The sequence below is a fragment of the Limnohabitans sp. Rim8 genome, from assembly GCF_945869175.1.
In the GTDB taxonomy this organism is placed as follows: Bacteria; Pseudomonadota; Gammaproteobacteria; order Burkholderiales; family Burkholderiaceae_C; genus Limnohabitans_A.
Map to the genome: position 1 here is coordinate 1 of NZ_CAMBNZ010000011.1, position 43,356 is coordinate 43,356.

Below are 43,356 nucleotides of genomic sequence, written 5' to 3' on the forward strand. Positions count from 1 at the left end.
CTGCCATCCCTTTCACAGGAATCCACATGTCCATGCTGTTGTTCAAAAAAGGGGCTCGCAAAGGTCTGCTCATGTGCAGTTTGCTGTTGGGCCTGGCCCAAGCGGGTTGCGCCCACCCGGTCTTTGTGGAGCCGTCTGTCATGGTGCATTCCCGTTTCGGCCTTGTTGAGGTTCATGCGCATACAGGGGGGAGCCAGGTGATCCATGCCCCGCCCCCTCGGGTCATTTACTTGCCGCCGCCACCCCCTCTGGTGGTTTATGTGCCCCGTGTGTATGCGCCAGTGCACGGTTGGAGGCATGGACATGACGGTCATCAAAGGGGCCATGAACGCAGGCATTACCAGCATGGGGGCGGTGACCATGGGCGGGGTGGGTGGGATCGTCGTTATGACAGGCAGCATGACGACCGCCGTGGTGGTCGTCAGGATGGGCGTCGTTGAGAACCAAGTGCCCAGCACGCACGGGCACGCCGCGCACCAACTGGCCGGGTCACTGGCCGTTGGCGGTGTTCAGCGTGACGTCCTGGCCCGAAGGCAAGCCGGCTTGTGTGGCCAGCGCTTGGCTCACGCTCACATGGCTCGCCCCGGTGTCCACCAAAAAAGTCACGGGCTGTCGGTTGACTTAGCCCTCCACATGAAAATGCCCGTCGCGTTGGCGCGGAATCACCAAATCGCCAGAGCTGAGTGCATAAGGCTTGAGGCCGTCCTGGCGCGTTTGTTCGACACGGTCAAACACCAAGTAAAGCACCCCGGCCACAGCCAGCCACACTGCGGTGATGGCGAAGGCACCGAGGCGGGCGGTTTTTTGGATCGAAGGCTTGCTCATGCTTTAACCCGCAGCGCCAGACCAAAGCCATTGGCCCAACAAACGTCCGGGCAGCAAGGTGAATGCGCCTGTCACCACACAAGCCGATGCATAGAGCCACTGCATGGTTTTTCTATGAGCTTCAATGTGGCCTTCAGCTAAAAAGCGAAATGACCTGTACAGGCTGAATAAAGTCAGTGGAATGAGCAGGTGAATCGGGGTGTAGCCCCAAATATTAGGCAGATTGAAGTCTCGGATGAAAAGACCCGAGAGGGCCGCGCCCAGCATGCAGGTGACCCAAGCGTAACCGAATGCCCGGTGAAGTCGGGGTCGTTTGATGCGGCCCATGCGGGCCCAAAGCGCCCACGGACCTAAGACTGTGGCGGTCAGAGCCAAGCTCATGTGCACGGCGATGGTATGTGTCAGTTGCATCGTTCGTTTTGAATGTTTTACTTGAGCAGCACTGTGACACAGGTTTGGATGGTGATTTCCAACTTTCATCCTGGTGTGCTGTCCAGCAACGATAATCCACCCAGATTTTTAGAGGAGCATTTGTGGATCTGATGTTGTTGCTCAAAGCCGCTGTGATGGGCGTGGTCGAAGGACTGACCGAGTTCTTGCCGATCTCGTCCACCGGTCATTTGATTCTGGCGGGTGCCTTGCTGGGCTTTGACGATGACAAGGCCAAGGTGTTCGACATCGCCATCCAGACCGGGGCGATTTTGGCGGTGATCATCGTGTATTGGCAAAAGATCAGTTCGACCGTGCGTGCCTTGCCGCGCAGCGCCGACGCCCAGCGCTTCGCGCTGAATGTATTCATCGCTTTTGTGCCCGCAGTCATTTTGGGCCTGTTGTTCGGCAAGGCCATCAAGGCGAATTTGTTCACGCCAGCTGTGGTGGCCACCACCTTCATCGTTGGTGGTTTCATCATTTTGTGGGCCGAGCGCAGGCAGGCCAGCGCTGTGCGAATTGGCGAGGTGGAAGACATGCGCTGGCAAGATGCGCTCAAGGTTGGCTTGGTGCAATGCCTGGCCATGATTCCGGGCACCAGCCGCAGCGGTGCCACCATCATTGGCGGCATGCTGCTGGGCATGTCGCGCAAGGCGGCGACGGATTTTTCGTTTTACCTGGCCATTCCCACGCTGATCGGCGCCGGGGCTTACAGCCTGTACAAAGACCGCGCCCTGCTCAGCATGGTCGACGCGCCCATGTTTGCGGTGGGTTTGTTGTTTTCGTTTTTAAGCGCTTGGGTGTGTGTGCGCTGGCTGCTTAAATTCATCTCGACCCACAGCTTCGAGGTGTTCGCTTGGTACCGGATTGTTTTTGGTCTGCTGGTTTTGGGAACCAGCTACTCTGGCCTGGTGACCTGGGCGGCTTGATCACGCGCCCATATTGCGCAGCGATGCTTCAATCGCTGCGGCCGTGGCGATGGGTTTTTCCATCGGAAACAGGTGGGAGCCGTCCAGCATTGTGATGCGGCCTTTGACCACCTTGTGGGTCAGATCGACGCCAGCTTGGCGCATTTCGGCAGAGTGCGTGCCGCCGATGAATGCGGCTGGGCACTTGAGGGGTTTGCGCTTCAGCAGGCTGTCCAGTTTGTGCGGCAGGCCGTTGTAAATAGCCGTTTCCACGTCGCGATCAAAACTCAGAACCCTTTGTCCATCTTGGTCGTGTGTGCCATGTTCGATGTAATCGCGCAGGACCTGCGGGTCCCAGCGGGCAAACGACTTTTTCTGCTGAAAGCTTTCCAGTGCAGTTTGGGCGTCGGGCCAGTGGTTGCGCCGTTTTTGGCTAATGCGTCCTGGCGACAGCGAGCCGATCAGGGGCGTGCGTTTGGCCAAACCCAGGGTGGTGGCGCGCCAACCACCGATCACAGGCGAGTCGATCAGCAAGACGCCTCGTGCCAGCTCAGGGTGACGCGCTGCGCACATCAAACTCAAAATGCCACCCAGCGAATGGCCCACCAGAAATGCCGGTTCGCCATCGCACTGTTGAGCTTTGGCAAAGTCGGCCAACTGTTGCACCAGGTGCGGCCAATTGTTGGTGGCCGGGTATTGTGGGTCGTGCCCAAACATCTCCACCGCCCCGACTTGAAAGCCGCGCTTGCGCAGGTTGTCGAGCATCACCTTGTAGGTGCTGGCCGGAAAGCTGTTGCCGTGCGAGAAGATGATGCGAGGGCTCATGCGTTGGGTGTTGAAGTTTTCAGCAGCAGGCGCTGCAAGCTGTACAGGGCGTCGAGCGCTTCGCGGGGGCTGAGCGCGTCGGGGTTGATTTGGGCCAGCGCCGCTTCCACAGCAGAGGGACCTGTGACCTCTGCCTCGGGCGGGGTGGCAAACAGGTCCACTTGCTGGCGGCTTTCAGTCACCCCGGCTTCCAGTGCGCTCAGGGCATGGCGGGCGTGGTTGAGCACACTGGCGGGCATGCCGGCGAGGCGTGCCACCTGCACGCCATAGCTTTTGCTGGCGGGGCCGGGTTGCAGTTCGTGCAAGAACACGATGGACGCGCCGGATTCGGCCGCACTCACATGCATGTTGACAGCGGCGGTGTGTGTGGCCGGGAACTCGGTCAGCTCGAAATAGTGCGTGGCAAACAGCGCAAAGGCTTGTGTTTTGTTGTGCAGGTGCGTGGCGATGCCGCTGGCCAGGGCCAAGCCGTCAAAGGTGGATGTGCCGCGCCCGATCTCGTCCATCAGCACCAAGCTGTTCGGCGTGGCGCTGTGCAAAATTTGCGCGGCTTCGGTCATTTCCAGCATGAAGGTCGATTGGGCGTTGGCCAGGTCGTCGGCCGCGCCGATACGGGTGTGGATCGCGTCGATGGGACCGAGTCGGCAGCGGCTGGCGGGCACGTGGCTTCCGATGCTGGCCAAAAGCACGATCAGGGCCACTTGGCGCATGTAGGTTGATTTACCGCCCATGTTGGGGCCGGTGATGATCTGCAAACGCTGCTTGGGGCCCAACACCGTGTCGTTGGCAATGAAGCTGGCACCCGACAGTTCGGCCAGGCGCGCCTCGACCACCGGGTGACGGCCTTGGCGGATTTCAATGCAGGGCTCTTTGGTGAATTCGGGCGCGCACCAATGGAGGGTGAGCGAGCGCTCAGTCAGTGCGCACAGCACGTCCAGACTGGCCATGGCGTGCGCCAATTCGGTGAGGGCGGGCACAAAGGCTTGCAGTTGGTCGAGCAAACCCTCGTAAAGCCATTTTTCGCGGGCCAAGGCGCGCTCTTGTGCCGATAAAGCTTTGTCCTCAAAAGTTTTGAGCTCGGGCGTGATGAAGCGCTCGGCGTTTTTCAGGGTCTGGCGGCGGCGGTAGTCGTCGGGCACTTTATCGAGTTGCCCTTGGGTGACCTCGATGTAAAACCCGTGCACCTTGTTGAACTGCACCCGCAAATTGGCAATGCCGGTGCGCTCTTTCTCGCGGGTTTCCAGGTCGAGCAAAAACGCATCGCAGTGGGTCTGGATGCCGCGCAGCTCGTCCAGCTCGGCGTCCAGCCCGTCGGCGATGATGCCGCCGTCGCGTACCAGGGCCGCGGGCTCTTCGAGCAGGGCCATGTGCAGCAACTCGGCGCAATGGGTGGGTGGCGTGAGCCAGCGGGCCATGCCCGCCAGCAATGTGCCGGGCTCGGGCTTGAGCGTTTGCAGTTGCAAAGACAGCGAGGCCGCACGCGCCAGCGCATGGCGCAGGGCCACCAGCTCGCGTGGGCGCACTTGCCGCAGCGCAGTGCGTGCGGTGATGCGCTCCACATCGCTTGCGCCTTTGAGTTGTTGACGCAAGTCGCTCCAAGCGCCAGTGCCGCTGTCGCCGCGCAAGGTGGCGATGGCGTTCAAGCGTTGCCGTGCCACATCGCGCGCTCGTGGCGGGTTGAGCAGCCAGCTTTTGAGCATCCGGCTGCCCATGCCCGTCATGCAGGTGTCGAGCAGGGCGAACAGCGTGGGTGAATCCGCAGCGCTTTCGCCGCGCAGGGTCTGGGTCAACTCCAAGTTGCGGCGGGTGCTGGCGGGCAAGTCCATCAAGGCATCCGAGCGCTGCACCTGCACCCGCTGCACATGCGGCAAGCTGCGGCCTTGGGTGTGCTCGGCATAAGTGAGCAAGGCCGCAGCAGCGGCGTGCGCGTCGGCCAGGGCATCGGCGCTCCAGGCAGCGAGTGACGCGGCTTGCAGCTGCTCCAGCAGCTTGCGCTGGCCCAGGCCTGCGTCAAACTGAAAGTCGGGCCGCAAGGCGAAAGACCAGCTGCCACGACCAACGGTTTTCAGACCGCGCAGTTTTTGCTCAAACGTGGGCGTCATGCCCGCGCTGGCCAGCAGTTCACTGGGGCTGATGCGGTCGATCCAGTCGGCCAGTTCATCTTGCGCGCACTCGGCCAAGTGCACCACACCTTGCGTGACGCTCAGCCACGCCAGGCCACAACAGTTTTTGGGGGCCTGGTGCACGGCCAGCAAGATGGCTTCGCTCTTGTCAGACAGCAGCTCGGTGTCGGTCAGTGTGCCTGGGGTGACCACGCGCACCACTTTGCGCTCCACTGGGCCTTTGGCCGTGGCCACGTCGCCCACTTGCTCGCAAATGGCCACGGACTCACCCAGCTTGATCAAGCGGGCGAGGTAGGTTTCCATCGAGTGAAAGGGCACACCCGCCATGAGCACGGGCTGTCCGGCCGACTGGCCCCGGCGCGTCAAGGTGATGTCGAGCAGGCCAGCGGCTTTCTCGGCATCGGCAAAGAACAACTCGTAAAAGTCGCCCATGCGGTAAAAAACCAGGGTGTCAGGAAACTCCGCCTTGATGCCCAGGTACTGGGCCATCATGGGGGTGTGGGCACTCAGGTCGAGCGCGGACATGGCTTAGAAGGGCGCGTCTTTGGTTTCGCCACCGCCCAAAGCCACTGAGTCCTCTTGGCCATCGGCTTCGAGGTCATGGCTGTCCGAGGTGCGTTCCCGGCTGAGGGTGTCCACGGCCGTGCGCACGGCCGCTTTGTCGCCCGCGCTGGCGAATTTGCTGTACTTGCCCAAGATGGTGACCAACTGGCCGTATATGCGGGGGGCGCCAGCCAGGCATTCTTTTTGTTCCAGGAAGTCCGACTCACCCGTGAAGTTACCAATCAGGCCACCTGCCTCGGTCACCAAAAGAGAGCCTGCAGCCACGTCCCACGGCGACAGTCCGGTTTCAAAGAAGCCATCGGTAAAGCCTGCGGCCACATAGGCCAAATCCAGTGCCGCAGCACCCGGGCGGCGCAGCCCGGCGGTGCGCTGCATCACATCGCCCATCATGCGCAGGTACTGGTTGAAGTTGTCCCCCTTGCGGAAAGGAAAACCCGTGGAGATGATGCATTCCTCCATCCGAATGCGTTTGCTCACACGCAGGCGGCGGTCGTTCATGAAAGCGCCACGGCCTTTGGTCGCGGTGAACAGGTCGTTGCGGGTGGGGTCGTAAATGACGGCTTGCTCGATCTTGCCGCGCACTTGCAAAGCAATGCTGACGCAATAAACAGGGAAGCCGTGGATGAAGTTGGTGGTGCCGTCCAGCGGGTCGATGATCCAGATGTGGTCAGCGAGCGGGTTGCCGTGCGTGCTGCCCGATTCCTCAGCCAGGATGCCGTGGTCGGGGTAGGCGGTCAGCAAGGTGTCGATGATGACTTTTTCGCTGGCGTGGTCGACTTCGGTGACAAAGTCGTTGACCTGCTTTTGCGAAATGCGAACCGCTTCAACGTCGAGCGCGGCACGGTTGATGATGGCGCCAGCGGCGCGCGCAGCCTTGATGGCCACGTTGAGCATGGGGTGGAGGTTGGACGACATGAATTGTGTGAAGAACGGGTCTGGCCCACGCACGATCGCGGCGGCGAAGCAGGCATTTTCTCATGAAAAAAGCTTGCATTCGGCATTTGGGCAGCCTGAAGCGGATGTGTACGACCATGGCTGGGCTGGGGAGCATGGACAATTGGGGCATGAAAACGCGATTCATCTTGATAGAGACCAGCCATGCCGGCAACGTGGGCGCTGCCGCCCGCGCCTTGAAAGTCATGGGCTTTGACGAGTTGGTGCTGGTGGCCCCGCGCTGGCCCAACGTGCTGCGCAAAGAAGAAACGATTCAACGGGCCAGCGGAGCCAACGATGTGCTGGCCAAGGCCAGGGTCGTCGACACTTTGGACGAAGCCTTGGATGGCGTGACCCACTTGTGCGCCACGGCCATGACCCCTCGTGACTTTGGGCCACCCACCCGGTCTCCGCGCGCACACTTTGCAGAATTGACCCAATCTGGCGCGCCCGAGCAAAGCGTGGCTTTTTTGTTCGGCTCCGAGCGCTTTGGCATGAAAAACGAAGACGTCTACCGTTGCCATGTGGCGTTGTCGATCCCGACCAACCCGCAGTTTGGCTCGCTCAACTTAGGGTCGGCCATCCAGGTGGTGGCCTACGACTGGCGGGTGGCTTTGGGCGGCTTCCCGGTTCAGGAGGCGGTGCCGCCCGCCGACAAAGCCGATGCGCAGCAGGTGGCCGGCATGTTGACCCACTTGGAACATGCGCTGACCGACATCGGTTTCCTGGACCCGGCAGCGCCGAAAAAACTCATGCCCCGACTGAACCAACTGTTTAACCGCGCTGACCTGAGCCCAGAGGAAATCCACATCCTGCGCGGGGTGGCCAAGGCCATGATCCAAATGGCCAGCGCCAAGCGATAGACTCAAGCCCTATGTTTTCTCGTATCCGCTCCGACATCCAATGCATCCTTGACCGGGACCCCGCTGCACGCACCGCTTGGGAGGTGCTGACCTGTTATCCGGGCTTGCATGCTTTGGTGTTGCACCGCCGGGCGCACTGGTGCTGGAACCATGGTTTCAAGTGGTTGGGGCGATTCATTTCGAATGTGTCGCGTTGGATGACGGGTATCGAAATTCACCCCGGTGCCAAGATAGGCGAGCGGGTGTTTTTTGACCACGCCATGGGTGTGGTGGTGGGCGAAACCGCCGAAATTGGCGACGGTTGCACGATTTACCAAGGCGTGACACTGGGCGGCACTTCGCTCTACAAAGGTGCCAAGCGCCACCCCACACTGGGCCGAGATGTCGTGGTGAGTGCCGGGGCCAAGGTCTTGGGCGGTTTTGAGGTGGGCGACGGCGCCAAGATCGGCAGCAACGCGGTGGTCATCAAGCCGGTGCCCGCCGGGGCCACGGCGGTGGGCATTCCGGCCCGCATCATCCCGTCCAAGGCGGGCGAGAGTGCCGATGTGTCCGGTACCGAGCGCAAATTCAGTGCCTACGGCATCACCCAAGACGACGATCCGGTCAGCCAAGCACTGCGTGGCCTGATCGACAACGCAGCGGGCCAAGAACACCAGATTGCCATGATCTGGAAAGCGCTGGAGCAGTTGTGTGCACAGCAGCACATGCCCATGCCCAGCGATGCGGTGACCAGCCAGACCTTTGAAGCCGATAAGCTGAATCAGTTGCTCGACAAATGATGTCTGCCGTCAGCCTTGATGGGCTTACTGCGAAGCCAATAAAGCGGCGGCCGCTGACGCCATGAGTTCTTTGCGGCGTTCGTGCAGGCTTCGCCAGCGTTGCTGGGCTTCGGGGTCTTGGCCGGTACTGGCTTGGGCCAGGGCCTCAGTTTCGAGCTGCTTCAAACGGTCGACCAGCAGCAGGGTGAGCAAGCGGCGCAACTCTTGGCGGGCTTCTTGGGGGTCGGGTGGGGTGGCGTCTTCGCTGCCCGGTGTGACACCCAGACTGTCTTGGGCCATCCAGCGCACCGCGTCTTCGGCAAAGGCCTGGCTTTGCATTTCGATTTGCAAGGCCGACCAGCCCAAAGCGCCTTGTTCATGGAACACAGATTCGAGCCAGGCAAACAAAGGCCCGTGCGGCGCAGGCAAGGCGCAGAGCATGGCATGGTCTTCACTGGCCAGCGTTTCCCAAAGCGCCATATTGCCCAGCAGCAAGCGTGCTGCGTGGTCGGCCCGGCTGGCAGGCACGGTGCGTGGTCCGGTGTAGACAGGGGCAGGGTCCCGTTTGAAGCGGTTGTTGCCAAACTTGCTGCCCGGCGTCCAGTTGGGATTTTTGCGTGGCCAGTTGTAGCCAGCGCCTTGGCCGCCAGCGTTGTTGTACCCTTGGCCATAAGGGACGTCATCCGCCCATTCAGGCGGCTCACCGTAGTGCGGCTGGAAAGTGGGGTGGTCGTCAGCACCCGCGCTGGCTGGATGGAAAGCGGCACTGGCCGACTGGCCCGAAGGCGCTGCAGCGCTCGCATGGCTGCGAGGTGCAAAACGCTGCTCACTGGCCGCTTGCTGGCCCCACAGTTTTTCCAGGCCCGCGGTTTCCAGTTGGATCAGTTGCGCCAGCTCCGACAGCAGTTGCTGCTTGAGCGCGCCATCGGGCAACAGTTGCCACAAGGGGCGGGCTTGGCTCGACAGGCGGGCTCGGCCTTCGGCCGTTTGCAAGTCGCAGTCCACGCTGGCCGCATCGACCAAAAAGCGCGACAAGGGCATGGCTTGCCTGATTTGCTCGGCAAAGGCTTCTTGGCCAAACTCGCGCACATAGCTGTCGGGATCGTGCTCGGCGGGCAAGAACAAAAATTTGATGCTGCGCACATCGGTGGCGTAGGGCAGGGCGCCATCGAGCGCTTTGCGGGCAGCCCGGCGGCCTGCGCCATCGCCGTCAAAGCTGAAAACCACCGCGTCGGTGAAACGAAACAACTTTTGCACATGCTCGGGGGTGCAGGCGGTGCCCAGCGTGGCCACCGCGTTGGCAAAGCCCAGCTGGGCCAGTGCCACCACGTCCATATAGCCTTCGGTGACCAGCACATAGCCTGCGCTGTGCAGGGCTTCGCGGGCTTCGTACAAGCCGTACAGCTCACGGCCTTTGTGGAATACCGGGGTTTCGGGCGAGTTGAGGTATTTGGGCGTGCCGCTGCCAATCACGCGCCCACCAAAGCCGATGCACTCGCCCTTGATGTTGCGGATCGGGAACATGATCCGGTCACGAAAGCGGTCGTAGCGTTTGTCGTCTTCTTCGTTCACGATCACCAGGCCCGATTCGGCCAAGAGCGGGTCGTCGTATTGGGGGAAGATGCTGGCCAGCGAGCGCCAGCCCTCGGGCGCGTAGCCCAGGCCAAAGCGCTTGGCGATCTGGCCGGACAGGCCACGGCCCTTGAGGTAGTCGATGGCGTGCGGGGTGATCTTGAGCTGCTCTCGGTAAGCCTGACCGGCTTTTTCGAGCACATCGCTCAGGCTGTCTTGCTTGGCTTTTTGAGCGGCCGCTTTGGCTCGGTCTTCGGGTGAGAGTTGCTCTTCGGGCACTTGCATGCCGGTTTGCTGGGCCAGGTCTTTCACCGCTTCGATGAAGGTCATGCCCGCGTGCTCCATCAAAAAGCCGATCGCGTTGCCGTTCTTGCCGCAGCCAAAGCAGTGGAAAAACTGTTTCGTGGGGCTGACGCTGAAGCTGGGGGATTTCTCGCCATGAAAAGGACACAGGCCCATGAAATTGGCGCCGCCTTTTTTGAGTTGCACATACTTGCCCACGATGTCGACCACATCGACACGGGACAGCAACTCCTGAATGAAAGACTGGGGGATGGCCATAGGGTCTTATTTTCGCCTATTGGGCCTGATTTATTCGGGGCAAACCAGCATGGATTTCAGCGTCAGCTCAGGCAAACTGATCCCGATTCCATTGCACCGTGACCCAGGAAAACCCATGAACGCCAGCCCGAGCAGCATTTTTGACCAAGACTTGCCCCCGACACCCGCCAACCACGCCCCGATGTCGCCGCTGGGCTTCATCGAACGCACGGCCGAGGTGTACCCCACCCGTTTGGCCATCGTGCATGGCCATTTGCGCCAGGATTGGGCCACCACTTACCGCCGCTGTCGGCAGTTGGCCAGCGCCCTCACGCAAGCAGGCATTGGCAAGAACGACACAGTGGCGGTGATGCTGCCCAACACGCCGCCCATGGTGGAAGCGCATTTTGGCGTGCCCATGGCGGGGGCGGTGCTCAATGCGCTGAACACCCGGCTCGACCCGGAGACGGTGGCTTTCATGCTGGACCATGGCGAGGCCAAGGCGGTGATCGTGGACTCGGAGTTTTCGGGTGTGATGAAAAAAGCCCTCGCGCTGCGACAGTCCACAGGCCCTTTGTTGGTGATCGATGTGGAGGATGCGCTGTACACGGGGGCTGCCGAAAAGCTCGGTTCGATGACTTACGAAGCCTTTGTGGCCAGGGGCGAGGCCAAATTTGCCTGGCGTTTGCCCGACGACGAGTGGGATGCGATTGCGCTGAACTACACCAGCGGCACCACCGGCAACCCCAAGGGCGTGGTCTACCACCACCGGGGCGCGGCCACCAATGCGATCTCCAACATTTTGGAATGGGACATGCCCAAGCATGCGGCGTATTTGTGGACACTGCCCATGTTCCATTGCAATGGATGGTGCTTTCCTTGGACGGTGGCCGCGCGCGCGGGCGTGAACGTGTGTTTGCGCAAGGTCGATGCGCAGACCATTTTTGACGCCATGCGCGACCATGGTGTCACGCATTACTGCGGTGCGCCCATCGTGCATGGGCTCTTGGTCAATGCGCCGGCGGCCATGAAGGCGGGCGTTCCTGCAGGCATCAAAGCCATGGTGGCGGGCGCTGCACCCCCCGCCTCGATGATCGAGGGCATGGAGCACATGGGTTTTGATTTGACCCATGTGTATGGCCTGACCGAGGTCTATGGACCGGCTACGGTGTGCCCCAAGCACCCCGAGTGGGATGCGCTGGACATTGGCGAGCGGGCCCGCCTGAACGCCCGCCAGGGTGTGCGCTACCACCTCCAGCGCGATGTGCGTGTACTGGATCCTGAGACCATGCAAGCCGTGCCGCAAGACGGCGCAACCATGGGCGAGATCATGTTCAAGGGCAACATCGCCATGAAAGGCTATTTGAAGAACCCCAAAGCCACGCAAGAGGCCTTTGCAGGTGGTTGGTTCCACAGCGGTGATCTGGCGGTGCAATACCCCGACGGCTACATCAAGATCAAGGACCGCAGCAAGGACATCATCATCTCGGGCGGCGAGAACATCTCGTCGATCGAGGTAGAAGACGTGCTGTACCGTCACCCCGATGTGTTGGCCGCTGCCGTGGTGGCCAAGCCCGATACCCGCTGGGGCGAGACACCGTGTGCGTTTGTGGAGCTCAAAGCCGGGGCGCAGACCACGCCCGAGCAGATCGTGGCGCATTGCAAGCAACACTTGGCGGGCTTCAAGGTGCCGCGTGCGGTGGTGTTTGGCGAATTGCCCAAAACCAGTACCGGCAAGATTCAGAAGTTCGAATTGCGCAAATTGGCAGGTTCGGCCGCAGCAATAGACGTTTGAGGAAAGCCTTCAGGCAATGTCAAAAGCGTGGGTGCCAAAGCGCCCTGCGCGGCGGTCGGCAAAATAGTGTTCCAGCGTTTCTTTGACCGTGCGAAAAGCCAGCTCGTCCCAGGGAATGTCGTTCTCGGTGAACAAACGCGCTTCCATGGTTTCGTGGCCGGGGTCGAACACATCGCTGGTCAGGCGCGCCCGGTAATACAAATGCACCTGGCCCACACGCGGCACGCTCATCACGGTGAACAGGTCTTCCATGATGAACTGCGCACCCGCTTCTTCGGTGGTTTCGCGGGCTGCACCTTCCGAGGTGGATTCACCCAACTCCATGAAACCCGCAGGCAGCGTCCATTTGCCTTTGCGGGGCTCGATGTTGCGCTTGCACAGCAGCACCTGTTCGCCCCAAACAGGCACCGTGCCCACCACATTGAGCGGGTTTTCATAGTGCACGGTGTGGCACACGGTGCAGATGGCCCGTTCTTTGGTGTCGCCGTCGTCGGGCAAGCGGCGGGCCACGGGCGCGCCGCATTGCCGGCAGTGTCGTATGGTGCGGTCAAACATCATGAAATGGGCCCAAAGTGTGGGTGCAGAAAAAACGGTTGTGCAAGTCTAACCAGTCCGCCATGAAAAAACCTCCAGGGCGGTGAGCCATGGAGGTCTTTGGTGGGGATTTGCCCGATCAGGTCAGGTACGGAATCAGGAACAAAGTGATGCCTGGGAAGAACAACAACAACAAGGTGCGGATGGTGTCGCTGACCAAGAAGGGCATGATGCCTTTGTAGCTTTCGCTCAGCGGCACGTCTTTGGCCATACCGTTGACCACATACACGTTCAGCCCCACGGGCGGAGCCAGCATGCCAAAGCCCACCGTCATCAGCACCATGATGCCGAACCAGATGGCGGTGTATTCCGGCGTCATGCCAAAGTCGAGCTTCATGATGATGGGGAAGAAAATGGGGATGGTGAGCAAGAGCATGGACAACTCGTCCATCACCGCGCCCAGCACCACATACAGCAGCAAGATGCCGCTGACCACCATCAGCGGAGCCAGGTTCATGGAGACCACCAGCTCTGCCAGTTGACCCGGCACTTGCGTGCGTGCCAATGATGCGTTCATGACGTCGGCCCCCATGAAAATCATGAAGATCATGGCGCTGCTCAATGCGGTGGCATGGAAGCAATGGAGGAATTTTTCCCAGCTCAATTCACGCTTGAGCAGTGCCGCCAAAAAGGTGGATGCAGCGCCCACAGCCGCCCCTTCGGTGGGGGTGAAAAAGCCCGCATAAATGCCACCAAAAACGATCACAAAGATGGTGGCAATCGGCAAGATGCCTTTGAGCGATTCAAAGCTCATCTTTTCACGCTCTTCCTGGTCGGGGGCTTGGCCTGGCACCAGGCGCACATAAATCGCGATGGCGATCATGTAACCAACCATGGCGATGATGCCCGGCAGCATGGCGGCGGCAAACAGCTTGGCGATGTTTTGCTCGGTCAAGATGGCATAAATCACCAAGGGCACGGAGGGCGGAATCAAGATGCCCAGTGTGCCGCCTGCAGCCAAGGTGCCCGTGGACAGACGCCCCGAATAGCCGTGGCGTTTCATCTCGGGCAAAGCCACACCCGTGATCGTAGCCGCGGTGGCCACAGACGAGCCGCAGATGGCGCCGAAGGCGCCGCAGGCCAGCACAGCGCCCATGGCCAAGCCGCCTTTGAATCGGCCCATGACGGCCGCTGCAAACTGAAACAGCGCTTTGCTGATACCGCCTTGGGTGGCGAAATTGCCCATCAAGATGAACAGTGGGATCACCGACAAGTCGTAATTGGCCAATCGGGCAAAGGCCAGGTTGTTCAGAAAATTCAGGAAAGGCGATACGCCTGACTGCAAAATGAAACCCACCGCACCGGCCAAGAACATGGCACCCGCGATCGGCACGCGCACGACCATCAGCACCAGCATGATGCCGAAAATGAGCAGGGCCAGTTGAATGGGGGTCATGTCGAAGCCTTCTGGTGATCCATGGTCGAGAGCGCCTGCATGGCCGCAATGATGGCGGAGATGCCGAAAGGGATGCACATGCTGGTGAAGACGATCCAGTCTGGAAAGCCCAGCAGCATGGAAGCGCCCATGGTTTCTTTGGCATTGATGGCCGCAGCGCCGCACCGCCAGGCCAACAAAGCAAAAATCAGCGTCATCAGCCCATCGCCTAAGCGGTCGAGCTTGAAGTTGGTGGCTTCGCTGCACTTGGCGGTGAAGAAGTCCACGATGATGTTTTCGCGCTTGAACTGGCACCAGGGCATGAACAGGGCGATCGCAGCGCCTGCGCCAACACCTGTGAGTTCGAAGTCGCCAATCAGGGCAGTGTCAAAAAAGTTACGCCCGATCAGGCTGTAACAGGTCATCAGCATCAGGCCAGTCATGACCAGCCCTCCCAATATGCTGCAGAGCCGGGCAAGCCGCTCCAGGGGATTTGAAAACATCATGGTGCGCTCCGCTGAGCGGAAAATTGAAAAATCAGTTCGGGGTCTGACTGCAATGCATGCATCAAGGCAGGCCCCTTAAAAACAGAGAGCAGGGTCCTGCCCTGCTCTCGTATCTCATCCAAGCGGAATTACTTGGTGTACTGCTTGATCAGGTCGGTTGCGGATTGGAGCATACCTTTGCCGTCCATGCCCTTGCCGGTCATCTCGGCCACCCAAGCGTCGTCCAGTGAGTCCGTAGCTTTCTTCCATTTTTCCAGTTCAGCTTTGGGGATGATGCTGATTTTTTGGTTGGCAGAAGCTTCAAAGACTTTCTTGCCAGGGACATCGTGACCGGCTTGGGTTTTGCCCAGGAAGGCGGACAGTTCGCGGCCCGAGTTCTTGTCGATGACGGCTTTCAGATCGGCTGGCAGCGATTCGTACTTGGCTTTGTTCATGGGCAACACAAACACGGTGGTGTACAGCGCGTTGTAGCTGCGGTCGGTTTCGGCGGTGAAGTTGGTCAACTCATTGACCTTCAGGCTGGGTGCCACTTCGTAGGGAATCACCGCGCCATCGATCACACCTTTGGACAGTGCGTAAGGCACCTGGGGCACAGGCATGGCCACAGGCGTGGCGCCCATCATTGCCACCATTTTGTTGACTTGGCGTGTGGGCGCGCGAACTTTCAGACCCTTCAGGTCGGCCATGGTGGTCACGGCTTTGTTCTTGGTGTAGATGTTGCCTGGGCCATGCACGTGAATGGCCAGCATTTTCACGTCTTTGTAGTCGTCCTGAACGAACTTTTGGGCATAGTCCCAAGCAGCGCGGCTGGTGGCTTCCGCATTGGTCATCATGAAGGGCAACTCAAACACTTCGAGTTTGGCCAATTTGGGCGTGAAGGCTTGCAAAGTCCAAGCCACATCGACCACGCCATCACGAGCCTGCTCATACAACTGCACGGGTGTTCCGCCCAGTTGCATCGAGGGGAAAATGTCGCATTTCAGGCGGTCTTTGGAGTCGCGTGCAATGTTTTTGCACCAGTCGCCCAACATGGTGGTGTGCTGAATGGTTTGTGCGCTCAAAAAGTGGTGCACTTTCAGGGTGATGGTTTGCGCTTGCACGCCCAAACCTGCGGCCATCAGGCCAATGGCCAAGGCGGACTGTTTCAAGAGGGTCGTCATGGATTTGTCTCCGTTGTACATGTGGAACATGGATGATAAATCAACCAAGAGGTCGGTAATTGATGATGAATATGAATTATATTGCAAGAAATTAAGATTAAACTAAGGGTAAACGCGAATTAATTTGCAATTCTTGCACTTTTGTTCATTATTTGATCAGGGTTTTCAGGCTGCCCAATCCAGCGACATGGCCCTCGAGCAGGTCGCCAGACACCACGGCAGCCACGCCCTCTGGGGTGCCGGTGTATATGAGGTCGCCGGCTTGCAGCTCCCAGGCGGCTGACAGGTGCTCGATGGTTTCGGCCACATTCCAGATCAGTTTGGCCACACTGCTGCGTTGCCGATCTGCGCCGTTGACTTGCAGACTGATTTCCGCGTTGTGCACGTCGCCCGCTTGGGCGATGGGGGTGATCGGGCCGATCGGGGCCGAATGGTCAAAGGCCTTGCCAATGCACCAAGGGCGCCCTTGTTTTTTCATCTCGTTTTGCAGGTCGCGGCGCGTCATGTCCAAGCCTACGGCGTAACCGTAGATGTGCTGGTGCGCGTGGGCTGCAGCGATGTTGCGCCCGCCCGAGCCAATGGCCACCACCAGCTCAATTTCGTGGTGCAAATTTTGGGTGAGGCTGGGGTAAGGCATGTGGCCCGTTTGGCCTTCTTCCACCACCACCAAGCTGTCATTGGGCTTCAAAAAGAAGAACGGTGGCTCACGACCCGTGAAGCCCATTTCTTTGGCATGTTCTTCGTAGTTGCGGCCCACACAGTAAATGCGGTGAACCGGAAAACGGCTGGCTTGCCCCAAAACGGGCACGGATACGGTGGGCATTGGTGAGAACAAAAAGCTCATGAATCACTTCCAACAGTCAAAATGAACACCCACATCATGCCAAATACCGCTGGACTCACAAAGCCTTCCGTGTCGCAAAAAACAAAAATTTTTGAGCGCGCTTACCATATGAGTCTTGTCCAGTAACGCGACTGGTGATCACCCTGTTTTGGATGGAGACAACCGGAAATGAACCACAGCATTGATTTGGCGGCGGCCCCGGGGCATTTGATTCGGCGCTCACACCAAATTTCTGTGGCGGTCTTCAACGCGCATTTGGCTGCGGCAGATGTCACGCCTGTACAGTTTGCCATTTTGAACGCCCTGAGCGACACCCCCGGGGTGGACCAAATCACCTTGGCTAAGCGGGTGGCCTTCGATCCTGCAACTTCGGGGTCGGTGATCGGACGTCTCGAGAGCAAGGGCTGGGTTGACCGGTTTGCGGACCCTGTAGACCGCAGACGCAAGTTGCTGGTCTTGACACCAGATGGTCAGCAAGCCTTGTCAAGCATGCAGTCTGCAGTGGTGGCCATTCAGGCTGAAATTTTGTCGCCGTTGACCCCGCAAGAGCAGGGGCAGTTCATGCGATTGCTCAGCCGATTGGTGACGGGTCACGAGGCAGCTTGAGCCCAGCGATCGAACGTTTCAGGCCGACTTGAGTGTCAACTCAAAGTGTTCCACATGGGGAGGCGCTGCAAAAAAGGGGCCGACGATGGCGCGCCATTCGGTGAACAGAGGCGATTGGCGAAACCCCACGGTATGGTCTTCTAGGGTGTCCCAAAAGATTTGCAAGATGTAGCGCTCGGGGCTTTCGATTCCGCGGTTGACTTTGCCACCCTGAAAACCTTTGGCTTTGCAGGCCACGGTGTTCAAGCCCAGTTCAATGGCTTTTTCAAATTCGGCTTGTTGACCGGGGTGGATGCGGATGTCGGCGAGTTCGAGGATCATGAAGGGCTTTTTTTGAAAGTAAGCGAAGCCTCTACCTTAATGCATCCTGGACGGCGGGCTTGACAAACGTGAGGCATGCCAGACCATGGCTGTGAAAAGCACCGACACCAGGGCCAGCGCAGCGGTGCTGGTCATCCAGAAAGTGTCCACGCTCGGGCGCATGGGCCAACCAGCCCAATCCACACCTTGGTAAGCCAGCAAATACCCGCCATACAAACCCATACCCCAGAGCAAGGCGGTGTAAATCAACAGGGGCATCAAGGTGATGCGGTAACAGCGCAGGAGGTAGGCGCAGACCGCTTGTACGGCGTCTGCCAAGTGGTAAAGCGCCACCCACGCCAGCCAGGCCTTGGCCGCTTGGACCACGCCGGGGTCTTTGCTGAAGACTTGGGCCAACGTTTCGCGGCCCATGAACAAAACGCCAGCGCCCAACAAAGCCGCGCCAATGGCCAAGCCGATGCCCATCGCAGCGGCTTGGCGTGCTTTGTGTGCTTGGCCTGCGCCCAGCCAAAACCCTGTGCGCGCGCTGCTGGCAATCCCCAAAGCCAGAGGCACCATGTACAGCAAAGCGGCCAAACTGGCGGCGATTTGGTGACTGGCCAAGGCCACGGCCCCCAGGCGTGCGATGAACAAGGCCATCAAGGTGAACGAGGTGACTTCCACCATGATCGACAAACCGGCCGGCACACCCAGTGCCAAGAAACGCCGAATGACTGACCAATCAGGCTTTTCAGGTGGTCGCCACAAGTGGTAAGGCTTGTAAATGTCTTGCGTGCGCAATAGCCAAAGGCCCGCGAGCATCATGAGGACGTTGACGGCCAAGGTGGCCCAAGCGCAGCCCACCACACCCATGCCCGCAAAGCCTGCGCCGCCAAAGGTCAAGGCGTAAGACAGGGGGACTTTGACGACCAATGCGCCCGCCTGCAACCCAGTGACCAAACGGGGCAGGCCCAGGCTTTGGTTGAGGGTGCCGTACAGGCGAAACAGCAAAGAAGGCACCAAGGCCACCGCCAAAATGCGCAAATAAGCCCGAACATCGGGCCACAGTTCTGGCGGCACGTCTGTGGCAGAAAGCCACAGGTCTGGAAACCACAGTCCGCAGATGCCCAGCGATGATGCACCGCCAGCAATGTAGAGGGCTTGCCTGAAGGACCGGCCCACCTCGGTTTGCCGTCCACCGCCATGCAGTTCAGCCCACACAGGCAGCAAGGCCTGCAGCAGACCGTTGAGCGCCACGTAAATGCTGATGTAAATGGACGACGCCAACGCCAAGACCGCCAAGGCCTGGGGGCTGTAACGTCCGGCGATCAAGGTGTCGGCAATGCCAAACGACATGACGGCCAGTTGGCCCACCAGCACGGTGCCGGCATGTCGGGCGATGATGCGCAGCTCGGACATCGGGTCAGTTCACGGGCTGTTCAAGCGCTGCTGTCAAAGGTGTCACCGAGCGGAAAATGAGCAGGGTCTCGTTTTTGTCGGTGGGCCGTTTGATGGCCGTTGCTTCTTCCCAGCCGAGCCGCTTGATTTTTTCCGACAACAAGGATGCGTTGACTTTGTCCACAATGAGCCATGGGCAATCGGCTTGAGGCGTTTGCATGGGCATCAAGTGCACTTGTGCGTGGTGCTTGAGCGCTGTGCCTTGGGCTTTGCTGATGCCCGCATACTGCAGGCAAGTTGCAGGGCCAGTGATGGCGGTTATTTTTTCGACCAATGGCTCGTAGCCTCGGGCGTAATTGAGCAGCGGCAGCCACAAAGTGGTCAAGAGCAGCCAGCAAAGCACAGCACCTGCGGCAGGTAACACCAGGCTTTTCCAGATGGCTGCGGGCATCTTGCCCGTCCGCCATTTCACCAATGCGCCCCAAGACAGGGTGGCAAGCAGTGCCAAGGCAAATGAAACGATTGAAAACTCGGGCACAAACTCGGGTGCCAATCGGGCCACGTTGCGCGCCGGTGCTCCTGGCGTGCCCGTTTGCATGGCAAACCAGACGACCCAAATGGTGAGCGCGCAAATGCTGAAAAACAGCAAAGTGAACCAGTCGATCAAGGCCCCTAGGCTGCGTTTGAGGGTGGGCAATGCAAAGGCAGCCAAGGTGGCGATGGCCGGCAGCGAGGTCAACAGCGCGCGGTCCGACAGGCCGGTGAGCCAAGTCGCACCGATCGTCACGCCCACAAACCAAAGCGGTAAACCCAGATGGGGGTAACGCCAACCTTTGGACAGTTGCCCCCGCCAGCGCCACAGCGACCAAAGCGCCAAAGGCCAGGCGGGCCAAGTGAACCATGCGATCAGCTTGGCCAAGGCATGGATGTCGACCAGGCGGTGAGGCACCACACGCCAGCGCCACAAATCCAGCGCCCCTGCGGTGGTGATGCACAGCAGGCAAACCAGGGCCAACAGACCCAAGTCAAGCATGCTCAAGCGGCGTTGCGTGGGGGCTGGATGGGCCGCAGCGCAGATGAGCGAGCCACCAACGCCCAAGCACAGCGCCAAACTGGGGGCGCCCGACAGGGTCAGCCCCAGCATGCCGGTGGTGATGGCCAAAGCACTTTGCAGGCGATGGCGGGTCAATGTTGACAGTCCAAAAAACAACAAGGCTGCAAAACACAACTGGCTCAGCGCGGGCGTGGTTTCATGGGACAGTTGAGCCAAGCCCAAGCAAGCCAGCAGGGCCAACAAGCCGCCGTCGGCCAAAGCACGGGCATAGTCGGCGGGCTTGGCTTCTCCCCCAAACGCAAATGCCACAGGTTGTGCCGCCGGGTGACGCGTCAGGGCATACACCGCATACCAAGTTGCTGCGAGTGTGGTCATCAGCATGACGATGAAGGGCAAGCGGGCAAACAAGTCCTCGAAACCTTCTGGCGCGAGCCGAACAAAGAATGCACCCAACCAATAAGGCAGCAAAGCGAGTTGGCTGTCGGGGCTGCCCAGCAGCGTGGGCTTGAGCCAACTGGTGGACTCGCCCAGGCCCGGTTGGGCCAGTTGCAGCATGTAGCCAAAGGCCTCCATGTCCTGGGATTTCCAGGGCGAACGGCCCCAAAAGCCGGGCAAAACATAGGCGGCGCACAGCAACAGCAGGTACAGGCGCGGCAGTCTGCGCACAGCGCTTTGGGCAACGATGGCTGGTGTGGGTTGTTTCACAGGCTCAAAAGATATCAAGGTAAAGTGGTTGGAGTGTGTCGCTCAAGCTGCGGCAGTGGCATGGCAGAAGTTGCACCTGGCCAATGCCAAACAAAACAAAACCAAACAAAAAGGGCAGGCCGGTTGCCCGGGCTGCCCTTTGGGAAACACCAATGCGCGAATTACTTGGCGATGGTGGTGGTCTTGCCGAAACGGTTGCGGAACTTCTCCACGCGGCCACCCATGTTGTCCACCGACTTTTGCGTGCCGGTGTAGAAGGGGTGCGACTCGCTGGTCGTGTCCAACTTGTACCAAGGCAACTCGCGACCGTCTTCCATTTTGATCATCTCTTTGGTGTTGGCGCATGAACGGGTCACGAACTTGAAACCATTGGACATGTCTTGGAAGCAAACTTCACGGTAGTTGGGGTGAATGCCATCTTTCATGGGGGAATCCTTTTATTTTCGCTACGGCAGCCACTCTTCAGCCTATCTGAGAGCACTTTCCGCAAAACCTGCGATTATAGGGTATCAGCCACCGCGCCGCATCATGTCAAAGAACTCGGAGTTGTTCTTGGTGGCTTTCATGCTCTTCAAAACCATTTCCATCGCCTCGATCTCGTCCATGTTGTACATGAACTGTCGCAGGATGCGGGTTTTTTGCAGCACTTCGGGTTGAAGCAGCAACTCTTCGCGGCGGGTGCCGCTGCGGTTCAGGTTGATGGCCGGGAACACGCGTTTTTCGTACAAACGGCGTTCCAGGTGGATTTCGCAGTTGCCCGTGCCTTTGAACTCTTCAAAGATGACCTCGTCCATTCTGCTGCCGGTGTCCACCAAGGCCGTGGCGATGATGGTGAGGCTGCCGCCTTCTTCCACATTGCGGGCAGCGCCAAAGAAACGCTTGGGGCGCTGCAAAGCGTTGGCGTCCACACCACCCGAGAGCACTTTGCCAGACGAAGGCACCACGTTGTTGTAGGCGCGGGCCAGGCGGGTGATCGAGTCCAGCAGGATCACCACGTCTTTTTTCAACTCGACGAGGCGTTTGGCACGCTCGATCACCATTTCGGCCACATGGACGTGGCGCGAAGCAGGTTCGTCAAAAGTGGAGGAAATCACCTCACCGCGCACGTTGCGCTGCATTTCGGTCACTTCTTCTGGGCGTTCGTCGACCAGCAGCACCATCAGGTGTACATCGGGGTAGTTGGCGGTGATGGCGTGGGCGATTTGCTGCATCATCACCGTCTTGCCCGACTTGGGCTGCGCCACGATCAGGGCGCGTTGGCCACGGCCAAGTGGGGCAATGATGTCGATCACGCGGGAGGTGATGTTTTCCTCGCCCTTGATGTCGCGCTCCAAGCGCATCTGCTCTTTGGGGAACAGGGGCGTCAGGTTTTCGAACATGACCTTGTGCTTGTTGTTCTCGGGCAGGTCGTCGTTGACCTTGTCCAGCTTGGTCAGGGCAAAGTAACGCTCGCCGTCTTTGGGAATGCGCACTTCACCTTCGATCATGTCGCCGGTGTGCAGGTTGAAGCGGCGCACTTGGCTGGGGCTGATATAAATGTCATCGGTGCTGGCGGTGTAGCTCGAGTCCGGGCTGCGCAAGAAACCAAAGCCGTCAGGCAGGATCTCCAGTACACCGTCGGCAAAGACCTGTTCGCCTGCTTTGGCACGCTTTTTGATAATGGCAAACATGAGTTCCTGTTTGCGCATCCGACCGGTGTTCTCGATTTCGAGCGCGTCGGCTTGCTTCAGGAGTTCGGACACATGAAGTGCCTTGAGTTCATTCAAATGCATGGGAATTGGCCTGTGGCGAATCGGTCAACAGGAGACCGTTGTTCGGGGTAACCGGGTGGAAATACTTTGGACCGGATGCCGCCCGGGGTTGGGGGCGGATGCTTCCGTCAGTGGGGGCGTGTGACCCTGTTCGGGCCGCCTTGTGGGAAATTATGACAGGTTTTGTCTTGGGTTCTGAAAACAAAAAAACCGGGTCATCTCTGCCCGGTTCTTCAGGGAAGGCAGGCAGGTGAGCTGCCTGTACGATGTTTCAAGCCAATTGCTGGTCGATGAATGCGGTCAGTTGGGACTTGCTCATGGCCCCCACTTTGGTGGCAGCCAGTTGACCGTCTTTGAAAATCATCAGGGTGGGGATGCCGCGGATGCCGAACTTGGCCGGAACATCACGGTTTTCGTCCACATTCATTTTGGTGACCTGCAGCTTGCCTTCGTAGACGCCAGCCACTTCGTCCAAGATGGGTGCAATCATCTTGCAAGGGCCACACCATTCGGCCCAAAAGTCCACCACCACCGGCTGGCTGGACTGGAGCACGTCGGCATCGAAAGTGGCGTCGGTAATGTGTTTGATCAGATCGCTGGCCATGGCCTATTCCTTGTGAACATTGAAGATGCAGCTAAAGTCGTCTCTATTTTGACAGAATCCTTCCAAGTCCCACTGTCGCACAGGTGTTGGCAGACTTTCATCCATGACTTTTTCTTCAGACCCTTCCTCATTGCCTGGCGACCCAGCGTTGTCGGTCGATGTCGCCATTGTGGGCGGTGGCCCGGCCGGATTGATGGCCGCAGAGGTGCTCTCGCAAGCGGGCGTCTCAGTTCACTTGTTTGATGCCATGCCGTCGGTCGGCCGTAAATTCTTGTTGGCCGGCAAAGGGGGCTTGAACTTGACCCACTCGGAGGAGCCGCATTTGTTTCGCACCCGTTATGGCGCGCAACAAGACCAGGTGGCCTCTTGGTTGAGTCAAATGGACGCACAAGGGGTCAGGGACTGGGCCCACAGCTTGGGCGTGGACACCTTTGTGGGCACTTCGGGGCGGGTTTTCCCTCTGGAGATGAAAGCGGCCCCCTTGCTGCGGGCCTGGCTGCAGCGCTTGCGACATCCCGCTTCGGGTGTTCCGGTGCGGTTTCACATGCGTCACCGATGGCAGGGTTGGGACGGCGATCACTTGGTATTTCAAAACACGGGTGCCGAGGGTGTGAGGCGGGTGAGTGCGTGCGCCACACTTTTGGCGTTGGGAGGTGCCAGTTGGCCGCGTTTGGGATCGGACGGTTCTTGGGTGCCCGTGCTGGAGGAGCAGGGCGTGAGCATTGCCTCTTTGCAACCGGCCAATTGTGGTTTTGACGTGACGGGGCGAGACGGTCAAGGTTGGACCGAACACTTTCGCAGTCGATTTGCCGGGCATGCGCTCAAGTCGGTTGCCCTTCGGGTTGACGCCTTGTCTTCCAGTGCGAGGCTTGCTGAAAACCAGCCCGCTGAGGCCCCTATGTCCCCCAGATTCGAGCGAAAAGGTGAATTCGTCATTACCGACAGCGGGGTGGAGGGCAGCTTGGTGTACGCGGCATCGGCTCTTTTGCGCGACGATTTGGCGCAGGGTCCTGCGCATTTCAGGCTGGATTTGTTGCCCGATAAAACCTTGGCGCAGGTGCAAAACCAGGTGCAGTGGCCGCGCGGCAGCCGGAGTTTGTCGAGTCATCTCAAAAGCCGCTTGGGCATTGACGGCGTCAAAATGGGCTTGTTGTACGAACTGTGTTCACCTCAGACCTTGGCCCAACCCGAGGCCTTGGCGGCCAGTTTGAAGGGGTTGGCGATCTCACTTCAAAAACCCAGGCCTGTGGCCGAGGCCATCAGCACGGCGGGCGGTGTCAGGCGTTCAGCCGTCACGCCGGAGGGCATGCTCTTGAGGCGACCTGGGGTTTATTGTGCCGGTGAAATGATGGACTGGGAGGCCCCGACGGGGGGATACCTTTTGACCGCTTGTTTGGCCAGTGGCCGGGCCGCTGGATTAGGTATTTTGACAAATTTGTAACATCTCATCACATATTGTGTAGACCTGAAGCCCTCTTGGCGCGTTGTGATGGGGTGAATCACTTCCACAAGAACGAGGTCGACATGTCTCCAGAAGCTTCCCAGGAATACCAGCGTGCTGTTGAAGAGGCCGCCAATGCTTTCATGAAAGTGATGGCTTTGCGTGGTTTCAACGTCCGTGACTATCCCCAAAACTTCGTCGCTCAAATGGCGCAGCAAACCAAGCTGGCTTTTGAAACCAACCGTTTGGGTGCCCATCAACATGCCGACAAACTGGTTTCTGAGTTGCTCCGCGCTGCCCCTGCTGCGCCCCAGCTGGTCAGCACTTCCAAGGTCAAAACCATGCCATTTCCAGCATTGCGCCGTCGAATGGCCTGAGGCGGTATCCATAGGGGTGAGCGGGGAAGGTCTGACTGAGGCCATCGCTCATATCAACCCTCCTGAATAGATAAGGTGACGAGCCTTGACCCCGGCACTGGATTCACAGTTAGGGCTGCTTGGTTCCCCACCTGACCCGGTTGGCCGCTTCACCATGCGGGAAGGCCCGTCAAGACAGATTGTAGGCGAGCTGGCCCAGCCTTTTGAATCCAAGTGTGTTTTTTACTGTGAGCCGCGGCAGACCAGCGCCAACAACACGACATGGTTTTCGAGTGGGTGTTTGACCCGGCTGGCAGCTGTGTGGATCAGCCTGATTCGGCCTCGCCAGCCCGATAGAATCGGTGCCATGTCTTACCTTGTACTCGCGCGCAAATACCGCCCCCGCAACTTCACCGAAATGGTCGGGCAGGAGCATGTGGTTCAGGCTTTGACCAATGCCTTGGTTCAGCAGCGTTTGCACCATGCTTACTTGTTCACCGGCACCCGGGGCGTGGGGAAAACCACGGTGTCGCGTATTTTGGCCAAGTCGCTCAATTGCCAGGGCGCAGACGGGCAGGGCGGTATCACCGCCGAGCCGTGTGGTGTCTGTCAGGCTTGCCGTGACATTGATTCCGGTCGTTTTGTGGACTACACCGAGCTCGACGCTGCGTCCAACCGGGGTGTGGACGAGGTGCAAAGTTTGCTGGAACAGGCGGTTTACAAGCCGGTGCAGGGGCGCTTCAAGGTCTTCATGATCGACGAGGTGCACATGCTGACCAACACCGCGTTCAACGCGATGTTGAAGACCCTCGAAGAACCCCCCGAATATCTGAAATTCGTGCTGGCCACGACCGACCCGCAAAAAGTGCCGGTGACGGTGCTCTCGCGTTGCCTGCAATTCAACTTGCGCCCCATGGCGCCTGAGACGGTGTTTGAACACCTGACGCAGGTGTTGGCGGCAGAACAATTGGCGGCCGAGCCTTTGGCGTTGCGATTGTTGGCGCGGGCCGCTCGAGGCTCGATGCGGGATGCGCTGAGTTTGACCGACCAAGCCATTGCCTTTGGCAACGGCTTGGTGCAAGAGGCGGGGGTGCGCCAAATGCTCGGCAGTGTGGACCGCAGCCATGTGTTGCAAATGATCGGCGCCCTGACCGAGGGCGACGGCGCGGCCGTGGTCAACCAGGTCAATGCCCTGCGCCTGCAAGGCGTGTCGGCCGCCGCCACGCTGGAAGACATGGCCATGCTGCTGCAGCGCATGGCGGTGATGCAGATGGTGCCCAGCATGGAGCAAGACGGCGATGACCCCGATACCCAGGGCTTGGCCGATCTGGCCCAGGCCATGCCGGCCGAAGAGACGCAATTGCTCTACAGCCTGTGCCTGCATGGGCGAACCGAGCTGGGTCTGGCCCCGGACGAATACGCGGCCCTGACCATGGTGCTGCTGCGCTTGTTGGCCTTCAAGCCCCCAGTGGGATCGCCGGAAAAAAAAAGTCCGCGAACCCGCTCCGAACCCCTGACAAAAGCGCCTGAAACAACGCCTGCCCCTGCGGCTGCAGAAAATCTGTCCGAGCCACCTCCTTGGGAGGAGTGGCCTGACACGACCGATCATGCCGAGGAGCAGACTGTGGCCCCAGTGAGCCCGGAAAAACCGCCGACTGCGTTGCGTGCATTGCCGGTGCGAGAGGCGCCAGAGCCCTCTGCCCGATTGGACATGCCCCGGCCGGTGGTGCCGGCGGTGCTGCAGGCCACGCCAGAAGGCGATTTTTGGTTGGACGTGGTGCAAGGCTTGCTGACGCAAGACGCCATCCAAGCGCTGGTTCGGGAGTTGGCCCTGCAGTCGCAACTTTTGGCACGCGATGCTGACCAATGGCAGCTGCGCGTGGAGCGCGAAACGCTCAACCACCTCGCTAGCCGCGAGCGTTTGCAAGCGGCTTTGTCGGCGGCAGGCCATGGGAATGTGACGCTGCACATCGAGATGGGCCCGGTGACCGACAGCCCTGCCAGGCGTTTGGCAATCAAGGCCGCTGAAAAAATGCTGGCGGCGCAAGAACTCATCCAAAGCGATCCCTTGGTCCAAGCCATGGTGCGTGACTTTGGGGCCAAAATCGTGCCCGGCAGCATTCAGCTGATTTGATTTAACCCATTTTTCACCCTCTTTAAGGAAACAACATGTTCAACAAAGGACAACTTGCCGGTCTGATGAAGCAGGCCCAAGCCATGCAAGACAACCTGAAAAAGGCCCAAGATGAATTGGCTTTTGTCGAGGTCGAGGGCCAAGCGGGCTCGGGCATGGTCAAAGTCTTGATGACGTGCAAGCACAGCGTGCGCCGAGTGACGATTGACCCCAGCTTGCTGGCCGATGACAAGGACATGCTGGAAGATTTGGTGGCCGCCGCTTTCAACGACGCTGTGCGCATGGCCGAAGAGGTCTCGCAGCAAAAAATGGGCAAGTTGACCGCTGGTTTGCCCCCGGGCATGAAGCTGCCATTCTGATGGACTGACCATGGCCGATACCCACGCCCTTGCCACTTTGGTCCAAGCCCTCAAGGGTTTGCCAGGGGTGGGCATCAAATCGGCCCAGCGCATGGCCTTTCAGTTGCTGCAAAACGACCGGGCCACCGCGCGTCAATTGGCAGCCGCTTTGGACAATGCGGTCCAAAAAATCCGGCACTGTGCGTGTTGCCACACTTTCACCGAGGCCGAGTTGTGCGACACCTGCTTGGACGCCAGCCGTGACCGCACGGTGTTGTGTGTGATCGAAACCCCCGCTGACCAATCGGCCATCGAGCGAACAGGCACCTACCGGGGCTTGTACTTTGTGCTCATGGGCAAGCTCAGCCCTTTGGACGGCATCGGCCCGCACGACATTGGTTTGGCCAAGCTCAAGCAACGAGTGGGCGATGGGGTGCTGACCGAGGTGATTTTGGCGACCAACTTCACCGCCGAAGGCGAAGCCACCGCGCATGTGATCTCAGAAATGATCCGTCAGCAGGGCTTGTGCGTGACACGTCTGGCGCGGGGCGTGCCTGCAGGCAGCGAGCTGGAATATGTGGACTTGGGCACCATTGCCCACGCGCTGGTCGATCGACGCTGAGCGGCGGCCACTTCAGACCATGCGGGTCCTTGGGCGGGGGTGTGGCCCCTGAGGGTTCGCTGGCAATCCATTACGTGAAAACCCGATCGGGATGAATCCCGATGCGCAAAACGTGGCTTGTTCTTATGCTGAGGTTCTCGAATTTTCGAGGGTTCATGGGGAGCAGTTGGTGTCTGATGGGCGTGGACAACGTCGTTCTTTTTTGCTTTCTGCCTTGGGTGCTTGGGCCGTGTCTCCCGGATCGATGGCCGCTCCTGACCCAGTGCGCAGCGAGCAGCGGCCCCTTCAACGCGTCAGCATCGCTTTGGCTGCGCCCAACAGCCTTTACCACTTGCCCTTGACCCTGGCCGACAAGCTGGGGTATTTCAGACAAGCGGGGATTGCTGTGGAGTGGTCGCCGCAAGAGTCTGGCGCCAAGGCTTTGGCCATTGCCTTGCAAGGGCAGGTCAACGTGGTGGCCAGTGCGTTTGAACACCTCTTCGGTTTGCATCAAAAGGGCTTGAACTACCAAGCTTTTGTGCAGATGGGGCGAACCCCACAGCTGAGTTTCGGTGTCGCAACCCGGCTGGATGTGCGTTCGGTGATGGGACTCAAAGGGGCCCGTGTGGGGGTGAGCTCCCTCCAATCGAGCACCCACTCCATGGCCTGTCATTGGCTGATGCAAAACGGCCTTTTGCCGGAGGATGTGGTCTTTGTGGAGGTGGGGACCTCTGCCGGCGTGGTGGATGCCTTGCGAACAGGCACCATCGATGCTTTGTGTAACCCTGACCCCATCATGTACGGGCTAGAGCAGCGCAACGAAATCCGCCTATTGGGTGAGGCCCGAACACTGATGGCCTCGCGAAAACTGATGGGCGGTTCGGTTCCAGGGTCTTGTTTGTGGGCCCGTACAGATTTCTTGCAAAAGCAGCCTGAGCTGACTCAGGCTTTGAGCGATGCCGTGGTGCACGCGCTCAAATGGCTGCAAACGGCAGGCCTGACCGACATCTTGAAGACCGTCCCTTCCACGCACTGGGTGGGGGACCGTGCCATTTACTTGGGGGCATTCGAAAAGTTGCGAGAGTCTTATGCCCTGGATGGCTTGTTTGTCACGAACGATGTGACCAATGCGTGGCATGCTTACAACCGATTGCCCAACCGTTTGGGGGGCGCGCGTCCAGCGTTGGCTTCCACCTACAACAACAGTTTTGCTTTGAGATCCAAAAATCGGTTTTCAGCTTAAGGGGTGACCCTTTCCCACTTGGCGCTTCAACGTGCTGTTTTGTTGGTCTTTTTGCGTGGTGTCTGTGCAGGTTTGGGCGGGTCTGATTTCGCGGAACTTGGCCGTGTCACCCGCCTTGCGCCCTGCGAGGGCACCAAGAGGGTCAAGGTTTGACCCGAGGCCAGATGTGTGTTGACTTTCAACTTGTTCCAGGCGGCCATGTTGGCTTCAGACACGCCATGGCGTGCTGCCAAACTGGCGAGAGAATCGCCTTTGCGCGCTTTGACCAAAATTCGTTTGAGCACCATTTCGGGTGCCAGTCCGAGTTGGCCGTTGTCGGCCAGGTGTTCGGTCACATCGTTGTCCAGTTGCCCTTTGCGGTGCACCAGCAGCGTTGAGCCTGCGGTAATCATCATCCGAGGCGGGATGTCATTGACCGAGCGCAGTTGTTCCACGGGCATGCCCAATTGCTGGGCCACTTCCTCGGCTTTCATGGTTCGGGGGGCTTGCCACGCCGTCCAGGTGGCCAATGGCCGGTTGGCATGGGCTTGCAGGTTGCGCTCGAACACTGTGGCGTTGTCCCAGGGCAGTAAAATTTGAGGCGTTCCAGCGGCCAAAATCACCGGCCGTTTCATGGAAGGGTTGAGTGCCTTGAAATCATTCAAGCTCACCGAGGCCAATTTGACCGCCACCGCCACATCGATGTCGCGCTCGATCGGCACACTTTTGAAATAGGGGTGGTTCTGGATCAGCGGCAGTTGGGTGTTGAAGAACTCCGGTTGTGCCACGATGTTCTTCACCGCCTGCAGTTTGGGCACGTAATAGCGGGTCTCGTTGGGCATGATCAGATCGCTGTAAGTCAGCGGTTTGCCCAGCGCTTTGTTGCGAGCCAGTGCCCGGCCCACGCTGCCTTCGCCCCAGTTGTAGGCGGCCAAGGCCAAATGCCAATCGCCAAACATGCCGTAGAGTTTTTGCAGGTAATCCAGCGCGGCCCGGGTGGACTCGAGCACGTCGCGCCGGTCATCCCTGAACAGGTTTTGTTTCAAGTCGAAATATTTGCCAGTGGCCGGCATGAATTGCCACATGCCTGCAGCCTTGGCGCTCGAGACCGCCTGTGGGTTGAATGCCGACTCGATGAAGGGCAGCAAAGCCAGTTCGGTGGGCATGTTGCGCCGCTCCAGCTCTTCGACCACATGGAACAAATAGGGGCGCGAGCGCTCGGTCATGCGCAACATGTAATCGGGCCGACCGGCATACCATTGCTCCCGGTTGCGAACCAAGTCGTTTTCGAGGTCTGGCATGGCAAAACCGCGGCGAATTCGCTCCCAGATGTCCCTGGGCGGTGTAAGCGCCAAACGGCTGCGTGGTTTGAGCTCCACCACCGAGTCCTCTATTAGAGAGCTGCTTTGTTCGCCTTCTGCCAAGGCTTGGACAACAGCCTCGCTGTTTGGAGTCGGCGGTCGTTGCGCGGACGTTGCCGGCGCTTGAACCACCGGCACGGGCACGGGCGCGGGCGCGGGCCCCGGCGCGGGCGAACCTGTGATGGGACTAGGCGCGGTGGCGCAAGCCCCCAACAACAGGGTCAGCGCGAGGCTGCCGGCGGCCCAAGTTCGCCTGGCAATATGGGCCGTGCATGGCCAGAAAAAGGGGGTGTGGGAGACCCTGGCGTTCTTCAAAATTCGTTTTTCCAGGTGCGTAGCGCTGCAAAGCAGGTGACATCGTCCAGTGCCTGTGCATCACGTTGTTGGACGGCAAAGGAGACTGCGGGGCTGCGGCTGCGCAAAAAAGGGTTGATGGCGCGCTCGGTGGACAACAAAGCAGGCAAGGTGGCCTGGTTTTGCTCGCGTAAAAGAAGACAAGTTTGAGCGTAGTTTTGCAGGTCGAGGTTCAGCGGATCGACTGCCAAAGCGAATTTCAGGTTGGACAGGGTGTATTCATGGGCACAGCAAATGCGCGTGTCACAGGGCAAAGCGGCCAAGCGGTCGAGAGAGTCGAGCATTTGGGCCGGTGTGCCCTCAAACAAGCGACCGCAGCCGCCCGAAAACAAGGTGTCGCCGCAAAACAGCAGCGGCGTTTGATCGGCGGGGTGGAGCCAAAAAGCGATGTGTCCCAGGGTATGTCCCGGCACATCCAGGACCTGCAGCGTCAGGCCTTGCCAGTTCAGGGTGTCGCCTTGTTGAAACCCGCGCACCGACACCGGCATTTTTTCCAGGGCCGGGCCAGCCACCTGTGCCCCGGTGCGGGCCACCAGTTCAGGCAGGCCACCCGTGTGATCGGCATGGTGGTGGGTGACTAAAATGAGGTCCAGTTCAATGTCGGGGTGCTGCGCCAACCAAGCCAGGACAGGGGCACTGTCACCGGGGTCAACCACCAAGGCATGGTGGTTGTTGTGCAGCAACCAAATGTAGTTGTCTGAGAATGCGGGCAGTGCAATGAGTTTCATGGAGATGGAGATTATAGAAAACAAGCTTTCAGGTGAGACTTGGTTGGACCCTTTGGGTCAGCCGGCGGCGTCGCGCTTGCTGGCTTGGGAGCAGTTGCAGACCGACGAACTCTTGGCCGATGTCTTTGGATACCACGCCTTGCAATTGGGCTGGCCCCAATTACAGGCCCTGCGCACCAACCGCATGCCCCACCAGTGGCTGGCCCAGACCGAGTTTGAGCCTGCGTCTCCCGCCTCTGAGGGGGTGCCGGAGTCTGGCCCCCACCTTTTTTTGGACAGCCGGGCTTGGCCGTGGCCCGCGGACAGCCTGGATTTGGTGGTTTTGCCGCACACTTTGGAGCGTTCTGCCGATCCCCATGCCTGTTTGCGAGAGGTGGCGCGTGTTCTGATACCTGAAGGCCAAGTGTTGATCACCGGTCTCAATCCCTGGAGTTGGTGGGGTTGGAAGCAAATGCGAGGACAGCGCCAGGTTCCAGCGCCCTTTACGGGGCCTCACCTGAGCTCGTCCCTCATCGCTTACCGTCGCTTGCGCGATTGGTTGCGCTTGTTGGGCTTTGAGGTTCAGATCAGCCGAATGGGTGTCTCGAGCCCGGCCGCTGGCAGTGATGCCTGGATGAATCGCTTGCGCTGGATGGGTGTTTTAGGCCAGCGGTGGTGGCCTGTTTGGGGTGGTGTTTACCTCTTGGTGGCCACCAAGAGGGTGCCCGGTGGGCGCTTCATCGATGGACGCCGTTGGCGCACGGTACGATCGCCCGCTGGTGCAACGGTCCCGATTGCCCGGACAGACACCTTCATGGGCCCCACCACGGCCCCGAAAGACACCGTTGAGTCACGTTGAAATTTACACAGATGGCGCCTGCAAAGGCAATCCCGGTCCCGGGGGCTGGGGTGCCCGCTTAAAGTCGGGCCAGCATGTTCAGGAGTTGTGCGGCGGCGAGCTCAACACCACCAACAACCGCATGGAGATGATGGCCGTCATCGAAGCCCTGTCTGCGCTCAAGCGACCCTGTCAGGTGACGCTCTATTTGGACAGCGAATACGTGCGCAAAGGGATCACCGAGTGGATCCACGGCTGGAAAGCCCGGGGCTGGCGCACGGCGGCCAAGCAACCCGTCAAAAACGCCGATCTATGGCAAAAACTCGACGCTGTGGTGTCCACTTCGGGACATCAAATTGACTGGCGGTGGGTAAAAGGGCATGCGGGCGATGCGGGCAATGAGCGCGCCGATGCGCTGGCCAACCAAGGCGTGGAAAAAGCCTTGGGGCGTTGATCGGTTGTGTTCGCGATCATTTCCGACGCCTAGTTCGTTGGGCAAACGCCTCTACGCTGTTACATTTTGCGGTCTTGGTGATTTCAACCTGAGAAAGATCTGAATGGCTTACAAGAAGCAATATGCCGTGCTGGCGTTGGTGGGTGTTTGCGCGGCTTCGGGCGCTGCTTGGTGGTACCAAAACAAACCGGCATCGGGCGATGTGACCCCAACCGCGGCCTCTGCCGCTCCTGCTGCAGGCGCAGCCAGAGCCGCCGCAGTCGAAGTGGCCAAAGTTCAAACCATGACACTGGTGGACGAAACCCAAGCGGTGGGCAGTCTGCGCTCGCTTCAGGGGGTGATGATGCGACCCGAAGTGGGCGGTCGCGTCAAGCAAATCTTTTTCAGCGATGGCCAACGCGTGCGCAAAGGCCAAGTCATGGTTCAGTTTGAAGACCAGCTTCAGGTGGCCCAAATGGCCCAGGCCAAAGCCGAGTTGTCGATTGCCGAGGCCAACCACAAACGCAACCAAGAGTTGGTGACTCAAAACTTCATCAGCAAGCGCTCCTTGGATGAAAGTGGCGCTGCACTTGAAGTGGCGCGGGCCAAACTTTCCCTGGCGGACGCCACTCTGCAGCGCTTGAAGGTGTTGGCGCCATTTGATGGCATCACGGGCCTGCGCCAGATCAACGTCGGCGATTACCTGAAAGACGGCGCCGACATGGTCAACATCGAGGACATCGATGCGGTGTTGCTCGATTTCCGTTTGCCTGAGCGCTTCCAGGCCAAAATCCGTGCGGGACAAAAAGCCCAGCTGACGGTGGACGCCTTGCCAGGCAGGCCTTTCACGGCCATTGTGCAAGCGGTGGACCCTTTGATCGAGGCCAATGGCCGCTCGGTGGGGGTGCGCGGCTGTATCGACAACCGCCAGCAGCAGCTGCGCCCGGGCATGTTCGCCAGGGTGAATGCGGTGTTCGGTGCCCGTGAGAACGCTTTGGTGATCCCGGAGGAAGCCATCATCCCGCAAGGAGGACGCACCTTTGTGGTCAAGGTGGTGGCGGGCGACAAGCCCGACACCTTGGTCTCTGAGCGTGTGCCGGTCAAAACAGGCCTGCGCCAGCCGGGCAAGGTGGAAATTTTGGAAGGCTTGAGCGTCCAGGACACCGTGGTCACGGCAGGCCATCAGCGCTTGCAAAAAGACGGTACGGCAGTCCGCGTGGTCGATCTGAACCAGCCCGCGGGTGGCAAACCTGCTGGCGGCCCCACTCAGGCCGGTGCACCTACAGCCAGCGCTTCTTCTGCATCGGCTCCAGCAGGGCCGCCTTCGGCTGCACCGCCCGGAAAGCCTGGTTCAGCGCTCACAGGCAACAAGACTGGATCGCCCGCTGGTAAGGCAGCAGTGGCTTTGACCGGCCCCAACCCGTGCCTGAGGGGTGCAGATGCAGCTCGCTGAAGTCTCCATCCGACGGCCGGTCCTGGCCGTGGTCATGTCTTTGATGATCTTGTTGGTGGGCGCTGTGAGCTTCAAAAGCTTGTCGCTGCGCGAATACCCCAAGATCGACGAACCCACGGTGACGGTCACCACCCGTTACGTCGGGGCTTCGGCCGAGGTGATCGAGTCACAGGTCACCAAACCGCTGGAAGATTCGATTGCTGGCATTGACGCAGTGGATGTGATCACCTCTATCAGCCGCGCCGAACAGTCGCAAATCACGGTGCGCTTTCGCCTTGAAAAAGACGCCGACACGGCCGCTGCCGAGGTGCGTGACCGCACCTCGCGCGTGCGCAACCGTTTGCCGCAGGCCATTGAAGAGCCGGTGATTGCCAAAGTCGAAGCCGATGCTTTCCCGGTGATCTGGTTGGCTTTTTCGAGCGACACATTGAATCCATTGCAGATCAACGACTTGGTCAATCGGGTCGTCAAACCCCGTTTGCAAACCGTGACCGGGGTGGCCGATGTGCGCATTTTCGGGGAGCGAAAATACGCCATGCTGGTGTCGCTTGATGCGGCCCGCTTGTCCTCTTTTAAGCTCACACCACAAGATGTGGAAGAGGCCATCCGTCGCAGCAATTTGGAGCTGCCAGCAGGGCGTATCGAGTCGACCAACCGCGAGTTCAGCGTTTCTTCCCAAACCGACTTGAACCGTCCAGGGCAATTTGGCGACATCGTGATTCGCAACATCAATGGTTTTTCCGTCAAGTTGCGTGATGTGGCTCAGATCAAGGAGGACGCCGCCAGCGACCGCAGCATGGTGCGTTTGAATGGCCAACCGGCGATTTCGGCAGGCGTGATTCGCCAAGCCACGGCCAACCCCCTGGAGTTGTCCAAAGGCGTTCGCGAGATGATTCCCCGACTGAAGGCCGATTTGCCAGGTGACATGGCCATCAACGTGGCCAACGACAACTCGGTGTTCATCGATCGATCGGTCAAAAACGTGTTCCAGACCATCATCGAGGCCGTGGTTTTGGTGGCATTGGTGATTTTTGTTTTCCTGCGCACCTTGCGTGCATCGATCATCCCCATCATCACCATCCCGGTCAGTTTGATCGGGGCCTTTGCCATGATGGCCTTGGCGGGTTTCACCATCAACACCCTGACTTTGCTGGCGCTGGTGCTGGCCATTGGGCTGGTGGTGGACGATGCCATTGTGGTGCTGGAAAACATCTACCGGCACATTGAAGAAGGCTTGGACCCGTTTTCAGCGGCCATTAAGGGGGTGCGTGAAATCAGCTTTGCTGTGATCGCCATGACCATGACGCTGGCGGCGGTCTTTGCACCTTTGGCCTTCACGCCCGGGCGAACGGGCAAGTTGTTCGGCGAGTTTGCGCTGGCCTTGGCGGGGGCGGTGATCGTGTCCGGTTTTGTGGCACTCACCTTGGCCCCCATGCTCAGCGCCAAGCTGCTGCGGCATAACCCCAACCCCAGTTGGTTTGACCGCAGCATGGAACGTTGTCTTACATCGTTGTCCAAGGGGTACGAGTCGCTGTTGAGTTTGATCCTCAACCGCGCCCGATGGGTGGTGGTGTTGGTGATGGTGGGCTCAGGCGTGGGCATCGCCCTGATTTACCCCAGCATGAAGCAAGAGCTGGCGCCACTGGAAGACCGAGGCACCATTTTGGGCACGGTGAATGCGCCGGATGGCTCCACCTTGGAATACACCGACCGCTATGCCCGTGCATTGGAAAAATTTGGACAGTCCTACCCCGAATTTGACCGGATTTTCTCCAACATGGGCAACCCCACGGTGGGGCAGGGCACCGTGGTCTACCGCGCGGTGGACTGGGACGAGCGCAAACGCAGCACCTTGGACATTGCCCGTGAACTGGGGGCCAAATTCAACAGCCTTCCGGGGGTGAATGCGTTCCCGATCACGCCCCCCTCACTGGGCCAAGGTTTCCGTGAACGGCCTTTGAATTTCGTGATCCAGACCTCGGACAGTTACCAAAATCTGAACTTGCTGACGCGTCAGATGATGGACGAAATCGCCAAGAACCCTGGCATTTTGTCGCCCGATGTGGATTTGCGCTTGAACAAGCCCGAGCTGCGAGTGGAAGTGGACCGCGTGAAAGCGGCCGAGCTGGGCGTCAGCATCGAGGTGGTGGCCAAAACCATCGAGACCATGTTGGGCGGGCGCGTGGTAACCCGGTACAAACGCGATGCCGAGCAGTACGACGTGATTGTTCAAACCTTGCCCTCTGCCCGCAACACGCCCGATGACATCGATGTGATCCAGGTACGGGGCCGCAACGACACCATGATCCCCTTGAGCATGTTGGTCAAGGTGCGCGAAAGCGTGTCACCACGGGAGTTGAACCACTTCGGGCAACGCCGCTCGGTGTCCATCACCGCCAACCTCGCACCCGAGTATTCCTTGGGCGAAGCTTTGAAGTTCATGGACGACACCGCGGCCAAGGTCTTGAAGCCGGGCTACACCACCGAGCTCAACGGCACTTCGCGCGAATTCAAGAGCGCTCAGGGGGCTTTGGTGATCGTGTTCGTGCTGGCTTTGTTCTTCATCTTTTTGGTGTTGGCTGCGCAGTTCGAGAGCTTCGTCGATCCTTTTGTGATCATGCTGTCGGTGCCTTTGTCCATGATCGGCGCGCTGCTGGCGCTCAAATGGACAGGCGGATCGCTCAATGTGTATTCACAAATCGGTTTGATCACCTTGGTCGGACTGATCACCAAGCACGGCATCTTGATTGTGGAGTTCACCAACCAGTTGCGTGAACAAGGCATGAACATGCAAGAAGCACTGGTCAAGGCATCAGGCCAGCGTCTGCGCCCCATCTTGATGACCACAGGGGCCATGGTGTTGGGTGCAGTGCCTTTGGCATTGGCCACGGGCGCGGGTGCCGAGAGCCGAACACAAATCGGCTGGGTCATTGTGGGCGGCATGAGTTTGGGCACTTTGCTGGCCATCTTTGTGGTGCCCACCATGTACTCCTTGCTCGCCCGCAAGGCGGTACCAGGGCCCAACAAGGCAGTGGCCCACGACGAACCTGCAGCCGCAGGGCAAGCCTCAGGCCATTGATTTTTTGTGGGTTCTGCCATTCAAAAGGGTTGCACTTGCAGCCCTTTTTCTGGGTGGTGCTCAGAGGTGCCCGTCAAACATCATCACATCCACCTCGTCGCCCACGGCCACGTTGCCTTGGGCATGGCCCAGCACGATCAGGCCATTGGCATGCACCATGGAGCTAAGAACACCGGATCCTTGGTTGCCGGTGATGCTGACCTGCAACTCGCCTACTGCGTTCGAGCTGACGATGCCACGCTGGTATTCGGTGCGGCCCGGCTTTTTGCGCAAGGCCTCGGTGCTTTTGGCTTTGAGCAGGGGCAGGGCAGGCGCTTGCCAGCCCATCAGGTGCTGCAGGGCCGGGCGCACAAAGGCAGCGAAGGTCACCATGACGGCCACCGGGTTGCCGGGCAGGCCAAACAAAACGGCTGAACGGTTTGCGCGCTGGATGCGGCCCACGGCCATCGGGCGACCTGGGCGCATGGCGATGCGCCAAAAGGCCACATCACCGAGCTTTTTCATCATGGCCTTGGTGTGATCGGCCTCGCCCACGCTCACGCCACCACTGGTGATGATGGCGTCGGCTTGGTCGGCCGCTTGCATGAAGGCTTGTTCCAGCGCGGCGGGTTCGTCGCGCACCACGCCCATGTCGATCAGCTCGCAGCCCAACGCTTTCACCATGCAGGCCACCGTGTAACGGTTGCTGTCGTACACCGCGCCTTCTCGGGGTGATTCGCCCAGGCTCAGGATTTCGTCGCCGGTTGAAAAGTAGGCCACCTTGGGCTTGCGCCAAACAGTGACTGTGGGCAAACCCAGGCTGGCCAGCAGGCCGCAAGCCGCAGGGCCAAGTCGCGAGCCTGCATGCAGGGCGGGTTGGCCCGCCATCAGGTCTTCACCCAGCAGGCGGCGGTTGTCGCCTGCTTGCAGCACGCCCGGCGTGATGTGGACCGAGTCGCCCTCTGCTTTGACCAGTTCTTGCGGCGCCACCGTGTCCAACCCTTTGGGCATGATCGCTCCGGTCATGATGCGAACACACTCACCCGCATGCACGCTGCCTTGCCAAGCGGCACCGGCAAACGCCGTGCCCACCACGGTGAACGTTTTAGGGCGGTCGGTCCGCAGTTCAGCGCCACGCAAAGCGTAGCCGTCCATGGCCGAGTTGTCGTGGGGCGGTACGCTGATGGGTGAGACCAGGTCTTGCGCCAGGATGCGGCCATGGGCATGCATCAGGGGCAGGCTTTCCTGTTCCCGCACCGGTTGCACCAGTTGAGCCAGAAAATCGTTCACATGTTGGGCCGAGAGGGCCTGTGGGTCATAGCCTTGGAGCCGCTCAGCGATCTCGTTCAGGGACAGTGGTGTGGACAGGGTCGTCATGGTCTGCGCGGCCACTGCAACAGTGGCCAGGAGGGTCAGAGGGCTTCGAGTTGCTGCAACTCGGCCAAGGTGTTGGCGTTGGCAAAAGCATGGGCGCTGTCGCCGGGCAAATCAAATGGGACCATGGCGCAGCGTTGCTGGGCCGTCCAGGCGTCGATCTTGCGCCCACCGCTTTGGGTGAACTTGACCAGGCTTTCGAGCAGGTCCGTTTTGATCAGGCAAAACACCGGCTGTGGGCGCACCGTGCCATCGGCCTCGGGTGCGGCCGCCATGGCCATGTCGGCGTCTTGGGCGTTCAAGGCCGTCAGCAAGCGCTCGACCAAGTCCAGCGGAAACAGCGGTGAGTCGCAAGGCACGGTGAGCATGAGCGGCGTTTCGCAGCGCTCCAGTCCGGTGAGGAAGCCCGCCAAAGGACCGGCAAAACCGTCGATGCTGTCGGGCCAAACCGGCACACCCAGCGATTCATACGCTGCGAGGTTGCGGTTGGCGTTGATCAACACTTCTTGCAAAGGGTGGCTTTGCAGTTGCAGGCGCATCAATGTTTGCAGCGCCAGCGGAAGACCGTGGAAGTTCTGCAGGCCTTTGTCGGTGCCGCCCATGCGCGAGCCACGCCCGCCGGCAAGGATCAGGCCGGTGATGGCTGTGTTGTTCATGGCAAGAGTTGTCATGGCCTTCAGCCTCCGATATAGCTCATTTCCACCCGGTGGCCGGGGCCGCTGGCGGTGTCCGGGCCGCGCAGGCTGCGCAGCACCGAGTATTGGTCGGTGCGCCCGCGCCAGATGGCGTCCACCATGGCGGCCAGGGCGGTGTCCGTTTGGGTCGGGTCACGCAGCAACTGACGCAGGTCATAACCTTGGCTGGCAAACAGGCACAAATAAAGTCGGCCCTCGGTGGACAGGCGGGCGCGGTTGCAGTCGCCGCAAAAAGCCTGCGTCACGCTGCTGATCACGCCGATTTCGCCCAAAGCCGGGTCGTATTCGCCTTGGGCGTTGGCATAGCCCCAGCGTGCGGCTGTTTCGCCCGGGGCCGAAGGGTCCAGTGGCACCAAGGGCAGCTCGGTTTGCAGCAAGCGGATCACCTCGGCGCTGGGCAACACCTCGTCCATGCACCACCCATTGGTCGCCCCCACGTCCATGTATTCGATGAAGCGCAGCACGATGCCCGAACCTCGGAAGTGCCGGGCCATGGGCAAAATTTCGTGGTCGTTCGTGCCGCGCTTGACCACCATGTTGACTTTGATCGGCCCAAGGCCTGCCGCTTGGGCTGCTTCAATCCCGGCCAGCACGTCGGCCACCGGAAAGTCCACGTCGTTCATGGTTCTGAAAACCGCATCATCCAGCCCGTCCAAACTGACCGTGACGCGTTGCAGCCCGGCGTCTTTCAGACTTTGGGCCTTCCGGGCCAGCAGTGAACCATTGGTGGTCAGGGTCAAATCGAGAGGCAGGCCCTCGGGGGTGCGCAGCGCAGCCAGTTGCGCGATCAGGATTTCGATGTTCTTGCGCAACAGCGGTTCACCACCAGTGAGGCGAATTTTGCGCACCCCTTGGCTTGCAAACACGCTGGCGATGCGGGAAATTTCTTCAAAATTGAGCAGTTGCTTGTGCGGCAGGTAGACATAGTCTTTGTCAAAGACTTCCTTGGGCATGCAATAGCTGCAGCGAAAGTTGCACCGGTCGGTGACGCTGATGCGCAAATCGCTCAAGGGCCTGCGCAAGCCGTCCAAGGTCAGGCCGTTTAAGGCATGCCCCTCGGCAATGGGGGGCAATGGCAGACTGGGGTGGCGCTGGTCAAGCAGCGGAATGACGCGTTCAGACATAGAAGGTTGATTGTGCCTTCAAACCCGGATGCCCTTGGTCTTCAAGGACTCCCCAGGGTCATGCGCAACTGGATCGGACCCAATGTCTGCTTCAGCCGTGCGCAATGGCCACGGTTTTGAGGGTGGTGAAACCCAGCAAGGCCTCAAAGCCTTTTTCGCGCCCGTAACCCGAAGACTTGACACCGCCAAAGGGCAACTCCACACCCCCGCCTGCACCGTAGTTGTTGATGAAGACCTGTCCGCTGCGCAGGCGCTTGGCCATGCGGAATTGGCGTGAGCCGTCTCGCGTCCAAACACCGGCGACCAGACCGAATTCGGTGGCGTTGGCCAGTTCTACCGCGTGGTCTTCGTCCCTGAAGGCCATGGCCGCCAGCACGGGACCAAAGACTTCTTCTTGCGCCAAGCGGTGCATCACCGGCACGTCGCGCAAAAGAACAGGGGCTTGGTAAAAACCTCCCGCAGGTACGCCGGGGGCAATTTGGCCTTGCGCCACGGTGGCGATGCCATCGGCTCTGGCCTGGTCCAGAAAACCGGTCACACGGGTCAACTGGCTGGCGCGTATCAGGGGGCCCAAGTCCAAATTCATGGCGGCAGAGCCCACCTGCAGGCGGCCAAAGGCTTCGCCTAAGCGCTGGAGCAGCGGCTCGTAAATGCTTTGCTGGATCAGCACACGAGAGCCTGCGCTGCAAGTCTGACCTGAGTTTTGCACGATGGCGTTGACCACCACGGGAATGGCCGCGTCCAGGTCGGCGTCTTCAAAAATGATTTGCGGGCTTTTGCCCCCCAGCTCCAAGGTGACTGGGCAATGGCGCTCGGCGGCCACTTGCTGGATGAGCGTCCCAACGCCAGGGCTGCCGGTGAAGCTGATGTGGTCAATGCCGGGGTGCCGGGCCAGTGCATCGCCCACTTCGTGGCCGTAACCGGTGACGATGTTGATGGCCCCGGGCGGAAAACCCACCTCAGCGGCCAGCTGCGCCACCCGGATCAGGCTCAGGCACGCGTCTTCGGCCGGCTTGACCACACAGGCGTTGCCTGCAGCCAAGGCACCGCCCACGCTGCGTCCAAAAATCTGCATCGGGTAGTTCCAGGGAATCACATGGCCCGTCACACCGTGTGGCTCGCGCCAGGTCAGGACGCTGTAGCCGTTTTGGTAGGGCAGGGTCTCGCCGTGCAGCTTGTCGCAAGCGCCGGCATAGAACTCGAAATACCGTGCCAGCGCCAGCGCATCGGCAGCCGCTTGTTTGGTGGGTTTGCCACAGTCACGCTGCTCGAGCGCAGCCAGCTCGTTGGCGAATTGCACCACTTTTTGTGACAACTTCATCAACAGGCGGCCACGCTCCATGGCGCTCAGTTTCCCCCAGGGGCCGATGAAAGCAGCGCGGGCCGCTTGCACGGCTTGGTCGATGTCGGCGGCCTGGCTGCGCGGAATCTGATCGAAGACCTGCCCGTCCGAAGGGTCCAGCACGTCGATGGTTTGGCCGGCCAAGGCGGGGAGGGATTGGTTGGCGATGAAGTTGTGTTGCATGCTGGTATTTTGGACTTGCCAGGTTATTTGAAAATCACCCACGGGACAGCTCAGGGTGCCATCACTGAGAAACCAGTCCATTGACCGTTACGAGTGCCAAAAAAGGGCCCGCAAAAGCGGGCCCTTGAGCGCTTCAGGTCAGCTCAAGCACCATGAAACTGCATCACCAGTGGCACGATCAAGAGCGCCACAATGTTGATGATCTTGATCAGCGGGTTGATGGCAGGTCCTGCCGTGTCTTTGTAAGGGTCACCCACGGTATCGCCCGTGACGGCCGCTTTGTGGGCCTCCGATCCCTTGCCGCCGTGGTGACCGTCTTCGATGTATTTTTTGGCGTTGTCCCAAGCACCGCCACCTGTGCACATGGAAATCGCCACAAACAAGCCGGTGATGATGGTGCCCATCAACAAACCGCCCAGCGCCTTGGGCCCCAAGATCAAACCGACCAGCACAGGTACCACCACGGGCAACAGGCTTGGGATGACCATTTCTTTGATGGCGGCGGTGGTCAGCATGTCCACAGCTTTGCCGTACTCGGGCTTGGCTGTGCCCTCCATGATGCCGGGGATTTCTTTGAACTGACGGCGAACTTCAACCACCACACTGCCAGCGGCGCGACCGACCGCCTCCATGGCCATGGCGCCGAACAGATATGGAATCAAACCGCCAATGAACAAGCCAATGATGACCAGTGGGTCGGATAAGTCAAACCGGATGACTTTGCCGTAAGCCTCTAACTTGTGGGTGTAGTCCGCGAACAACACCAAAGAGGCCAAGCCCGCAGAGCCAATCGCATAGCCCTTGGTCACGGCCTTGGTGGTGTTGCCCACGGCGTCCAAAGGGTCGGTGATGGCGCGAACACTGCTCGGCATCTCGGCCATTTCGGCAATGCCGCCGGCGTTGTCGGTGATGGGCCCATAAGCGTCCAGCGCCACCACAATACCGGCCATGCTCAGCATGGACGTTGCGGCAACGGCAATGCCGTACAGTCCACCCAATGCATAAGCCGTCCAAATGGCCAGGCAAACAAACATCACCGGCCAAGCGGTCGAACGCATGGACACGCCAAGACCGGCAATGATGTTGGTCCCGTGGCCGGTGGTGGAGGCCTGAGCGATGTGTTGAACCGGGGTGTATTGCGTGCCGGTGTAAAACTCGGTGATCCAGACCAAGGTGGCGGTGAGCACAAGCCCAACGGAACAGGCACCAAAAAGCCGCAAGGGTGCGCCGGTGCCGCCCAAGGCGTTGTCAGGCATCAGCCAGATGGTGACAAAGTAAAAGGCGATAAGGGACAGCACGCCCGAAATGGC

The 43,356-nt window shown here is 59.7% G+C and carries 39 protein-coding genes, 1 other RNA gene and 2 pseudogenes; 16 read left to right on the plus strand and 26 right to left on the minus strand.

Translation table 11 applies throughout. The features are described 5' to 3' along the window. Positions 1 to 440 (plus strand): annotated as a pseudogene (locus Q0O19_RS03095) (hypothetical protein); the annotation flags it as partial. A 49-nt stretch (positions 441 to 489) separates the two neighbouring features. Here the strand turns inward: Q0O19_RS03095 and Q0O19_RS03100 are convergent. From Q0O19_RS03100 to Q0O19_RS03110, 3 genes and pseudogenes are all read right to left on the minus strand, one after another. Then, positions 490 to 609, minus strand: a pseudogene (locus tag Q0O19_RS03100) (retropepsin-like aspartic protease); the annotation flags it as partial. Positions 610 to 621: 12 nt separating this feature from the next. After that, on the minus strand, positions 622 to 825 hold the full coding sequence (locus Q0O19_RS03105) for a hypothetical protein (RefSeq protein WP_295519978.1): 204 nt from the start codon (positions 823 to 825) through the stop codon (positions 622 to 624). 3 nt (positions 826 to 828) lie between these two features. After that, positions 829 to 1,236, minus strand: a complete 408-nt coding sequence (locus Q0O19_RS03110) for a DUF2306 domain-containing protein (RefSeq protein WP_295519980.1) — start codon at positions 1,234 to 1,236, stop codon at positions 829 to 831. Positions 1,237 to 1,358: 122 nt separating this feature from the next. On the opposite strand from Q0O19_RS03110, the gene Q0O19_RS03115 reads away from it, so the two are divergent. After that, positions 1,359 to 2,183: an undecaprenyl-diphosphate phosphatase gene (locus tag Q0O19_RS03115; RefSeq protein WP_295519981.1), complete on the plus strand. Its 825-nt coding sequence runs from the start codon at positions 1,359 to 1,361 to the stop codon at positions 2,181 to 2,183. On the opposite strand, the gene Q0O19_RS03120 is transcribed toward Q0O19_RS03115, so the two are convergent. From Q0O19_RS03120 to Q0O19_RS03130, 3 genes are read right to left on the minus strand one after another with little or no spacing between them, the layout of a single operon-like run. Beyond that, positions 2,184 to 2,987, minus strand: coding sequence for an alpha/beta hydrolase (locus Q0O19_RS03120; protein ID WP_295519982.1), 804 nt, complete (start codon positions 2,985 to 2,987; stop codon positions 2,184 to 2,186). Further along, positions 2,984 to 5,635 (minus strand): DNA mismatch repair protein MutS, encoded by a 2,652-nt coding sequence (gene mutS, locus Q0O19_RS03125; RefSeq protein ID WP_295519984.1) that lies wholly within the window; start codon positions 5,633 to 5,635, stop codon positions 2,984 to 2,986. The genes Q0O19_RS03120 and mutS overlap by 4 nt, the downstream gene beginning before the upstream one ends. A gap of 3 nt (positions 5,636 to 5,638) precedes the next feature. Further along, a complete protein-coding gene (locus Q0O19_RS03130) occupies positions 5,639 to 6,589 on the minus strand; it encodes an inositol monophosphatase family protein (protein WP_295519986.1) in 951 nt (316 codons plus the stop codon). A gap of 149 nt (positions 6,590 to 6,738) precedes the next feature. Between Q0O19_RS03130 and Q0O19_RS03135 the strand changes: the two genes are divergently transcribed. Beyond that, complete coding sequence (locus Q0O19_RS03135; protein ID WP_295519988.1) at positions 6,739 to 7,470, plus strand: RNA methyltransferase; 732 nt, start codon at positions 6,739 to 6,741, stop codon at positions 7,468 to 7,470. 11 nt (positions 7,471 to 7,481) lie between these two features. Continuing rightward, complete coding sequence (gene cysE, locus Q0O19_RS03140; protein ID WP_295519990.1) at positions 7,482 to 8,249, plus strand: serine O-acetyltransferase; 768 nt, start codon at positions 7,482 to 7,484, stop codon at positions 8,247 to 8,249. 24 nt (positions 8,250 to 8,273) lie between these two features. On the opposite strand, the gene dnaG is transcribed toward cysE, so the two are convergent. Beyond that, positions 8,274 to 10,361 carry a DNA primase gene (gene dnaG, locus Q0O19_RS03145; RefSeq protein WP_295519991.1) on the minus strand — a complete coding sequence of 696 codons (2,088 nt, stop codon included), beginning with the start codon at positions 10,359 to 10,361 and terminating at the stop codon, positions 8,274 to 8,276. A gap of 115 nt (positions 10,362 to 10,476) precedes the next feature. Here dnaG and Q0O19_RS03150 point away from each other — a divergent pair, with 115 nt between their 5' ends. Next, entirely contained in the window at positions 10,477 to 12,135 is a 1,659-nt protein-coding gene (locus tag Q0O19_RS03150; RefSeq protein ID WP_295519992.1) for an acyl-CoA synthetase, read from the plus strand. 9 nt (positions 12,136 to 12,144) lie between these two features. On the opposite strand, the gene Q0O19_RS03155 is transcribed toward Q0O19_RS03150, so the two are convergent. The 5 genes from Q0O19_RS03155 to Q0O19_RS03175 form a co-directional block, all read right to left on the minus strand. Next, positions 12,145 to 12,693 (minus strand): NUDIX hydrolase, encoded by a 549-nt coding sequence (locus Q0O19_RS03155; protein ID WP_295519993.1) that lies wholly within the window; start codon positions 12,691 to 12,693, stop codon positions 12,145 to 12,147. Between the two features lie 115 nt (positions 12,694 to 12,808). Further along, positions 12,809 to 14,125, minus strand: coding sequence for a TRAP transporter large permease (locus Q0O19_RS03160; protein ID WP_295519994.1), 1,317 nt, complete (start codon positions 14,123 to 14,125; stop codon positions 12,809 to 12,811). Continuing rightward, on the minus strand, positions 14,122 to 14,547 hold the full coding sequence (locus tag Q0O19_RS03165; RefSeq protein ID WP_295519996.1) for a TRAP transporter small permease: 426 nt from the start codon (positions 14,545 to 14,547) through the stop codon (positions 14,122 to 14,124). The genes Q0O19_RS03160 and Q0O19_RS03165 overlap by 4 nt, the downstream gene beginning before the upstream one ends. A 191-nt stretch (positions 14,548 to 14,738) precedes the next feature. Beyond that, positions 14,739 to 15,770 carry a TRAP transporter substrate-binding protein gene (locus Q0O19_RS03170; RefSeq protein ID WP_295519998.1) on the minus strand — a complete coding sequence of 344 codons (1,032 nt, stop codon included), beginning with the start codon at positions 15,768 to 15,770 and terminating at the stop codon, positions 14,739 to 14,741. A gap of 148 nt (positions 15,771 to 15,918) precedes the next feature. Next, entirely contained in the window at positions 15,919 to 16,614 is a 696-nt protein-coding gene (locus tag Q0O19_RS03175) for a fumarylacetoacetate hydrolase family protein (protein WP_295520000.1), read from the minus strand. Positions 16,615 to 16,782: 168 nt separating this feature from the next. Here Q0O19_RS03175 and Q0O19_RS03180 point away from each other — a divergent pair, with 168 nt between their 5' ends. Next, the gene (locus Q0O19_RS03180) at positions 16,783 to 17,220 is read left to right on the plus strand and encodes a MarR family transcriptional regulator (protein ID WP_295520001.1); all 438 of its coding nucleotides are present in this window, start codon (positions 16,783 to 16,785) and stop codon (positions 17,218 to 17,220) included. An 18-nt stretch (positions 17,221 to 17,238) separates the two neighbouring features. On the opposite strand, the gene Q0O19_RS03185 is transcribed toward Q0O19_RS03180, so the two are convergent. The 6 genes from Q0O19_RS03185 to trxA all read right to left on the minus strand — a co-directional run bounded on the left by Q0O19_RS03185 (position 17,239) and on the right by trxA (position 23,032). Next, on the minus strand, positions 17,239 to 17,541 hold the full coding sequence (locus Q0O19_RS03185) for an antibiotic biosynthesis monooxygenase (RefSeq protein WP_295520003.1): 303 nt from the start codon (positions 17,539 to 17,541) through the stop codon (positions 17,239 to 17,241). Between the two features lie 36 nt (positions 17,542 to 17,577). Continuing rightward, complete coding sequence (locus Q0O19_RS03190; protein WP_295520005.1) at positions 17,578 to 18,939, minus strand: MATE family efflux transporter; 1,362 nt, start codon at positions 18,937 to 18,939, stop codon at positions 17,578 to 17,580. Positions 18,940 to 18,943: 4 nt separating this feature from the next. Beyond that, positions 18,944 to 20,677: a hypothetical protein gene (locus Q0O19_RS03195; protein WP_295520006.1), complete on the minus strand. Its 1,734-nt coding sequence runs from the start codon at positions 20,675 to 20,677 to the stop codon at positions 18,944 to 18,946. A 161-nt stretch (positions 20,678 to 20,838) separates the two neighbouring features. Further along, entirely contained in the window at positions 20,839 to 21,102 is a 264-nt protein-coding gene (locus Q0O19_RS03200) for a type B 50S ribosomal protein L31 (RefSeq protein WP_019425345.1), read from the minus strand. 84 nt (positions 21,103 to 21,186) lie between these two features. Then, positions 21,187 to 22,449, minus strand: coding sequence for a transcription termination factor Rho (rho, locus tag Q0O19_RS03205; RefSeq protein WP_295520008.1), 1,263 nt, complete (start codon positions 22,447 to 22,449; stop codon positions 21,187 to 21,189). Between the two features lie 250 nt (positions 22,450 to 22,699). Then, the gene (gene trxA, locus Q0O19_RS03210) at positions 22,700 to 23,032 is read right to left on the minus strand and encodes a thioredoxin TrxA (protein WP_295520009.1); all 333 of its coding nucleotides are present in this window, start codon (positions 23,030 to 23,032) and stop codon (positions 22,700 to 22,702) included. Positions 23,033 to 23,135: 103 nt separating this feature from the next. On the opposite strand from trxA, the gene Q0O19_RS03215 reads away from it, so the two are divergent. Next, entirely contained in the window at positions 23,136 to 24,473 is a 1,338-nt protein-coding gene (locus tag Q0O19_RS03215) for a TIGR03862 family flavoprotein (protein WP_295520011.1), read from the plus strand. An 83-nt stretch (positions 24,474 to 24,556) separates the two neighbouring features. Next, complete coding sequence (locus Q0O19_RS03220; RefSeq protein ID WP_295520013.1) at positions 24,557 to 24,850, plus strand: hypothetical protein; 294 nt, start codon at positions 24,557 to 24,559, stop codon at positions 24,848 to 24,850. A 74-nt stretch (positions 24,851 to 24,924) separates the two neighbouring features. Here Q0O19_RS03220 and ffs read toward each other — a convergent pair. Then, positions 24,925 to 25,021, minus strand: an RNA gene (gene ffs, locus Q0O19_RS03225) — signal recognition particle sRNA small type. A 175-nt stretch (positions 25,022 to 25,196) separates the two neighbouring features. Here ffs and dnaX point away from each other — a divergent pair. From dnaX to Q0O19_RS03245, 4 genes are all read left to right on the plus strand, one after another. Then, positions 25,197 to 26,963, plus strand: coding sequence for a DNA polymerase III subunit gamma/tau (gene dnaX, locus Q0O19_RS03230; protein WP_295520015.1), 1,767 nt, complete (start codon positions 25,197 to 25,199; stop codon positions 26,961 to 26,963). 35 nt (positions 26,964 to 26,998) lie between these two features. Then, entirely contained in the window at positions 26,999 to 27,322 is a 324-nt protein-coding gene (locus Q0O19_RS03235; RefSeq protein ID WP_100117600.1) for a YbaB/EbfC family nucleoid-associated protein, read from the plus strand. Between the two features lie 10 nt (positions 27,323 to 27,332). Further along, positions 27,333 to 27,923, plus strand: coding sequence for a recombination mediator RecR (gene recR / locus Q0O19_RS03240; protein ID WP_295520018.1), 591 nt, complete (start codon positions 27,333 to 27,335; stop codon positions 27,921 to 27,923). 202 nt (positions 27,924 to 28,125) lie between these two features. Further along, on the plus strand, positions 28,126 to 29,145 hold the full coding sequence (locus tag Q0O19_RS03245) for an ABC transporter substrate-binding protein (protein ID WP_295520020.1): 1,020 nt from the start codon (positions 28,126 to 28,128) through the stop codon (positions 29,143 to 29,145). A gap of 26 nt (positions 29,146 to 29,171) precedes the next feature. Here the strand turns inward: Q0O19_RS03245 and Q0O19_RS03250 are convergent, their stop codons facing one another. Together Q0O19_RS03250 and gloB are read right to left on the minus strand one after the other, a co-directional pair. Next, positions 29,172 to 30,746, minus strand: coding sequence for a transglycosylase SLT domain-containing protein (locus tag Q0O19_RS03250; protein WP_295520040.1), 1,575 nt, complete (start codon positions 30,744 to 30,746; stop codon positions 29,172 to 29,174). Positions 30,747 to 30,796: 50 nt separating this feature from the next. Further along, a complete protein-coding gene (gloB, locus tag Q0O19_RS03255) occupies positions 30,797 to 31,567 on the minus strand; it encodes a hydroxyacylglutathione hydrolase (protein WP_295520021.1) in 771 nt (256 codons plus the stop codon). Positions 31,568 to 31,610: 43 nt separating this feature from the next. On the opposite strand from gloB, the gene Q0O19_RS03260 reads away from it, so the two are divergent. From Q0O19_RS03260 to Q0O19_RS03275, 4 genes are all read left to right on the plus strand, one after another. Next, a complete protein-coding gene (locus Q0O19_RS03260; protein WP_295520022.1) occupies positions 31,611 to 32,405 on the plus strand; it encodes a methyltransferase domain-containing protein in 795 nt (264 codons plus the stop codon). Further along, complete coding sequence (gene rnhA / locus Q0O19_RS03265; protein WP_295520024.1) at positions 32,392 to 32,838, plus strand: ribonuclease HI; 447 nt, start codon at positions 32,392 to 32,394, stop codon at positions 32,836 to 32,838. The genes Q0O19_RS03260 and rnhA overlap by 14 nt, the downstream gene beginning before the upstream one ends. Before the next feature lie 103 nt (positions 32,839 to 32,941). Continuing rightward, positions 32,942 to 34,270 (plus strand): efflux RND transporter periplasmic adaptor subunit, encoded by a 1,329-nt coding sequence (locus tag Q0O19_RS03270; protein WP_295520026.1) that lies wholly within the window; start codon positions 32,942 to 32,944, stop codon positions 34,268 to 34,270. Continuing rightward, the gene (locus Q0O19_RS03275) at positions 34,257 to 37,349 is read left to right on the plus strand and encodes an efflux RND transporter permease subunit (RefSeq protein ID WP_295520028.1); all 3,093 of its coding nucleotides are present in this window, start codon (positions 34,257 to 34,259) and stop codon (positions 37,347 to 37,349) included. The genes Q0O19_RS03270 and Q0O19_RS03275 overlap by 14 nt, the downstream gene beginning before the upstream one ends. Positions 37,350 to 37,409: 60 nt before the next feature. On the opposite strand, the gene glp is transcribed toward Q0O19_RS03275, so the two are convergent. From glp to Q0O19_RS03300, 5 genes are all read right to left on the minus strand, one after another. Next, positions 37,410 to 38,705 (minus strand): gephyrin-like molybdotransferase Glp, encoded by a 1,296-nt coding sequence (gene glp, locus Q0O19_RS03280; protein WP_295520030.1) that lies wholly within the window; start codon positions 38,703 to 38,705, stop codon positions 37,410 to 37,412. A 35-nt stretch (positions 38,706 to 38,740) separates the two neighbouring features. Then, positions 38,741 to 39,358: a molybdenum cofactor guanylyltransferase MobA gene (gene mobA / locus Q0O19_RS03285; RefSeq protein WP_295520032.1), complete on the minus strand. Its 618-nt coding sequence runs from the start codon at positions 39,356 to 39,358 to the stop codon at positions 38,741 to 38,743. Positions 39,359 to 39,378: 20 nt separating this feature from the next. After that, the gene (gene moaA, locus Q0O19_RS03290) at positions 39,379 to 40,521 is read right to left on the minus strand and encodes a GTP 3',8-cyclase MoaA (protein ID WP_295520034.1); all 1,143 of its coding nucleotides are present in this window, start codon (positions 40,519 to 40,521) and stop codon (positions 39,379 to 39,381) included. A 91-nt stretch (positions 40,522 to 40,612) separates the two neighbouring features. After that, on the minus strand, positions 40,613 to 42,046 hold the full coding sequence (locus Q0O19_RS03295) for an aldehyde dehydrogenase family protein (protein ID WP_295520035.1): 1,434 nt from the start codon (positions 42,044 to 42,046) through the stop codon (positions 40,613 to 40,615). 143 nt (positions 42,047 to 42,189) lie between these two features. After that, positions 42,190 to 43,356 (minus strand): sodium/proton-translocating pyrophosphatase (locus tag Q0O19_RS03300; RefSeq protein WP_295520037.1); only part of this gene is annotated, 1,167 nt, incomplete at its 5' end.

Bases quoted from the DNA above. Each gene is read 5' to 3' on its own strand.
- mobA (WP_295520032.1), bottom strand. From the start codon at position 39,358: ATGAACAACACAGCCATCACCGGCCTGATCCTTGCCGGCGGGCGTGGC.
- gloB (WP_295520021.1), bottom strand. From the start codon at position 31,567: ATGAAACTCATTGCACTGCCCGCATTCTCAGACAACTACATTTGGTTG.
- recR (WP_295520018.1), top strand. From the start codon at position 27,333: ATGGCCGATACCCACGCCCTTGCCACTTTGGTCCAAGCCCTCAAGGGT.
- rho (WP_295520008.1), bottom strand. From the start codon at position 22,449: ATGCATTTGAATGAACTCAAGGCACTTCATGTGTCCGAACTCCTGAAG.
- trxA (WP_295520009.1), bottom strand. From the start codon at position 23,032: ATGGCCAGCGATCTGATCAAACACATTACCGACGCCACTTTCGATGCC.
- Q0O19_RS03295 (WP_295520035.1), bottom strand. From the start codon at position 42,046: ATGCAACACAACTTCATCGCCAACCAATCCCTCCCCGCCTTGGCCGGC.
- Q0O19_RS03130 (WP_295519986.1), bottom strand. From the start codon at position 6,589: ATGTCGTCCAACCTCCACCCCATGCTCAACGTGGCCATCAAGGCTGCG.
- Q0O19_RS03185 (WP_295520003.1), bottom strand. From the start codon at position 17,541: ATGATCCTCGAACTCGCCGACATCCGCATCCACCCCGGTCAACAAGCC.
- Q0O19_RS03270 (WP_295520026.1), top strand. From the start codon at position 32,942: ATGGCTTACAAGAAGCAATATGCCGTGCTGGCGTTGGTGGGTGTTTGC.
- dnaX (WP_295520015.1), top strand. From the start codon at position 25,197: ATGTCTTACCTTGTACTCGCGCGCAAATACCGCCCCCGCAACTTCACC.
- Q0O19_RS03215 (WP_295520011.1), top strand. From the start codon at position 23,136: ATGACTTTTTCTTCAGACCCTTCCTCATTGCCTGGCGACCCAGCGTTG.
- Q0O19_RS03175 (WP_295520000.1), bottom strand. From the start codon at position 16,614: ATGAGCTTTTTGTTCTCACCAATGCCCACCGTATCCGTGCCCGTTTTG.
- Q0O19_RS03135 (WP_295519988.1), top strand. From the start codon at position 6,739: ATGAAAACGCGATTCATCTTGATAGAGACCAGCCATGCCGGCAACGTG.
- Q0O19_RS03120 (WP_295519982.1), bottom strand. From the start codon at position 2,987: ATGAGCCCTCGCATCATCTTCTCGCACGGCAACAGCTTTCCGGCCAGC.
- Q0O19_RS03150 (WP_295519992.1), top strand. From the start codon at position 10,477: ATGAACGCCAGCCCGAGCAGCATTTTTGACCAAGACTTGCCCCCGACA.
- Q0O19_RS03235 (WP_100117600.1), top strand. From the start codon at position 26,999: ATGTTCAACAAAGGACAACTTGCCGGTCTGATGAAGCAGGCCCAAGCC.
- mutS (WP_295519984.1), bottom strand. From the start codon at position 5,635: ATGTCCGCGCTCGACCTGAGTGCCCACACCCCCATGATGGCCCAGTAC.
- Q0O19_RS03200 (WP_019425345.1), bottom strand. From the start codon at position 21,102: ATGAAAGATGGCATTCACCCCAACTACCGTGAAGTTTGCTTCCAAGAC.
- Q0O19_RS03180 (WP_295520001.1), top strand. From the start codon at position 16,783: ATGAACCACAGCATTGATTTGGCGGCGGCCCCGGGGCATTTGATTCGG.
- Q0O19_RS03110 (WP_295519980.1), bottom strand. From the start codon at position 1,236: ATGCAACTGACACATACCATCGCCGTGCACATGAGCTTGGCTCTGACC.
- Q0O19_RS03165 (WP_295519996.1), bottom strand. From the start codon at position 14,547: ATGACTGGCCTGATGCTGATGACCTGTTACAGCCTGATCGGGCGTAAC.
- glp (WP_295520030.1), bottom strand. From the start codon at position 38,705: ATGACGACCCTGTCCACACCACTGTCCCTGAACGAGATCGCTGAGCGG.
- Q0O19_RS03160 (WP_295519994.1), bottom strand. From the start codon at position 14,125: ATGACCCCCATTCAACTGGCCCTGCTCATTTTCGGCATCATGCTGGTG.
- Q0O19_RS03220 (WP_295520013.1), top strand. From the start codon at position 24,557: ATGTCTCCAGAAGCTTCCCAGGAATACCAGCGTGCTGTTGAAGAGGCC.
- Q0O19_RS03155 (WP_295519993.1), bottom strand. From the start codon at position 12,693: ATGATGTTTGACCGCACCATACGACACTGCCGGCAATGCGGCGCGCCC.
- moaA (WP_295520034.1), bottom strand. From the start codon at position 40,521: ATGTCTGAACGCGTCATTCCGCTGCTTGACCAGCGCCACCCCAGTCTG.
- dnaG (WP_295519991.1), bottom strand. From the start codon at position 10,361: ATGGCCATCCCCCAGTCTTTCATTCAGGAGTTGCTGTCCCGTGTCGAT.
- Q0O19_RS03105 (WP_295519978.1), bottom strand. From the start codon at position 825: ATGAGCAAGCCTTCGATCCAAAAAACCGCCCGCCTCGGTGCCTTCGCC.
- cysE (WP_295519990.1), top strand. From the start codon at position 7,482: ATGTTTTCTCGTATCCGCTCCGACATCCAATGCATCCTTGACCGGGAC.
- Q0O19_RS03275 (WP_295520028.1), top strand. From the start codon at position 34,257: ATGCAGCTCGCTGAAGTCTCCATCCGACGGCCGGTCCTGGCCGTGGTC.
- Q0O19_RS03190 (WP_295520005.1), bottom strand. From the start codon at position 18,939: ATGTCCGAGCTGCGCATCATCGCCCGACATGCCGGCACCGTGCTGGTG.
- Q0O19_RS03170 (WP_295519998.1), bottom strand. From the start codon at position 15,770: ATGACGACCCTCTTGAAACAGTCCGCCTTGGCCATTGGCCTGATGGCC.